At 71.5% G+C, this 46279-nt stretch carries 44 protein-coding genes (1 of these 44 running past the window's edge); 23 read left to right on the forward strand and 21 right to left on the reverse strand.

Features of this window, described 5'->3' with window-relative positions; all coding sequences use genetic code 11:
• Window positions 1–1083, forward strand: the 3' portion of a protein-coding gene (locus tag Q8791_RS23935) for a serine/threonine protein kinase (RefSeq protein ID WP_330094040.1). 720 nt of this gene lie to the left of the window's left edge; the window shows 1083 of its 1803 coding nt (coding positions 721–1803); its start codon lies off the left edge, out of view; the stop codon is at window positions 1081–1083.
• A 24-nt stretch (window positions 1084–1107) separates the two neighbouring features.
• On the opposite strand, the gene Q8791_RS23940 is transcribed toward Q8791_RS23935, so the two are convergent.
• Window positions 1108–2313, reverse strand: coding sequence for an FAD-dependent oxidoreductase (locus tag Q8791_RS23940; protein ID WP_330094041.1), 1206 nt, complete (start codon window positions 2311–2313; stop codon window positions 1108–1110).
• 120 nt (window positions 2314–2433) lie between these two features.
• Between Q8791_RS23940 and Q8791_RS23945 the strand changes: the two genes are divergently transcribed.
• Both Q8791_RS23945 and Q8791_RS23950 read left to right on the forward strand, forming a co-directional pair.
• Window positions 2434–2901 (forward strand): MarR family winged helix-turn-helix transcriptional regulator, encoded by a 468-nt coding sequence (locus tag Q8791_RS23945; RefSeq protein ID WP_330094042.1) that lies wholly within the window; start codon window positions 2434–2436, stop codon window positions 2899–2901.
• Window positions 2902–3599: 698 nt separating this feature from the next.
• Window positions 3600–4265 carry a lytic polysaccharide monooxygenase auxiliary activity family 9 protein gene (locus Q8791_RS23950; RefSeq protein ID WP_330094043.1) on the forward strand — a complete coding sequence of 222 codons (666 nt, stop codon included), beginning with the start codon at window positions 3600–3602 and terminating at the stop codon, window positions 4263–4265.
• 86 nt (window positions 4266–4351) lie between these two features.
• Here Q8791_RS23950 and Q8791_RS23955 read toward each other — a convergent pair whose 3' ends face one another.
• From Q8791_RS23955 to Q8791_RS23965, 3 genes are all read right to left on the reverse strand, one after another.
• The gene (locus Q8791_RS23955) at window positions 4352–5299 is read right to left on the reverse strand and encodes a sucrase ferredoxin (RefSeq protein WP_330094044.1); all 948 of its coding nucleotides are present in this window, start codon (window positions 5297–5299) and stop codon (window positions 4352–4354) included.
• A gap of 86 nt (window positions 5300–5385) precedes the next feature.
• On the reverse strand, window positions 5386–6135 hold the full coding sequence (locus tag Q8791_RS23960) for a GntR family transcriptional regulator (RefSeq protein ID WP_330094045.1): 750 nt from the start codon (window positions 6133–6135) through the stop codon (window positions 5386–5388).
• Window positions 6136–6374: 239 nt separating this feature from the next.
• On the reverse strand, window positions 6375–7538 hold the full coding sequence (locus tag Q8791_RS23965) for a 4-hydroxybenzoate 3-monooxygenase (RefSeq protein WP_330094046.1): 1164 nt from the start codon (window positions 7536–7538) through the stop codon (window positions 6375–6377).
• 303 nt (window positions 7539–7841) lie between these two features.
• Between Q8791_RS23965 and Q8791_RS23970 the strand changes: the two genes are divergently transcribed.
• The 6 genes from Q8791_RS23970 to Q8791_RS23995 all read left to right on the forward strand — a co-directional run bounded on the left by Q8791_RS23970 (window position 7842) and on the right by Q8791_RS23995 (window position 14120).
• Window positions 7842–8789 carry an ABC transporter substrate-binding protein gene (locus tag Q8791_RS23970; RefSeq protein ID WP_330094047.1) on the forward strand — a complete coding sequence of 316 codons (948 nt, stop codon included), beginning with the start codon at window positions 7842–7844 and terminating at the stop codon, window positions 8787–8789.
• Between the two features lie 155 nt (window positions 8790–8944).
• Window positions 8945–9943, forward strand: coding sequence for an ABC transporter substrate-binding protein (locus Q8791_RS23975; protein WP_330094048.1), 999 nt, complete (start codon window positions 8945–8947; stop codon window positions 9941–9943).
• Window positions 9940–10797, forward strand: coding sequence for an ABC transporter permease (locus Q8791_RS23980; RefSeq protein ID WP_330094049.1), 858 nt, complete (start codon window positions 9940–9942; stop codon window positions 10795–10797). Before Q8791_RS23975 ends, Q8791_RS23980 begins: the two co-directional genes overlap by 4 nt.
• Window positions 10794–11681 carry an ABC transporter permease gene (locus Q8791_RS23985; RefSeq protein ID WP_330094050.1) on the forward strand — a complete coding sequence of 296 codons (888 nt, stop codon included), beginning with the start codon at window positions 10794–10796 and terminating at the stop codon, window positions 11679–11681. The genes Q8791_RS23980 and Q8791_RS23985 overlap by 4 nt, the downstream gene beginning before the upstream one ends.
• Window positions 11682–11745: 64 nt before the next feature.
• The gene (locus Q8791_RS23990) at window positions 11746–12585 is read left to right on the forward strand and encodes an ABC transporter ATP-binding protein (protein WP_330094084.1); all 840 of its coding nucleotides are present in this window, start codon (window positions 11746–11748) and stop codon (window positions 12583–12585) included.
• A gap of 74 nt (window positions 12586–12659) precedes the next feature.
• Window positions 12660–14120, forward strand: a complete 1461-nt coding sequence (locus Q8791_RS23995; protein ID WP_330094051.1) for an aldehyde dehydrogenase family protein — start codon at window positions 12660–12662, stop codon at window positions 14118–14120.
• Window positions 14121–14492: 372 nt separating this feature from the next.
• Here Q8791_RS23995 and Q8791_RS24000 read toward each other — a convergent pair whose 3' ends face one another.
• Window positions 14493–15149 (reverse strand): TetR/AcrR family transcriptional regulator, encoded by a 657-nt coding sequence (locus tag Q8791_RS24000; RefSeq protein WP_330094052.1) that lies wholly within the window; start codon window positions 15147–15149, stop codon window positions 14493–14495.
• Between the two features lie 59 nt (window positions 15150–15208).
• On the opposite strand from Q8791_RS24000, the gene Q8791_RS24005 reads away from it, so the two are divergent.
• Window positions 15209–16621 carry an aldehyde dehydrogenase family protein gene (locus tag Q8791_RS24005; protein ID WP_330094053.1) on the forward strand — a complete coding sequence of 471 codons (1413 nt, stop codon included), beginning with the start codon at window positions 15209–15211 and terminating at the stop codon, window positions 16619–16621.
• Between the two features lie 136 nt (window positions 16622–16757).
• Here Q8791_RS24005 and Q8791_RS24010 read toward each other — a convergent pair whose 3' ends face one another.
• Together Q8791_RS24010 and Q8791_RS24015 are read right to left on the reverse strand one after the other, a co-directional pair.
• Window positions 16758–18446 carry a polysaccharide deacetylase family protein gene (locus Q8791_RS24010; protein WP_330094054.1) on the reverse strand — a complete coding sequence of 563 codons (1689 nt, stop codon included), beginning with the start codon at window positions 18444–18446 and terminating at the stop codon, window positions 16758–16760.
• Window positions 18447–18599: 153 nt separating this feature from the next.
• Complete coding sequence (locus Q8791_RS24015; protein ID WP_330094055.1) at window positions 18600–19691, reverse strand: pyroglutamyl peptidase; 1092 nt, start codon at window positions 19689–19691, stop codon at window positions 18600–18602.
• A 202-nt stretch (window positions 19692–19893) separates the two neighbouring features.
• Between Q8791_RS24015 and amaB the strand changes: the two genes are divergently transcribed.
• The 3 genes from amaB to Q8791_RS24030 all read left to right on the forward strand — a co-directional run bounded on the left by amaB (window position 19894) and on the right by Q8791_RS24030 (window position 22569).
• Window positions 19894–21441: an L-piperidine-6-carboxylate dehydrogenase gene (amaB, locus tag Q8791_RS24020; RefSeq protein WP_330094056.1), complete on the forward strand. Its 1548-nt coding sequence runs from the start codon at window positions 19894–19896 to the stop codon at window positions 21439–21441.
• A gap of 145 nt (window positions 21442–21586) precedes the next feature.
• Window positions 21587–22093 (forward strand): MarR family winged helix-turn-helix transcriptional regulator, encoded by a 507-nt coding sequence (locus Q8791_RS24025; protein ID WP_330094057.1) that lies wholly within the window; start codon window positions 21587–21589, stop codon window positions 22091–22093.
• 47 nt (window positions 22094–22140) lie between these two features.
• Window positions 22141–22569 (forward strand): organic hydroperoxide resistance protein, encoded by a 429-nt coding sequence (locus Q8791_RS24030; RefSeq protein WP_330094058.1) that lies wholly within the window; start codon window positions 22141–22143, stop codon window positions 22567–22569.
• 169 nt (window positions 22570–22738) lie between these two features.
• Here Q8791_RS24030 and Q8791_RS24035 read toward each other — a convergent pair whose 3' ends face one another.
• From Q8791_RS24035 to Q8791_RS24050, 4 genes are all read right to left on the reverse strand, one after another.
• Window positions 22739–23749, reverse strand: coding sequence for a hemolysin family protein (locus Q8791_RS24035; protein WP_330094059.1), 1011 nt, complete (start codon window positions 23747–23749; stop codon window positions 22739–22741).
• Entirely contained in the window at window positions 23746–25128 is a 1383-nt protein-coding gene (locus Q8791_RS24040; RefSeq protein WP_330094060.1) for a hemolysin family protein, read from the reverse strand. The genes Q8791_RS24035 and Q8791_RS24040 overlap by 4 nt, the downstream gene beginning before the upstream one ends.
• Window positions 25129–25363: 235 nt before the next feature.
• Entirely contained in the window at window positions 25364–25924 is a 561-nt protein-coding gene (locus Q8791_RS24045) for a TrmH family RNA methyltransferase (RefSeq protein WP_330094061.1), read from the reverse strand.
• 122 nt (window positions 25925–26046) lie between these two features.
• On the reverse strand, window positions 26047–26697 hold the full coding sequence (locus Q8791_RS24050) for a class I SAM-dependent methyltransferase (protein WP_330094062.1): 651 nt from the start codon (window positions 26695–26697) through the stop codon (window positions 26047–26049).
• A gap of 140 nt (window positions 26698–26837) precedes the next feature.
• Here Q8791_RS24050 and Q8791_RS24055 point away from each other — a divergent pair, with 140 nt between their 5' ends.
• Window positions 26838–27344, forward strand: a complete 507-nt coding sequence (locus Q8791_RS24055) for a dsRBD fold-containing protein (RefSeq protein WP_330094063.1) — start codon at window positions 26838–26840, stop codon at window positions 27342–27344.
• Window positions 27345–27687: 343 nt separating this feature from the next.
• Window positions 27688–28953, forward strand: coding sequence for an APC family permease (locus Q8791_RS24060; RefSeq protein ID WP_330094064.1), 1266 nt, complete (start codon window positions 27688–27690; stop codon window positions 28951–28953).
• Window positions 28954–29011: 58 nt separating this feature from the next.
• Here the strand turns inward: Q8791_RS24060 and Q8791_RS24065 are convergent, their stop codons facing one another.
• From Q8791_RS24065 to Q8791_RS24085, 5 genes are all read right to left on the reverse strand, one after another.
• A complete protein-coding gene (locus Q8791_RS24065) occupies window positions 29012–29788 on the reverse strand; it encodes an NUDIX hydrolase (RefSeq protein WP_330094065.1) in 777 nt (258 codons plus the stop codon).
• Window positions 29785–30522: an HAD family hydrolase gene (locus Q8791_RS24070; protein ID WP_330094066.1), complete on the reverse strand. Its 738-nt coding sequence runs from the start codon at window positions 30520–30522 to the stop codon at window positions 29785–29787. The genes Q8791_RS24065 and Q8791_RS24070 overlap by 4 nt, the downstream gene beginning before the upstream one ends.
• A gap of 140 nt (window positions 30523–30662) precedes the next feature.
• On the reverse strand, window positions 30663–31610 hold the full coding sequence (locus Q8791_RS24075) for a VWA domain-containing protein (protein WP_330094067.1): 948 nt from the start codon (window positions 31608–31610) through the stop codon (window positions 30663–30665).
• A 77-nt stretch (window positions 31611–31687) separates the two neighbouring features.
• Window positions 31688–32656 carry a DUF58 domain-containing protein gene (locus Q8791_RS24080; RefSeq protein ID WP_330094068.1) on the reverse strand — a complete coding sequence of 323 codons (969 nt, stop codon included), beginning with the start codon at window positions 32654–32656 and terminating at the stop codon, window positions 31688–31690.
• A gap of 4 nt (window positions 32657–32660) precedes the next feature.
• Entirely contained in the window at window positions 32661–33728 is a 1068-nt protein-coding gene (locus Q8791_RS24085) for an AAA family ATPase (RefSeq protein ID WP_330094069.1), read from the reverse strand.
• A gap of 149 nt (window positions 33729–33877) precedes the next feature.
• On the opposite strand from Q8791_RS24085, the gene Q8791_RS24090 reads away from it, so the two are divergent.
• The 5 genes from Q8791_RS24090 to Q8791_RS24110 all read left to right on the forward strand — a co-directional run bounded on the left by Q8791_RS24090 (window position 33878) and on the right by Q8791_RS24110 (window position 39701).
• The gene (locus Q8791_RS24090; protein ID WP_330094070.1) at window positions 33878–34597 is read left to right on the forward strand and encodes a hypothetical protein; all 720 of its coding nucleotides are present in this window, start codon (window positions 33878–33880) and stop codon (window positions 34595–34597) included.
• 351 nt (window positions 34598–34948) lie between these two features.
• Window positions 34949–35716, forward strand: coding sequence for a HipA family kinase (locus Q8791_RS24095; protein WP_330094085.1), 768 nt, complete (start codon window positions 34949–34951; stop codon window positions 35714–35716).
• Complete coding sequence (locus Q8791_RS24100) at window positions 35713–36150, forward strand: DUF3037 domain-containing protein (RefSeq protein WP_330094071.1); 438 nt, start codon at window positions 35713–35715, stop codon at window positions 36148–36150. The genes Q8791_RS24095 and Q8791_RS24100 overlap by 4 nt, the downstream gene beginning before the upstream one ends.
• Window positions 36151–36438: 288 nt before the next feature.
• Entirely contained in the window at window positions 36439–37605 is a 1167-nt protein-coding gene (locus Q8791_RS24105; RefSeq protein WP_407942042.1) for a multidrug effflux MFS transporter, read from the forward strand.
• Window positions 37606–37748: 143 nt separating this feature from the next.
• Window positions 37749–39701 (forward strand): AMP-binding protein, encoded by a 1953-nt coding sequence (locus Q8791_RS24110; protein WP_330094073.1) that lies wholly within the window; start codon window positions 37749–37751, stop codon window positions 39699–39701.
• A 56-nt stretch (window positions 39702–39757) separates the two neighbouring features.
• Here the strand turns inward: Q8791_RS24110 and Q8791_RS24115 are convergent, their stop codons facing one another.
• From Q8791_RS24115 to Q8791_RS24125, 3 genes are all read right to left on the reverse strand, one after another.
• Window positions 39758–40405, reverse strand: coding sequence for a response regulator transcription factor (locus Q8791_RS24115; protein WP_330094074.1), 648 nt, complete (start codon window positions 40403–40405; stop codon window positions 39758–39760).
• Window positions 40357–41622 carry a sensor histidine kinase gene (locus Q8791_RS24120; protein ID WP_330094075.1) on the reverse strand — a complete coding sequence of 422 codons (1266 nt, stop codon included), beginning with the start codon at window positions 41620–41622 and terminating at the stop codon, window positions 40357–40359. Before Q8791_RS24120 ends, Q8791_RS24115 begins: the two co-directional genes overlap by 49 nt.
• Before the next feature lie 161 nt (window positions 41623–41783).
• Window positions 41784–42755, reverse strand: a complete 972-nt coding sequence (locus Q8791_RS24125) for a hypothetical protein (protein WP_330094076.1) — start codon at window positions 42753–42755, stop codon at window positions 41784–41786.
• 379 nt (window positions 42756–43134) lie between these two features.
• On the opposite strand from Q8791_RS24125, the gene Q8791_RS24130 reads away from it, so the two are divergent.
• Both Q8791_RS24130 and def read left to right on the forward strand, forming a co-directional pair.
• Window positions 43135–43578, forward strand: coding sequence for an SMI1/KNR4 family protein (locus tag Q8791_RS24130; protein WP_330094086.1), 444 nt, complete (start codon window positions 43135–43137; stop codon window positions 43576–43578).
• Window positions 43579–43682: 104 nt separating this feature from the next.
• Entirely contained in the window at window positions 43683–44351 is a 669-nt protein-coding gene (gene def, locus Q8791_RS24135) for a peptide deformylase (protein WP_330094077.1), read from the forward strand.
• Between the two features lie 64 nt (window positions 44352–44415).
• Here the strand turns inward: def and Q8791_RS24140 are convergent, their stop codons facing one another.
• Window positions 44416–44802 carry a VOC family protein gene (locus Q8791_RS24140; protein WP_330094078.1) on the reverse strand — a complete coding sequence of 129 codons (387 nt, stop codon included), beginning with the start codon at window positions 44800–44802 and terminating at the stop codon, window positions 44416–44418.
• A gap of 198 nt (window positions 44803–45000) precedes the next feature.
• On the opposite strand from Q8791_RS24140, the gene rnhA reads away from it, so the two are divergent.
• The gene (gene rnhA / locus Q8791_RS24145) at window positions 45001–45474 is read left to right on the forward strand and encodes a ribonuclease HI (protein WP_330094079.1); all 474 of its coding nucleotides are present in this window, start codon (window positions 45001–45003) and stop codon (window positions 45472–45474) included.
• 170 nt (window positions 45475–45644) lie between these two features.
• Here the strand turns inward: rnhA and soxR are convergent, their stop codons facing one another.
• On the reverse strand, window positions 45645–46118 hold the full coding sequence (gene soxR / locus Q8791_RS24150; protein ID WP_330094080.1) for a redox-sensitive transcriptional activator SoxR: 474 nt from the start codon (window positions 46116–46118) through the stop codon (window positions 45645–45647).
• Window positions 46119–46279 lie beyond the last annotated feature (161 nt).

The raw sequence follows: 46279 nt of genomic DNA on the forward strand, positions 1-46279 counted from the left end.
CACCTGGTCGCGGCCTGCCTGTCCAAGGACCCGCAGGGGCGGCCGGGGCCGGGCGAGATCCTCGACTACCTGGGCGACGTGCACGCCGGGACGTCCTGGCTGCCCCCGGCCGTGATGGCGGGCGTGGGCGAGCAGGTCGCCAAGGTCAACCAGGCGCTCGCCTCCTCGGCGGGGGACCCGCAGGCCACTGGCGGCCACCAGCGCACCGAGGTGCTCGGGGCCGGCGGTGCGGCGGCCCTGGGGGGTGCGGCCGGGGCCCTGGGCGGCGCCGCCGCCGCGGGGGCGTTCGGTGATGACCAGGCCACCCGGGTGGCGGGCGGGACCCAGGGTACGGACCACGGCGCCGCGTCCGGGCCCGGCCACCAGGGATACCAGCCCACGGCTCAGTTCCCGCCCACCCAGCAGCAGCCGGGGCAGCCGACCTCCCAGTACGGGCAGGGGGCCACCTCCCAGTACCAGCAGCAGGGACAGGGGCAGGGGCAGGGGCAGGGCGGGGACGACCCGTACGCCGACCTGTACGAGGGGTCGCGCGGCAGGCGGGCCGACACCGGTTCCTACCAGCGCCAGCAGCAGGAGGAACAGCGCCGGCAGGCGGTGGAGCAGCAGCGCCGGCAGGAGGACCAGCGGCGCCGTATGGAGGAGCAGAGGACCGAGCAGCGCCGCAGGCAGGAGTCCGAGCGCGTGCACCGCGACCGCCTGCGCGCGGAGCAGGACGCGGCCCGCAGAGCGCAGTCCGAGGCGCGTCGGGCCGACCAGCCGGGCCTGTGGGGTTTCGTCAAGCTCCTGCCGCTGCTGATCCTGCCGCTGATCCAGATCCCGCTGGGATACGGTGCGGCGCTGGCGTGGGCGTGGTTCACCACCGAGACCGACGTGTGGACCGGGTCCGCGTACTACTTCGAGCCGCTGACGATGGACGCGTTCTGGCACGCGACGATGCTGGGCTACTTCCTCCTCAACAACCTGGTGTCGTTGGAGTTCCTGGTGCGTTCGCTGCGCACCTCGTTCGTCACGGGCGCGGTGCTCGCCCTGGGCGTCATCGCGGCGACCAACGGTCTGCTGTACAGCTTCGGTTTCTGGGGCTGACCCGGGGCACGTCCCCGCGGGGCCTCAGCGCTCCGCGGGGACCCGCACGGTGTCGGTGAAGTCGACGCGGTGTCCGAACACCCACGCGTGCTGGTCGAACCGGGAGATCACCCGGAAGGCCACGGGGAGGAACAGGTCGCGCAGGAACACCTGGACGCGGCCGGTCGCGAGCTTGCCCGCGCTCCGCCTGCGGCCCTCGGCGACCACGCGCTCGACCCGGTCGCGGCGTATCCGCTCGTAGGCCCGCAGAGCCCCGGCGGGGTCGGGCACGTCGCGCAGGCACATGGCCAGGACGAGTGCGTCCTCCAGGGCCTGGGAGGCGCCCTGCCCGCTGGAGGAGGACATCGCGTGGGCGGCGTCGCCGAGCAGGGCGACGCGGCCCCGGGTCCAGCGCGGGAGCGAGGCGATGTCGTACACGCCCAGCGGGGTGAAGGCGGTCTCCTCGGCCTGTTCGAGCGCGGCGGCGACGTGGGGCTGTTCGTCGGCGAAGAGCCCCCTCACGTGGTTCTTCCACCCTCCCGCGGGCGGGGTGTCGGCCGCCGCCTGGTCGGGGTGGGGCAGGTTGACGAACCAGAGGGCGCCGTCGGAGCCGGTCTGGTAGCCGAGGAAGGCCCGGCGGCCGAACACCATGCGTGTGGTGCCCTCCGGGGTGTCGGGCAGTGCGCCCCGGGGGAGCCGGCCGCCCATGTTGAGGAGCCCGGTGTAGGCGGGCTCGGGTGCTCCGGGGTCCATGGCGCGCCGCACGGGGGAGTGGATGCCGTCGGCGCCGACGAGCACGTCGCCCTCGGCGGTGGTGCCGTCGGCGAAGGCCACGCGTACGCCGCGGCCGGTGTCGGTGTGGGACACGAGCCTCCTGCCGTAGGCGACGGGGACGCCGCGGGCGGCGGCTTCGCCGGCGAGCGCGGTCTGGAGCAGGCCGCGGGTGATGGTGATGGTGCGCAGGCCCTCGCCCTGGCGGGAGGATCCGTCGTCGAGCGTGCCCAGCAGGCGTCCGGTTCCGCTGCGGAACTCGATGCGGTCGCTGGGGAAGGACGCGGCGGCTGTGACGGTGTCGAGCAGGCCCAGGGTGTCGAGGACGGACAGGCCGTTGGGGGCCAGGCCCAGGTGGCTGCCGAGGGCGGTGGCGGGTCCGTCATGGGCCTCGAAGACCTGGGCGTCGACTCCGGCCCGGCGCAGGGCGATCGCCAGGACCGGACCTCCGATTCCCCCGCCACTGATGAGAACGCGCATGATGGACTCCTGGTGGTGACCTGACAGAATTAATTCGTTCGGTCGAACGAAATATATGTGGACTTCCGGGACGCGTCAAGGGCGTCGCCGCGGAGTCCGGACGAGCGAGGCGGAGGCGGCATGGGGCAGGAACGGGAACAGGCGCTGCGGGAGGTGTCGGAGGCCGGGCGCAGGCTCAGTGCCGCGGCGGTCATGTTCCACACGGCCGTGGGGGAGAAGCTGGGCATCGGACCCAGCGACTGGAAGACCCTGGACCTGCTCGACCGCCACGGTCCCTGTACGGCGGGCGAGCTCGTACGCCACTCCGGCCTGGCGCCCGCCTCCGTGACCGGGGTCCTGGACCGGTTGGAGCGCCACGGGTTCGTGCGGCGCACCAGGGACGACCGGGACCGGCGCCGGGTGGTCGTCACCGTGGCCCCCGACCTGCCCGCGCGCATGGCCGAGGGCTTCGCCGGGCTGATGCGCGGCCTCGACGAGGTCAACGCCGGCTATGACACCGAACAGCTCGCCCTCATCGCCGGTTACCTGTCGGCCGCGGCGGAGGCGCAGACGGCGGCCACCGCCGATCTGACCCGGGGCGGATCCTAGCCCGGGGTCCCGCACGGCCTCCGGAGGGCTCCGGGCGCCCCGGGCGCGCGGCCCCTCGCGGCACGCCCCTCCGGGGTCCGTGCGCCCGCGCGCCGCGCCCGTACTTCCGGGGCCTGCGGTCGCTCGGCGCACGCCCTGTGGAGCACCGCGTGCGCCCGCCCGGTCGACCGCTCACTGCTGCGGCGGGAGCGGGGCAGGGACCGGCATGACACCATGGGACGCGGTTCCGAATGCTGTCCTGAAGGTGCGAACACACTGTCCTTTGCGCACCGACCGCCCGCGCCGGCGCACCCGCGTGAAGGCGGATCCGAGGGGCGAATCGGCGATCGTCGCACGTCACGCACGGGCGATCCGCACTCGGAGCTCCGCATCCCGGTCGCTCACCGTGTCCGAGTCGATCCGGACGGCGAAAATTCTTCGCCAGGGCCCGTTGTGGCCCTGTGTCGTTCCTGTTAACTTTCACCGTGCAAGGTCATGGGAGCGTTCCCAAACTGAATGCCCGTTCATCCTGCTCGCAAAAATCCCGATCCGACCCCCGGCGAAACAGCCGATTCCACGGCCTGCGCTGTCGCAGTGCAACGAAAAGGGGTGGACGGGATCGCCCTGTCGGGGCCCCGCCCGCCCACCCGGAACGGGCAGGTCGGGGAGCCACCGGGTGACCGGGCGGACAGGCCCGCAGACGGAAAGGAAGACCCCCCGTGAAGACTGTGACCAAGGTGGGCGCGATCGCCGCGGCCGGCACCCTCGCCGGTGCGCTGGCCGTGTCGCTCGCCCCGCAGCCCGCCGCCGCCCACGGCGCGTTCACCTACCCCGCCAGCCGTACCTACGCCTGCTACGTCGACGGCCTGGAGGGCGGAGCGGGCGGCAACGTCGAACCGACCAACCCGGCCTGCGCCGACGCCCTGGACGAGGGCGGCTCGTACCCGTTCTGGAACTGGTTCGGCAACCTCATCAGCGACGCGGACGGCCGCCACCAGGAGGTCGTGGCCGACGGCGAGCTGTGCGGGCCCACGCCCGCCTTCTCGGCGTTCAACGCCGTGCGCACCGACTGGCCGACCACCGGCCTGCCCTCCGGCGAGACGGTCGAGTTCCACCACAACGCGTGGGCCCCCCACCCCGGCACCTTCTTCACGTACGTCACCGAGGCGGGCTGGGACCCCCAGACCGAGCTCACCTGGGCGGACCTGGAACTCGTCGACGAGGTGACCGACCCGCCGCTGCGCCAGGACGGTGTCCAGGGCGCCGAGTACTACTGGGACGTCGACCTGCCCGAACGGCAGGGGCAGCACATCGTGTACGTGGTGTGGGAGCGCTCGGACAGCCCGGAGGCGTTCTACAACTGCTCCGACGTCGTCTTCGACTGATCCGGCCGCCGGTGGCGCCGCCCTCCCGCAGAGGGGCGGTGCCACCGGGGCGGACCCGGCGCCGTGTCCCGTGTACCCGGGGTCCGTCAGTTGGGGGAGGCCGCGGTGGAACGGCTCTCCCGGATCTCCGTCACCCGGTGGTGGACCGGTCGGCTCGGGGAGAGCGCCGAGCACGTGGTCGGGCACTCCTGGCCCTCGACCGCGGACACCGACACCGTGTACAGCCCGCCGTCGTGTCCCAGGGTGACGCGCACCCCGTCGGCGGTCTCCTCCTCGCACAGGTGGGCGATGGAGTCCAGCCCCACCGTTCCCAGCCGGGCCCGCAGCGCCGCCTCGGCGGCCTGCGCGGCGGAGGAGTCACTGCACCGGCCCCGGTAGTTCTCCGCGAGTACGAGCCCGCGCTCGAACGCCGCCACCGTGCGCACGGCCGACTCGGGCTCCAACCGCCCGAAGTAGACGCCCTGGGGAAGGGTGACGAGGTTGGCGGCGAACCGGTCGCCGCCCACGTGCGTGGTCTCCCACACCTCGGCCCGGCCCCCGGCCAGGGCGGAGGCCACCGGACGGCCCAGGACCGCGCAGCACGGGTCCTTCTTCGCGTGCGTGCACACCAGGTACAGGGTGTGGTCGACGGGGACGCCGAACGACGGCGGTTCGGGCCGCTCCACGGCGGTGACGTCGTGGGCCAGGAGCTCGGACAGGTTCTCGAAGTCCACCCGGCGGACCCACGGGCGGGTCCGGCTGACGTGCACGTAGTAGGCCCGCAGCGGTCCGGTCGGGGAGGCGGCGCGGGAGGTGGTACCGGGACGCTTGATCAGCTGGGGCTTGATGCCGGTGCCCGCGATCCTGGCGGCCAGCTCGGCGACGGCGTCCTTGTCCAGGCCGGGGCTGGCGAAGGCGGGGTGGCGCCACGGCCCGGAGTGCTCGACCAGGAGCCAGCCGGTCGTGCGTCCGGCCGTCCCGGAGATCTGCTCGCCGGTGTAGCGGGCCAGGGCCGAGCAGCCCCGGCTGCCGTCCGGGGCGGTGGGAAGCCGCACGGGTCACGTCCAATCGGGAGGCGGGTACACGAGCACGCGGCCGCCCCGCCAGGAGGGGGAGGACCGCGTGTCAGTGTTAGGTTAGCCTACCCATTGCTTGGTTCGGACCCGCGTCGGGGGTCACGGCCGCGGAGGGGGTCCGCGGGGCCGTCCGCCCTGCGCTCGGCGGGGGGCGGGGCACCGCCCAGCAGGCGCGCGAGGGCCCGACGCGCCGAGTCCACGTGCTCCTCGGCCGCGTCGCCCAGCGCCGGGGTGTCGCCGTGCGCCAGCATCCGCACCAGGTCGCGGTGCTCGTCGACCACCGCCGACCGGTACTGGGCGTGGCCCAGCCGTATGCGGGTCAGCTGGAACAGGTACACCTGTGAGCGCACCCCGTGCCAGGCGTCGGTCAGCCGGCTGTTCCCGGCGGTCTCGTAGACGCGGTCGTGGAAGGCCATGTCCAGGGAGAGCAGGACGGGGCTCTCCGCGCCGTCCGCCAGCGCCCGCTCCATCGCTCCCACCAGGGCCGAGAGCTCCGCGACCCGTTCGGGGGTGGCGAGGGCGGCCGCCGTGCGGGTGGCCAGGCGCTCCAGGGCCGCGCGGACCGTGTACACCTCGTCCACGTCGTCGGGGCCCAGGTCGATCACCCGGGCGCCGCGGTGCCACTCGCTGTGGACCAGGCCCTCGCGTTCCAGGATGGCCAGGCCCTCGCGGACCGACCCCCGGCTCACGTCCAGCGAGGAGGCCAGCTCCACCTCGCGCAGTGCCGCGCCCGGTGGGACGTGGCCCTCGAAGATGGACTCGCGGATGCGGTCGGCCGCCTCGTGGGCCAGACCGCGCCGCTGCGCCCTGCGCATGCCGTTCCTCCCGGATCCGCCCCCGGACTCGTCCCCCGACGCCGCGTCGAGTGTACGGGGTGGGTCCGCCGGGGCGGGAGCGGTCCGGGGCACGGACCGACCCCGACGGCGGGATGTTGACATCCGGACAACCCCTGTCGCAGGATGAATCGCCCGGCCACACCGGGTGGCACGGTCCCCGTGGTCCGGATCCCGTCCTGATCCGGACCACGGGAGCCGGGCTCCGCGACCGCCCGCCGTTACGGGCGGGGGATGCCGGTGTAGTTCTCCGCCAGCTGGGTCGAGGCCGCCCGCGAGGACGCCAGGTACTCCAGGTGCGAGAGCTGGAGGCGGTGCTCGAAGGCATCGCCCGAGGCGTGCAGCAGCGTGGTCATCCAGTAGGAGAAGTGCTCGGCCCGCCACACCCGGCGCAGGGCCGTCGCGGAGTAGTCCTCCAGCGCCCCCGTCTCGCCCCGCGTGTACCAGGCGCGCAAAGCCTCCGCCAGGAGTGCCACGTCGTTCAGTGCCAGGTTCAGGCCCTTGGCCCCGGTGGGCGGCACGATGTGCGCGGAGTCCCCGGCGAAGTAGAGGCGGCCGTGGCTCATCGGTTCGGTGACGAAGCTGCGCATGGGGGTCAGGCTCTTGGAGGTGAGCGGCCCGCGCCGCAGCTCCCAGCCGGGGACGGCCATGCGCTCGGACAGCTCCTCCCACACCCGCTCCTGCGACCAGTCGTCGGGGTCGGTGCCGTTGGGCACCTGGAGGTAGAGGCGGCTCACCTCCTCCGAGCGCATGCTGTGCAGGGCGAAGCCGCGCTCGTGGCGCGCGTAGACCAGCTCCTCGCACGAGGGCGGCACGTCGGCCAGCACGCCCAGCCAGCTGAAGGGGTAGAGCCGGTCGAAGGTGCGGACGACGTCCTCGGGCAGGCTGCGCCGCCCGATCCCGTGGAAGCCGTCGCAGGCCGCCACGTAGTCGCACTCCAGCAGCTGTTCCTCACCGCCGTGGGTGAAGCGCACGCGCGGGCGGTCTGTCTCGATCCCCTCGATCGCTGTGGCCCGGGCGCCGAAGAGGATCCTGCCCCCGTCCGCCAGCCGCCTGGCGGTCAGGTCCTTGACGATCTCGGTCTGCGCCCAGATCTCCACGGTGCGTCCGCACAGGTCGGAGAAGTCCACGCGGTGGGAGCGGCCGTCGAAGCGCAGTTCGATGCCGTGGTGGGTGATGCCCTCGCGGTCCATGCGGTCGCCGACTCCGCTGCGGCGCAGGATCTGGGCGACGCCGTGCTCCACGACCCCCGCGCGCTGGCGTGCCTCGACGTAGTCGCGGTCCCGGGTCTCCAGCACCACCGACTCGATGCCGGACAGGTGCAGCAGGTGGGAGAGCAGGAGGCCGGAGGGCCCCGCTCCGATGATGCCGACGCGTGTGCGCATCAGGTGTCCCCTCGTCCGGTGGGCGTCCCGCCCAGGCGTCTTAAGTGTTCTCTATGCGAACATAAATTCACATATCGAACACAGTGCGAGCCTAGCGAGGCCTCCGGTCGACTGGCAATGCGGGGTCTGGAATGCCCTGACCAGGCACAGTCATCCCATCACCCGGTGTTCATGGTGTTGAAATGTGCTCGCATCACATCTTGACCCAGTGAGCCGGATCACCTATGTTCGCAAAAAGAACAAGTGTTCGCAAAACGTACAACGGTGGGCGTCGGCGCCCACCCCGACGCAGTTGGAGCACCGATGCGCCGTAAGTTGGCCATCCTCACCACAGGAGCCGCACTGCTGGCCGCCACCGCGTGCGCCGACTCCGACTCCGGCTCCGCGGGCCTCACCACCATCACCGCCGGGGTCATCCCCATCGTCGACGTGGCCCCCGTCCACCTGGGCGTCGAACAGGGGTTCTTCGAGGAGCGCGGCATCGACCTGAGACTGGAGTCGGGGTCGGGCGGCGCGGCCATCGTCCCCGGCGTCGTCAGCGGCGAGTTCGACCTCGCCTTCAGCAACGCCGTCTCCCTCATCGTCGCCCGCGAGCAGGGCCTGCCCCTGGTCGTCCTCACCAACGGTGTCACCACCACCGGCGAGCAGGGCGCGGACTTCGGCGGGGTCTTCGTCCTCGACGACAGCCCCGTCGAGGACGTCGCCGACCTGGAAGGGCTCACGGTCGCCGCCAACAACCTCAACAACATCGGCGACACCACCGTCCGCCAGTCCGTGCGCGAGGCCGGGGGAGACCCCGCCGAGGTCGAGTTCGTCGAACTCCCCTTCCCTGACATGCCCGCGGCCCTGGAGACCGGACAGATCGACGCCGTCTGGGCCGTGGAGCCCTTCGCCTCGATCATCCGCGAGGCCGGACACCGCGAGATCGCCTCCAACTTCGTGGACACCCACCCCGAGCTGTCGGTCGCCGCCTACTTCGCCTCCGAACAGCGCGTGGCCGAGGACCCCGAGCTCTTCGAGGACGTCACCTCCGCCCTGGAGGAGTCCTTCGCCTACGCCGAGGACAACCCCGACGAGGTCCGCCGGATCATCTCCACCTACACGGAGATCGACCAGGCCGTCATCGACCGGATGGTCCTGCCCCGCTTCCCCGCCGAGACCGACCGCGAGTCCGTGCAGGCCCTCGCCGACCTCATGGTCACCGACGGACTCCTCGACGCCGAGCCCGACCTCGACGCGCTCTACCCCTGATCCCGGGCCCGAGCCGGGCCCGCCGACCCCGAGGGTCCGCGCCCGGCACGGGAACGGGTCTCCCGACAGCCCCGGCACCCGGGGTGCCGGACACACCCGCCGCCCCCTGACGTGTCCGGCCCCTCCCCTCACCGTCCCCCAGGAGACACCGCACCATGACCGCGACAAGAACCGCCTCCGGCACCCGCTCCCGGCGCTCCACCGCCCAGGGGCTGCTCGCCGCCGGCGCCGCGCTCACCCTCACCGCCACCGCCTGCGGCACCGGTGGCGGCGAGGCCGCCGACGAGGGCGGGCTCACGCCCGTCAGCGTCGGAGTCCTGCCCATCACCGCGGTCGCGCCCCTCTACCTCGGCGTCGAGCAGGGGCTGTTCGAGGAACAGGGGCTGGACGTCACCATCGAGACCGGGGGAGGCGGAGCCACCACCGTCCCCCGCGTCGTCAGCGGCGAACTCGACTTCGCCTTCGGCAACGTCGTCTCCCTCATCATCGCCCGCGAACAGGGCCTGCCGCTGACCGTGGTCGCCAACGGCATGACCACCACCGGGGACGCCGACACCGACTACAGCGCCCTGGTCGTCCCCGCCGGCAGCGCCATCGAGAGCCCCGCCGGCCTGGAGGGCGCCACCGTCGCCATCGACAACCTCCAGAACATCGGCGACACCTCCGTACGCCACTCCGTCCGCCTCGACGGCGGCGACCCCACCGGCGTCGACTTCGTCGAACTCGCCTTCCCCGACATGGTCGGCGCCATGGACACCGGGCAGATCGACGCCGCCTGGGTGGTCGAGCCCTTCCTCACCATCGCCATGGAGCAGGGGGCAACCCCCATCGCCGCGAACTTCGTCGAGCTCGACCCCGAGCTGTCCATCGCCACCTACTTCACCAGCGACGAACTCATCGCCTCCGACCCCGACACGGTCGACGCCTTCACCGAGGCCATGAACGCCTCCCTGGTCCACGCACAGGACAACCCCGACGAGACCGCCCGCATCCTCACCGAGTTCACCGAGATCGACGCCGCCGTCGTCGACGAACTGCGCTGGCCGCGCTTTCGCCCCGAGATCGACCGCGGCGCCCTGGACACCATCGCCGACCTCATGGTCACCGACGGCCTGATCGACTCCGCCCCCGACCTGGACACGTTCATCCGATGACCGACACCACCGCAAGCCCGGCGCACGACGCGCCCGCGGCCCCCGCGGGCGGGAGCACCCGCCCCCGACGGGCCGCCCGCACGGGCCCCAACAGACCAGTCCTCGGCACCCTGGGCATCGTCGCGTTCCTCGCCCTGTGGGAGGCCGTGCCCCGCCTGGGAGTGGTCTCCGACCGCTACCTGCCACCCGCCTCCGACGTCCTCGTCGCCCTGGGCCGACGCGCCACCACGCCCGCCTTCTGGGCGGCCGTCGGCGACACGCTCGCCGGATGGGCCCTGGGCCTGGCCATCGCCTTCGCCGCCGCCGTCGTGCTCGGCTTCACCCTGGGAGCACTGCCCCGGGTGCGCGCCTTCACCAACTCCACGGTGGACTTCCTGCGCCCCATCCCGTCGGTCGCGCTCATCCCCCTCGCCGTCCTCATGTACGGCACCGACATCCGCTCCACCCTGCTCCTGGTCGTCTACGCCTGCTTCTGGCTCATCTACATCCAGGTGCTGTACGGGGTGGCCGACGTCGACCCCGTCGCGGAGCAGACCGCGCGCTCCTACGGGCTCGGCCGCCTGGCCCGCGTCCGCCACGTCGTGTGGCCCACCACGCTCCCCTACCTGATGACGGGCCTGCGCCTCGCCGCCGCCGTCGCACTCATCCTGTCCATCACCGCCCAGCTCATCATCGGCTCCCCGGGCATCGGCCGCGAGATCGCCATCGCCCAGTCCAGCGGTGCCGTCTCCTCGGTCTACGCCCTGATCGTCGCCACCGGCGGCCTCGGAGTCCTGATCAACATCGGCGTGCGCGCACTGGAGCGCCGCGTCCTGCGCTGGCACACGTCCGTCCGCGGGGAGGCCACCGCATGAGCCAGCCCACCCGGACCACACGGTCCGACGACAACGGCGCCGCAGCCGGGGCGCAGGCCCCCGCCCCGACCGCGCCACCGCGCCGCCGCGGCGCGGGCCCCGGCCCCCTGGGACGGCTGAGCGTGCGCACCCTGCACGTCCTCCTGCTCCCCGTCCTGCTCATCGGCGTCTACGCCTACGCCAGCGCCACCTCGGACAGCTACTACACGCCCACCCCCGACCTCATCGCCGCCGCCTTCGTCGAACTGTGGTTCTCCGACCGCTTCTTCGTGGACGTGCTCCCGAGCATCGGCCGCCTGCTCACCGGTTTCACCGTCGCCGCCGTCCTCGGCATCGGCCTGGGCGTCCTGCTGGGCCTGTCCTCCGGGAGCCGCGCCCTCCTCGAACCCGTCCTGGAGTTCCTGCGCGCCATCCCGCCGCCCGTCCTGGTGCCGCTGATGATCCTGCTCGCCGGCATCGACGACTCCATGAAGGTCATGGTGATCATCTCCGGCTGCGTGTGGCCCATCCTGCTCAACACCGTGGAGGGCGTCCGCGCCGTCGACCCGGTCCTGGCCGACACCGCCCGCTGCTACGGCGTCACCGGCGCCACCCGGCTGCGCGTCCTCGTCCTGCGCTCGGCCAGCCCGCAGATCATGGCCGGGCTGCGACTGGCCCTGGCCCTGGCGATCATCCTCATGGTCATCAGCGAGATGTTCGCCAGCTCCAGCGGGCTCGGCTTCGCCATCGTCCAGTTCCAGCGGACCTTCGCCATCCCCGAGATGTGGGCGGGCATGGTCCTGCTCGGCCTGATCGGTTTCGTCCTGTCGGCCCTGTTCGAGCTCGTCGAAGGCCGTGTCCTGGGCTGGTATCGGGGTCTGCGCGCCGCGAACCGGGGAGAGTGAGCCCATGGGCAGCGCGCCGAACCCGACCACGACCACGACGAACCACGAGGGAGAACGTCCCACCATGCTCAAGGTCACCGGCCTCCAGAAGATCTACAACGGGGGAGCCACCGCCGTCGAGGCCGTCCGCGACCTCACCTTCGAACTCGGCGAGGGCGAACTCGTCTGCCTCGTCGGCCCGTCCGGCTGCGGCAAGACCACCCTGCTCAAGTGCATCGCCGGGCTCATGCCGCCCACCAGCGGCACCGTCGAGCTCGACGACCGGCCCGTCACCGCTCCGCCGCCCGACATGGCCGTGGTCTTCCAGGAGTACGGGCGCAGCCTCTTCCCGTGGATGAACGTGCGGTCCAACGTCGAGCTGCCGCTGAAGGAGAAGAAGCTCTCCAGGGAGCGGCGCGCCGAACTCGTCGGCGAGTCCCTGGAGGCGGTGGGGCTGACCGGCTTCGCCGACGCCTACCCCTGGCAGCTCTCCGGCGGTATGCAGCAGCGCGTGGCCATCGCCCGCGCCATCGCCTACGAGCCCAAGGTCCTGCTCATGGACGAGCCGTTCGCCGCCGTCGACGCACAGACCCGCGCGGACCTGGAAGACCTCATCCGCGAGATCTGGAAGCGCCTGGGCGTCACCGTCCTCTTCGTCACCCACGACATCGACGAGGCCGTCTACCTGGGAGAACGGGTCCTGGTGCTCTCCTCCTCGCCGACCGTGGTACAGGACGACATCACCGTCGACCTCCCGGCCGAGCGCGACCAGCTCACCACCCGCCAGGACGAGCGCTTCACCGAGCTGCGCGCCCGCGTCTACGCCCAGATCCAGCAGGCCAAGAGGGGCTCCGGCGCCCGTACGGACGTTCGGGCCGGGGACCGGGGCGGGAGCCCGGTCGCCGACGAGGCAGCGGCCCGCTAGCCGCCCCCGAGCACCGGCCCCCACAGAACCGCTTCCGCACAGCACACGCGGGAAACCGCCGAAGGAGACACACCGTGACCCTGATCGCCTCAGAGGACTACACCTCCGCCGTCTTCACCGGGGTGTGGACGCCCGCCAAGGGCGGTGACGCCCCCGTGGTCTCGCCGTCCACCGGGGACGTGCTGGGACGCACCGGCATCGCCGACGCCGACGACGTCCGCGACGCAGCCGCGCGGGCCGCCCGCGCACAGAGGGGCTGGGCCGCCGCCTCCTTCGAGGAACGGGCCGCCGTCCTGCGCAGGGCCGGCGACCTGCTGGAGGCCAACGCCGAGGAGATCATGGGCTGGCTGCGCCGCGAGGGCGGGGCTGCGGCCGGGATGGCCGGCTTCCAGGTGCACGTGGCGGCGGGGGAGTGCTTCGAGGCCGCCGCCCTGGCCTCCCAACCGCACGGCGAGATCCTGCGCACCGGCAAGCCGCGGCTGAGCTTCTCCCGCCAGGTCCCGGTCGGGGTGGTCGGCGTGATCGCTCCGTTCAACGTGCCCCTGATCCTGGGCATCCGCTCGGTCGCCCCGGCCCTGGCCCTGGGCAACGCGGTCATCCTCAAGCCCGACCCGCGCACCGCGATCTGCGGGGGCGCCGTCATGGCCGAGGTCTTCCGCAGGGCGGGCGTCCCCGAGGGCGTGTTCCAGGTGCTCCCCGGCGGGGTCGCCGCGGGCGAGGCCCTGGTCGCCGACCCGCACGTGCGCGTCATCTCCTTCACCGGGTCCACCGCCGCGGGCCGCAGGGTCGGCGAGGCGGCCGGGCGCCACCTCAAGCGCGCCCACCTGGAACTGGGCGGGAACTCGCCACTGGTGGTCCTGGACGACGTCGACGTGGACGCTGCCGCCTCGATCGGCGCCTGGGGCTCGTTCCTCCACCAGGGGCAGATCTGCATGACCACCGGACGCCACCTGGTGCACGAGTCCGTCGCCGACGCCTACGTGGAGCGGCTGGCGGCCAAGGCCGACGCACTGACCGTCGGCAACTCCGAGGCCGACGGTTCCGCGCTCGGACCGGTCATCGACGCCGGGCAGCGCGACAAGATCCACGCGCTGGTCACGGGCAGTGTGGAATCCGGCGCCGAACTGCGCGCGGGCGGAACCTACGAGGGGTTGTTCTACCGCCCGACCGTCCTCGACCGGGTCGGCGCCGCGACCCCCGCCTACGCGGAGGAGGTGTTCGGGCCGGTCGCCCCGGTCGTGCGCTTCTCCTCCGTCGACGAACTGGTGGAGCTCGCCAACTCGACCGAGTACGGCCTGTCCCTGGGTGTGCTGACCGGCAACCCGATGCGCGGCCTGGAGATCGCCGACCGGGTGCCCAGCGGCATCGTGCACATCAACGACCAGACCGTGGACGACGAGGCCGTCGCCCCGTTCGGCGGAGTGGGCGACTCGGGCACGGGGTCCCGCTTCGGCGGTACCCGCGCCAACCTGGAGGCGTTCACCGAGACGCAGTGGGTGACGATGCAGGCCGACCCGGCCCGCTACCCGTTCTAGGTCGTGTTTTTTGCATCCTTCCGGGCTCGCGTCCGCCAGACTTCCTCTCGCTGCGCCTCTGCGCTCGTGAAGCACAACCAGGCTGAACGTCGCACATCGTCTTGCGAGAGATCGCCTGGACGGCCGCTCGCCCCCCCGGAAGTCTCCTGAAAAACACTCCCTAGCCGCACGCCGACCGCCGGGCCCCCGGTGTTGTCCCCCCCGGGGGGGGCGGTGCGGGGGGCCTCTTCCGTACGGGGATCGCGGTGCCCGCCGACGGATCGGCCGGGCGGGAACGCCGGAGGCCGTGGCGGCCTGACCCGGCTCCTCGGGGCGTGGCGGGGAGGCCGCGCCCCTCGCTCCGGGCGTCCTGAGGGCCGGGGACGGGTCCGCTCACCCCCGCCGGGCGGCGGGCTCGGGCACGGGTGCGGTGTTCGCGCCCAGGGCCCTGAGCAGGTAGGGGAGCAGCCGCTCCGCCATGTCCACGCCGGGGCGTGAGCCGGGTGTGTGGGGGATGAGGAAGGTGTGGCTGACCATCGGCCCGATGACCATCTCGCCCACCACGAGTGCGTCCTCCACCGGGGGGATCTCCCCGCGCTCCGCAGCCCGGTCCAGCACCGCGCCGACACGGTGCTGGAGGGGCATGACGAACTGCTCCACGAGCACGTCGGCCAGGGCCCGGTTGTGGGCGGCCTCGCCCAGGACGGCGCGGAGGAGGCGGCCGGAGGGGCCGTCCAGGGCGGCGGCCTTGTCGTGGAGGAGGGCCTCCAGGTCCGAGCGCAGGTCTCCGGTGTCGCGGTCGGGGCCCAGTTCCTCGGCCCAGGCGCGGGCGGCGCCGACGACGAGGTCCTCCTTGGACCGCCAGCGCCGGTAGAGGGTGGCGGTGGAGACCCCGGCGCGTCGGGCGACGGCGGCCGTGGTGAGTCCGCTGTAGCCGTTGGCCTGGAGTTCAGCGAGGGTGGCGTCCATCAGCGCGCGGTCCCGGGTGGCGTCCCGCGGTCTTCCCCGGTGGGGGGAGCGGGAGGCGTCGGGCAGATGGTCGGTGGTCATACCGGAATCCTATGCGAGGGCCCTGGTAGAAACGAAACGCTTTCGTTTACTATCGGTCCATGACGACGACTGAACCCCCCGGCGAACCGTTCACCCTGACCACCGACATCCCGCCGATCGTGGCCGGGCTGCGCTCGGCCTTCGCGTCGGGGCGCACCAAGCCGATCGCGTGGCGGCGCGCCCAGCTGCGTGCGCTGCGGCGCCTGCTCACCGAGGAGCGCCCCACCCTGGAGAAGGCCCTCCACGCCGACCTCGGCAAGAGCCCCGTGGAGGCGCACACCACCGAGATCGGCTTCGTGGTGAACGAGATCGACCACACGCTCAGGCACCTGGCCTCGTGGCTGCGCCCGCAGCGCGTGTCGGTACCGGTGGCGCTGGCTCCGGCGAGGGCGCGCAAGGTCCGCGAGCCGCTCGGTACCGTGCTCATCGTGTCGCCGTGGAACTACCCGGTCAACCTGTCGCTGACGCCGCTGGTCGGTGCGATCGCGGCGGGCAACGCGGCGCTGGTCAAGCCCAGCGAGCTCTCCCCGGCCACCTCGGCGGCCCTGGCGGACCTGGTGCCCCGGTACCTGGACAGCGAGGCGATCGCGGTGGTGGAGGGCGGCATCCCCGAGAGCACCGCCCTGCTGGAGGAGCGCTTCGAGCACATCTTCTACACGGGCAACGGCGCGGTGGCCCGCATCGTCCTGGCGGCGGCCGTCAAGCACCTGACCCCCGTCACCCTGGAACTGGGCGGCAAGAGCCCGGCCGTGGTCGAGCCCGGTGTCGACCTGGCGGTGACGGCCCGGCGCCTGGCGTGGGGCAAGTTCACCAACGCGGGCCAGACCTGTGTGGCCCCCGACTACGTGCTCGCGATCGGGGACACCGCCGAACCCCTCCAGAGGGAGTTGGCGGCCGCCATCACGGAGATGTTCGGTGACGACCCCGCCCGGAGCGCCGACTACGGGCGCATCGTCAACCAGCGCCACTTCGACCGGTTGTCCGCCCTGTTGGAGAGCGGGACGGTGATCGCGGGAGGCGGTCGCGACCGGGACCAGCTCTACATCGCGCCCACGGTGATGGGCGACGTCGCCCCGGACGCCCCGGTGATGGCGGAGGAGATCTTCGGGCCGATCCTGCCGGTCGTGCGGGTGCCGGACCTGGACGCCGCGATCTCCTTCGTCAACGAGCGGGACAAGCCGTTGGCGCTGTACGGCTTCACGGCGTCGGAGACGACCAAGCGGCGCCTGACGACCGAGACCTCCTCGGGCGCACTGGCCTTCGGCCTGCCCATCGCCCACCTGGCCGTCCCGGACCTGCCCTTCGGCGGCGTGGGGGACAGCGGTATGGGCGCCTACCACTCGACGGCGTCGATCGACACGTTCTCGCACACCAAGCCCGTGCTCGACAAGTCGCTCTTCCTGGACACGATGAAGGTCGCCTACGCGCCCATCACCGACGTCAAGGAGAAGCTGCTCCGCAGACTCCTGTGACCCGGCGGGGGCCGGGCGGCGGCAGTCCCGCTCCGGCCCTCCGCCCGGGGCGGGCCGCCCCCGCGTGGAACGGGGACGGACCGGCCCGCCGACCACGCGAGGGTCGGCGAGCCGGTCCGTCGGACGGCCGCGGGGATCAGTCCCCGTAGCCCCGTCCCTCGTCCTCCTCCTGGCCGCCTTCGCTCTCTTCGCCGCCTTCGCCCTCTCCGTCGTCCCCGTCCTCGTCGCCCTGGCCGACGGGCTGGGCGTCGGTGTACACCTCGCCCCCGGTGAGCGCGCCGGTGCCGAAGATGTCGGTGACCGTCACGAAGTGGTAGCCCTCCCGGTGCAACCCCGCCAGGACGTCGGGGATGGCCTGCACCGACGTCTCGTGGATGTCGTGGAACAGCACGACACTGCCGGGCACGGAGTTGGTCAGGGCGTGTTCGCTGATGGCTCCGGTGTCGCGGCTCTGCCAGTCCATGGTGTCCACGTCCCACAGGATGAGCGGCTGCTCGACCGCCCCGCGCACCGTCTCGTTGAGCGACCCGTAGGGCGGCCGGATGGTCGGAGGGTTGGAACCGATCACGTCGTGCACCGCCTTGTTGGTGCGTTCGATGTCGCTCTTGACGGCCTCGGCGGACAGCCCCGCGAGGTCGTCGTGCTTCCATGTGTGGTTGCCGAGCTCGTGCCCCTCCGCGGCCATGCGCGCCACGGGTTCGGGGGACTCGTTCACCAGGGATCCCAGGACGTAGAAGGTGGCGCGCGCGTCGTACTCGGCGAGCATGTCCAGGAGTTCGTCGGTGTGCTCGCCCGGGCCGTCGTCGAAGGTCAGCGCCACGCACTTGAGCCTTTCGCAGTCCAGGGCGCCGGCGTCGGCGCTCAGTGCGCCGCCCAGCGGGAACTCCTCGTCCGCGGAGTTGCCGCCCAGTGCGGCCTCGCGGGCGTGGAAGCCCAGCTCGGACAGCAGGTTCTCGGACTTCTCCGGCTCGACCGGGAGCATCACCTCGTCGACGCTGCCCGCCCCCGGCACGTCGGCCGCCGCCATGTGCACGGCCAGGCCGCCTGCGGTGCTGAACGCCAGGTCCTCGAGCGGGGAGCCCCCCCAGCGCTCGGCGGCCTCCAGAGCCTGCTCCGGGTCGGCCAGGTCCAGCGGCTCGCCGCCCCCGCCCTGCCCGCCGTGCGGTTCGGCCCGGGCGTCCCCGGCTTCGGAGGACGCGGCGCCGTCGGCCGCGGCGGTGTCGCTCCCGCCCTCCCCCTCCTCCGCGGCCTGCGCCCGTGCGGCGACCTCGCCGACCAGGCCCGGCATCTCCTGGACGGGGAGCTGGTACTCCGCCTCCAGGATCCCGGCGACCTCCAGGTGCGCCTGTTCGATGGCGGCCTCGTCGCGGAAGAGAGAGGTCCAGGGAAGGACGCTCTCCGTCGCCACGTCGTACCACAGGCTTCGGGCGTCGAAGGTGTCGCTGGTCCCCGCGGAGGTGGCCGCGGTGAGTCGTAGCCCGAGGATGTCGGGGGAGGCGGCCAGAACCGCCACGTCCTGGCTCAGTTCCGGGGTCCCCCTCTCGGGAAGGTCCTCCAGGAAGGCGGTCTGGCGCTCGGCCATGGAGGTGCGGAGTTCGGTCATGAGCGCGGGCGCGCCGCCCATCAGCGGATACCGGTAACTCACCACGCTGTGGTCAGTGGTCACCGACAGGGTCTCCGCCTCCAGACCGTGCATCTCGTCGACCGGTGTGCGGACCGCCTCCGCGTACGGGAGTTCCTGGTCCGCGGCATGGCAGCCCGATACCAGGAGCAGGCTCAGGGCGGCGCTGACAGAGAGATTTCGTCGCAGTGAAGTGACAGGCACGAGGGGACCATATCGGAGCACCGAGGCGAGATTGAAACTCAGTGCGACTACTTGGATACTCTGGGTAGTGACTTGGCTCTTTCGATGCACTCCCCGGGCCCGGCGTGGGGGGAATGACCCCCCACGGCCCCGTTGTCCGGCCCCTCGACCCCCTCAGGCCACCGGGGCAGTCCCCGCGACCTCGGCCACGGCGCGCACGATCTCGCGGACCTGGGCCAGGACCGCGGCGTTCTCGCCCGGGTCCTCCACCTTGGGCAGGTGGACGTGCCCGGCCGGAACCTCCCAGCCTGAGCGGTCCCGCAGCAGGGTGTTGCGGTAGGCGATCTCGTTGGACAGGTAGTTCCCGCCGCTGCCGCGCCGCGCCGAGGACCCCTCGCCGGGGCCGTCCGGCCGCTCCCTCTGCTCGTCGGCCCCGGCGGGCACCTCCGTCACCACGGTGTTGACGGCCACCGGGTACGGGCTCCCGGAGGTCGCCTCGATGATCCGTGCGCCGGGGAGCGACGAACGCGTCCACTCCGGCGCGTCGGCCCCGGGGACCGGCGCCCGGCCGGAGCGCACCTCGCGGACGTTGTCCGGGCCGCCTCCGCGCCAGATCCCGTTCCACTCCTCCAGGTCGAACCGGCCCGGGCGCCCCCGGCTGAGGGTGACCACCGCGTCGGCGCGCCCGTGCTGGGGGGCCAGGGCCTCCTCCACCAGGCCGGCGTCGAAGTCCGCCCACCGCACCGGGAACACGGCGGTGCGCACCACCGCGGTCCGCTCGCCCACGGGGAAGGTCCACCCGTTGAGGTCCAGCGCCGCGGCCCCGGAGGGGTTGGAGCACCCGGGGTCCTCGTCCAGCCGGAAGGGGTCGAAGCCGGTCGCCACGATCCGGATCCACCGGTCGCCCGGCGGGAAGTCGAGGTCGGTGATCCCACGCGAGCCGGTCTCCAGCAGGTGCAGCAGGTCCGCGCGCTCGGCGTCGGACAGGGCGAACTCCGGCTTCCAGGTGCGCAGACGGGCGGCGAGGACCAGCCTGGCCCAGTACGGGGGGCGGTCGTCGGAGCCGTCGACGTCGGTGCGGGTCGCCTCGGTCCACAGGCGGGAGGCGTGCGCGGAGACCGCCTCGCGGGCCCGGGTCAGGTCGGTGGCCGCGCGCAGGTCTGCGCTGAACAGGGGTTCGGCGGCGCCGAACCCGGAACGGGCCAGGATGCGGCGGGGAACGGGGAGTCCGGCGCGGTCCTCTTCGGGCGTGGTGTCGTGGTGCACGGAGTCGCAGTCTGTCGATAGGTCGGGCTGTCGGCCACGGGGATCGCGGTGGTGGAGCCAGCCGAGTCTAACGTCGCGCAAACCCCGCCGCGGCAGGGGAGTGCGGCGCGTCCCGGAACGAGACACGGGGGCTGGACCGGGCGGCTCGGACTTGGCAGGGTGTGTAGTGACCGCAGGCCCCTCTCAACGGAGAGAGAAACACATGGACACTTCCGCCCTCCCCGACACCGAGCACCTCGCCGAGCGCGCGAGGACCGCTCTGGGACGGTGCGGCGTCGGCCGACTGCGCGAGCCGATCGGGGCCGCCGGGGTGGCGAGGACGCCGATCACCGGGCAGATCCTCTTCCCCGTCGAGTTCGACACCGCGGCCTCCGCCGAGCGGGCCGTCACCGCCGCCCACGACACCTTCACGTCCGCGTGGCGGGACACCCCCGCGCCCGTGCGGGGGCGGCTCGTCCACCGGTTCGGTGAGCTCCTGCGCGAGCACAAGGAGGACCTGGCCGCGCTGGTGACCATCGAGGCGGGCAAGATCCACTCCGAGGCCCTGGGCGAGGTCCAGGAGATGATCGACATCTGCGACCTGGCCGTGGGCCTGTCCCGGCAGCTGTACGGCCGCACCATGCCCTCCGAGCGGCCCGGCCACCGCCTCATGGAGACCTGGCACCCCCTGGGCGTGGTCGGAGTGATCACGGCGTTCAACTTCCCGGTGGCCGTGTGGTCGTGGAACACGTGCGTGGCGCTGGTGTGCGGCGACACGGTGGTGTGGAAGCCCTCGGAGCTGACCCCCCTCACCGCGCTCGCCTGCCACGGGCTCCTCATGAGGGCGGCGGAGGACGTCGGCGCGCCCGCCGACGTCCACCGGCTGGTCCTGGGCGACCGCGAGGTCGGCGAGGCCCTGGTGGAGGACCCCCGGGTGGCGCTGCTGTCGGCGACCGGTTCGACGGCGATGGGCCGTGCCGTCGCCCCGCGTGTGGCCGCGCGGATGGGCCGCTACCTGCTGGAGCTGGGCGGCAACAACGCGGCCGTGGTCGCCCCGTCCGCGGACCTGGACCTGGTGGTGCGCGGGAGCGTGTTCGCCGCCGCCGGGACGGCGGGACAGCGCTGTACGAGCCTGCGCCGCCTCATCGTGCACGAGGACGTGGCCGACGAGGTCGCCCGGCGGATCGTGGACGCCTACAAGCAGCTGCGCGACCGGATCGGGGACCCGTTCGAGGAGTCGACCCTGGTGGGACCCCTGGTCGGCGAGCGCGCACACACGGCGATGGGGGCCGCGCTGGCGCGGGCGCGGGCCGACGGCGGCGAGGTGCTGGTGGGCGGCGCCCGCTGGTGGGAGGAGTCGGCCGCGGACGCCTACTACGTGGAGCCCGCCGTGGTCCGTATGCCGGGGCAGACCGAGGTGGTGCGGGAGGAGACCTTCGCGCCGATCCTGTACGTGCTGGGATACCGCACGCTGGAGGAGGCGGTGGAGCTGCACAACGGGGTGCCCCAGGGGCTGTCGTCGGCGATCTTCACCCAGGACCAGGCGGAGGCCGAGCGGTTCCTGTCGGCGGCGGGCTCGGACTGCGGGATCGTCAACGTCAACATCGGCACGTCCGGGGCGGAGATCGGCGGGGCCTTCGGCGGCGAGAAGGACACGGGCGGCGGGCGCGAGTCGGGGTCGGACTCCTGGAAGGCGTACATGCGCAGGGCGACGAACACCGTGAACTACGGCGGTGGGCTGCCCCTGGCCCAGGGGGTCCGCTTCCTGTGACGCGGCGGTGCCCGCGCCCGGTCCGGGCGCGGGCACCCTCGCTGAAAAAGTTGTAGGCAACCATGTTGTACACAACTGAATGCTGCTACGGTGGTGACTCCGGAGCCCGCGCAGGCGGGCCCCGCTCGCGGCAGGAGGGAACACCGTGGCAGATCCCGACGAGGGCGACCCCCTCGCGCTGGACAACCAGCTGTGCTTCTCCCTCTACACCGCCTCCCGGGCCCTGACCGGGCTGTACCGGGAGCTGCTGGGGGAGCTGGAGCTCACCTATCCCCAGTACCTGGTGATGCTCGTCCTGTGGGAACGAGGAACGCTCACGGTCAAGGAGCTCAGCCGCGCCCTGCACCTGGACTCGGGCACGCTCTCCCCCCTGCTGCGCCGGCTGGAGACCTCGGGCCTGCTGACCCGGGAGCGCAGCACCAGCGACGAGCGCGTCGTCCGCGTCACCGCCACCGCCGAGGGCCTGGGCCTTCGCGACCGGGCCACGGACATCCCCGGCCGACTGGTCTGCGCCACGGACCTGACCGCCACCGCGGCCCGGGACCTGCGGGACGCGCTCGGCCGGCTCACGCTCTCGGTGGAGACCACCGCCCGCAGGCACGCCTCGTGCGACACCGCCGACACGGCCGGAACCCCCGCACCGAACCAGTAGAACCCCACCACGGGCCCCGCGCGAGCGGGGCCGAGAGAGAGGCATCAATGGCATACAAGGCCATGTACACCGCCAACGCCACCGTCACCGGCGAGGGCCGCAAGGGCAGCGGCAAGACCGACGACGGCCGCCTCGCGGTCGACCTGTCCGTGCCCAAGGGCGTGGGCGGCGACGACGGCCCCGGCACCAACCCCGAGCAGCTCTTCGCCGTCGGCTACGGCGCCTGCTTCCACGGTGCGCTCAAGGGCGTCGCACGCCAGGCCAAGGCCGACGTCGAGGGCTCGTCGGTCGACGCCCAGGTCACGCTCGGCAAGTCCGAGGAGGGCCTGGACATCGCCGTGGACCTCACCGTCACCATTCCGGGCGTGGACCAGGCCAAGGCCGAGGAGCTGGTCGAGGCCGCCCACCAGATGTGCCCCTACTCCCGCGCCACGCGCGGCAACATCGAGGTCAACCTGTCGGTCAAGACCGCCTAGGAACGACCAGCGGAGAGGGGGAGAGCGCACACGGCGCCCTCCCCCTCCTGCGTCGGCGGGGGCCGGCGCGGAGCCCTCCGGCGCGGACCCCCGTCCCGCAGGGCGGCCCGAGACGAAGGGGCCGGGAGGGTCGGACGACCCTCCCGGCCCCGTGCCGGTCACACCGCCGTCAGGCGGCCGTCTCCAGCAGCAGCAGACGGTCCAGGATGTCCTGGAGCGTGACCAGGCCGATCACCTCGCCGTCCACCTCCACCAGGGACAGGTGGCTGCGGCTCTCCCGCATGATGCTCATCGCCGCGTACATCGGCGTGCTGGAGGGCAGTGTGAGCACCGGGCGCATGAGATCCGCGGCGGTCGTCCCGACCGGGCTTGTCAGGGCCTCGCGCACGTGCAGGACGCCCACGGGCTCCTCCCCGTCCATCACCACCAGCCTCAGGTGGGTGGACTCGCGCGACACCTGCTTGATCTCCTCGACCCCGTGGGAGGGGGCGACCGAGGCGATCTCCTCGCGCCGGGTGACGATCTCGCTCAGCGGACGGGAGTTGACCTCCAGGGCGGTGGCCAGCTGGTCGCGCCGCTCGGCGTCCAGGGCGCCCGCCTTGGCGGAGTGCTCCACCAGCTCCCGCACGTCGTCCGGGTTGTGGCCCGAGGACATCTCGTCCACGGCCTCCACGCCCAGGCGGTGCAGGCACCAGTTGGCCATGCCGTTCAGCATCAGCAGCGCCGGACGGGTGAACCACATGAACGCCCGCATCGGCAGGGCGAGCATGATGGCCGACTTCTCCGGGTGCGAGATCGCCCAGGACTTGGGCGCCATCTCACCCACCACCAGGTGCAGGAAGGTCACGACGACCAGCGACACCACGAACGAGACCACGTACGCCACCGTGCTCGGCAGGCCGCCGAACAGCGGCTCCAGCAGGTGGTGGACCGCGGGCTTGGAGATCGCACCCAGCGCCAGGGCGCACAGCGTGATGCCCAGCTGCGATCCGGCCAGCAGCAGCGACAGGTCGCGGGCGCTCTTGAGCGCGGCCCGCGCCGAGGCGCTGGTCTCCGCGGCCTCCTCCAACCGGTACCGGCGGGCCGCCACCAGGGCGAACTCGATGGCCACGAAGAACGCGCTCAGCGCGATGATGACCGCGGTCACGGCCAGGGCCACCCACACGTTCATGTCGCTCATGCGCGCACCTCCTCGGCGCCGTTCTCAGCGGCTTCGCGCAGACGCAGCTCCACGGTGTGCGGAACGTGCCTCTGCACGGTGTTCACGATCAGGGTCAGCGCCATGTCGGGATCGCCGTCATGGGCGCTGGGCGGACGGGGCAGGGCGATGTCCACCCGGTCGCCCGCCTCGGGCAGCCGGTGCAGCTCGTGGATGACCAGACCGCCGATGGTCTCGTAGTCGCCCTCGGGCAGGTCGTGTCCGATCAGCCGCTCGACCTCGTCGATGTGCAGCGCGCCGGGGACCAGGTAGGAGCCCTCGCCGTCCAGGTCGGACGGCGACTCCTCGTCCGGGGTGTGCTCGTCGGCGATCTCGCCGACCAGCTCCTCGGCCAGGTCCTCGGTCGTGATGACGCCCGCCAGACCGCCGTACTCGTCCACGACGCAGGCGAACTCCTCGCCGGCCTCGCGCAGCTGGTCCAGCAGCACGGGCAGCGGCAGGGACGCGGGAACCATCACGGTCTCCCGGGCCACCTCGCTGACCTTCACGTTCGACAGGTCGCGGTCACCCAGTGCGAGCACGTCACGCAGGCAGATGACGCCCACGATGTCGTCCACCCCGTCGCCCAGGACCGGGAAACGGGAGTGGTCGGAGGCCATCAGCTCGACGACCCGGCTGACCGGGTCGCCCTCCTCCACGGTGGTCACCTCGGGACGCGGGATCATCGCGTGCCCGGCGGTGCGGTCGTGGAAGTCCAGGGTCCGGTCCAGCAGGGTGGACAGCTCGGCGGGCAGGTCCCCGCTCTCCCGGGACTCGGCGATGATGCTCTCCAGGTCACGGGCGGTCGCCGCGTGCTGGACGTCCTCCACCGGCTCGATGCGCACGGCCTTCAGCAGCAGGATCGCGGCCTGGTCGAAGAGCCAGATGACCGGTCCGAAGATCCTCAGGTAGATCCCCGTGGACAGTGCCAGCCAGCGGGCCACGGGCTCGGGCCGGGCGATCGCCAGGTTCTTGGGGAAGAGCTCACCGAAGACCATCTGGATCACGGTGGAGAAGAGAAGGGCGAGAACCGTTCCGACGGCGACGCCGGTCCCCGAGGGGACTCCGATGCCGCCGAGGAGTTCACCGATGCCCTGGCCGATCATGGGCTCGGCCACGTAACCCACCAGAAGGGCGGTCACGGTGATGCCCAGCTGGGCGCCGGAGAGCATGAACGACGTGCGGTTGGTGATGCCCAGGGCCCGTTTGGCCCCCGCGTCACCTGCCGCGGCCCTGGCTCGCAGTCGCGAGCGGTCCACGGCCATGTAGCCGAACTCCTGGGCGACGAAGTAGCCCGTCGCCACGGTGATCAGGAAGACCACCAGGAATCCGAAGGCGATACTGAGTACTGTGCTCATCATCGGGCACGCACCGCCTGGTTCCGGCTCGTGGTCGGATCCTGGTTGCTACGAGGGTGCGCACCCTTCGGAGAAGGAGGCTCGTCGAGGTCTGGGTCACAGCATCCGTGAGGGATGCTGCTGGTACTTCGAGACGGGTCCACTGTTCCTCTCTCTGCGTTGACACGCGTTGAGTGTGTGACTGGTGTTGGTACTGCGATGGAAATGACGAAGAGGTCGCCCGGAAAGTTCCCGGTGCTCAGCTCCCGACGGGAGCGTCGGCCCCTTCGCCGAAGGAGGCCCACTCGCGACGGCGGGCCTCGGCGAGGGCGATCGAGGTGGCGACGGCCACGTTCAACGATCCCACCCGCCCGATCTGGGGAATGTAGGTGACGGCGTCCGCGCCCGCCAAAAGGGCGGGGGAGCAGCCGTGGTCCTCGGCTCCGACGGCCAGGCACACGTCCGGCTCCAGCGGGGCGGCGTGCAGCGGCACCGCGCCCCGGGCCAGTTCGAGGGCCACGACCTTGTACCCGTCGGTGCGCGCCGCGGCCAGGGCCTCGGCGGTGGAGGCGAGGCGGGTGTGGCTCACCTTCGCCGCGGTGCCCAGGGCGGTCTTGCCGACCTTGGGGTCATCGGGGTCCGCGCTGTTGCCCGTGAGCCAGAGCTGGTCCACCCCGAAGGTCGCGCAGGTGCGCAGGATCGATCCCAGGTTGAAGGGCTGGGTGACGGATTCGACGATGAGGGCGAGTCGCCCCTCGGTGCGTCGGCGCCATTCGCGGTTCAGGCGTTTGACGTCGGTGGGGCGCAACTGCGTGCTCAACTGCGGTGTGTTCCTCAGCGGGTGTACCCGGGTGGCCCCGGAGTGCGGATGTTCGCAACAGGCTACCGGTCAGCGGGCCGGTGCGCACGCATGACCCGTGACACATCCAGGCAAAACGTCTCTCAGTCGCCCGAACGGCGCACTGCCAGAACCCGGAATCCGGCGCGGGAGGCCACCCTCTCGGCGGGCAGCCCCTCGGCGTCCAGCCACTTCTGGAGCGAGTCGGAACCCAGGTGGCGCTGCACCACGAGATGGGCCACCCCGTCGGGGGTCAACCGGTTGACCCAGGTGCGGAGCATCGCGTGGAGCACGCCCTTGCCCACCCGGATCGGCGGATTGGACCACAGCGCGTCGAAGGGGCCGAGCAGGTCCTCGGCCGAGGGCGCCGGAGCCCCGTCCGGCTCGTCCGCCGGGTCGCCCTCGGGGGAGATGACCGCGAACCGGGCGTTGTCCAGACCGTGCTCGGAGGCGTTGCGCCGGGCCAGGCCCACGGCGCGGGCGTTGACGTCCACGCCCAGCACGGCCGCCCCCGGGGCGCGGGAGGCCATCGTCAGGGCGACGGGCCCGTAGCCGCATCCCAGGTCGAGGAGGCGGCCGTCCGGCGGTGGGGCCGGAACCGTCTCCAACAGCACCCTGGTGCCGAGGTCGACCTTGTCGGGGGAGAACACGCCCCGGTCGGTGTTCAGGCGCAGGTGCAGGTCCGGCAGGACCAGGTCGGCGGTGGAGGGCCGGCTGGCGGCGTCGGGGTCGGAGTCGAAGTAGTGCTTGGCCACGCCGTGACGCTACCAGGGCCGACGCCGCGCCGCTCCCGGGCAAAAACCTCATCCCCTCACGGGAACGAAATCCCCAACCCCGGCGACCTCACCCGGGGGAGTGCGGAAGATGGAGGTATCCGAGGTTTGTGGGGTATCCCATGCGAGCAGAGGTAGGAGACCGACTGGTGGTCGAGAGCCCGCGCGACGACGCCCACCGCAGGACGGGCGTCGTCACCAGGATCCGGGGGGACGGCGGAGCGCCCCCGTACCAGGTGCGCTGGCTGGACGCCGAGATCGAGCACGACGTCCTGGTCTACCCGGGCCCGGACGCCCACATCGAGCACCCGCGCCGCGGTACGGGCGCGGAAACGGAGGGGGCGGATCCCATGCACACGATGAAGCGGTGGAACGTCGACGTCGTCGTCTCGGAGGAGGCCGAGGGAGAGGCGGCGCGCACCTGGGCCGAGGTGGGGCTGGTCGCCGACGACGGCACGGCGCTGCGCGGCCACGGGATGGCGCGCAAGCACCCCACGGACCTGGACATGCCGGAGATCGGTGAGGAGCTCGCGGTCTCGCGTGCCCTGTCCGACCTCTCGCGCCAGCTCCGGCAGGTCGCGGCGGAGGACATCACCGACAACACCGGGACCCCGTGGCGTCCCACCTGACGCCCCCGGCGCACAGCCGCCGTTCGTCCGCCCGGGGCGCCTGAGGGTCCGGAACCGGCCACCTCCGCAACAGGAGGTTTGCACCCGGTGGTCACCGGCATCGGGCACACTCGGAAGTCGGGCACGACTCCCGCCCCCTCGGCGGGGGGACGTCCCAGCCCCCACGGGCTGGGACTTCGCCGTGTCCACCAGGGAACGGAGCACGAGGGGCGGGGGAGCACCCGAGCAGCACAGGCCCCGACGTCGCGTTCCGAGGTACCGCTGTGCTTTTGCCGGAGGAACTCCGGGGAGAAGCGCGTTGCCACCCGGCGCGAGCCGGGAGTACTCACGCAAGGAGACCCCGTTGACCACCTCTTCCGGGCCCCAGGCCAGACCCGCCAGGGTCCTCGGTACCGTCGACGCCGTCGCCATCGGTGCGGCCTCGATGCTCGGAGCGGGCGTGTTCTCCGTCTTCGCCCCCGCGGCCCTGGGCGCCGGGGCCTGGCTGCCCGTGGCCATCCTCATCGCGGGCACCGTCGCCTACTGCAACGCGGTCTCCTCCGCCAGGCTCGCGGCCCGCCACCCCCAGTCCGGCGGCGCCTACGTCTACGGGCGCGAGCGCCTGGGCGAGCTGTGGGGCTACCTGGCGGGCTGGTCCTTCGTCGTCGGCAAGGTCGCCTCGTGCGCCGCGATGGCGCTGACCTTCGCCGCCTACGTGCTGCCCGGATGGGAGAAACCGCTGGCGGTGGCGGCCGTGGTGGCGCTCACGGCGCTCAACTACAGGGGCCTGAGACGTTCGACCCTGGTGATCAAGGTCCTGCTGGGCGTGGTCCTGGCCGTCCTGGCCGCCGTGGTCGTCACGATGCTCCTGAGCGGGCGCCTCGCGGCCGTCGCCGAGGTCGACGGCCTGGGCCCCTGGCCGGGCTCCTTCGGCGTGCTGGGCGCGGCGGGGATGATCTTCTTCGCGTTCGCGGGGTACGCGCGGGTGGCGACGCTGGGGGGCGAGGTCCGCGACCCCGGTACCACCATCCCGCGCGCCATCCTCCTGTCCCTGGGCGGCGTGCTGGCGCTCTACCTGGTCGTGGGCACCGGCCTGCTGATCGTGCTGGGGCGGGAACGCCTCACCACCAGCACCGCGCCGATGATCGACGCCGTCCTGGTCGCCGGGTTCCCGTGGATGGTGCCGGTCGTGGCGGTGGGAGCCGCCGTGGCCAGTCTGGGCGCACTGCTCTCCCTCATCCTGGGGGTCTCGCGGACCACCGCCGCGATGGCCTCCGACGGCCACCTGCCCCGGTCCCTCGCCGCGGTCCACGAGCGCCACGGGGTGCCGCACCGGGCGGAGGCCGCCGTCGCGGCCGTGGTCGTCGTCCTGGTCCTGGCCACCGACCTGCGGGGCGCGATCGCCTTCTCCGCGTTCGGCGTGCTGGTGTACTACGCCATCACCAACGCCTCCGCGCTGAGGCTGGGGCCGGACGAGACCCGGCCGCCGCTGCTGGTGCCCCTGACCGGACTGGTGGGGTGCGTGGTACTCGCGTGCAGCCTGCCGCTGCCGGCCGTCATCACCGGCATGGCGGTCCTGGCGCTCGGCGCGGGCGTGTGGTGGCTGCGCGAGCGGATCGCGCAGCGCTGACCGGCCTCCCGGACGGCCCCGCGGAGTCCGCCGTGACGGCGGAGCGGTCAGGGGCCGCCTACGCGTCGCCGTCCGGCCCGACCATGTAGGCGAGCCCTCTGCGGGCGGTCGTCGACAGGGTCAGCCCGGCCACCTCCTCGGGCCCGAACCAGCCGCAGTCGGAGGTCGAGCCGTTCTCCTCCATGACCCGGGCCGGGCCCGGGTTCGCGACGTACACGCGGAAGAACGCCCACACCGCGTAGATCTCGTAGCCCGACGGCGGCACGCGGTGGTGGCTGGCAGCGGTGATCAGCGCGCCGACCTCCCCGTCCTGGCCGGTCTCCTCGGCCACCTCGCGCCGCAGCGCCGTGCGCGCGTCCTCGCCCGCGTCGACGCCCCCGCCCGGCAGGTGCCAGGTTCCGGCGGCGGGGAACCCCTCGGCGATCCGGCTGAGCAGGACGCGCCCGGCCGGGTCGGTGACGATCCCGTACGAGGCGAACCGGCGCAGCCGGGGGCGGGAGTCCTCGGGGAACTCCTCCTCGGCCAGCAGGTCGGCGGCCGAGGGCGTCAGCCCGCCCTGCGCGGCGGGCGGCCGGGCGGTCGCGGTGCCGGCCTCGGCGAAGACCACGCGGTCCACGTGCAGCGGGGTGCCGTCGGGTGCCTCCAGAAGCTCCGTCAGCACGTCCACCGCCTTCAGGGGCGTGTGGGGGGAGAGTCCGCCCAGGTCGCGGACCACGTCCGCGGGGTCCTGTCCGAACAGCACCCGCGCGCCGAGCACGGTCGGCCCGGAGGGGCCTGTGGTGACCAGGTGCGCGGTGACGCGCCGCGCCGGTCTGTCCGGGGGGACTGCGGTCACAGGGACCCCGCGGCCGGGGCCAGACCGGGGACGCCGAGCCCGACCATGCGCAGCAGTTCGTCGAGGCCGCTGATGGTGGTCAGGCCCTCCAAGCGCTGCCGGCCGTGGCGGTCGATCAGTACCGGGCGCATCCGCGAGGCGACCGCGCCGACACCGTCGGACTGGATCTGGTCGCCGACGTGCCAGCAGGCGGCGGGGTCCACGCCCAGGCGCTGGGCGGTCATGTGGAAGATGCGCGGGTCGGGCTTGCCCGCCCCCGCGGTGTCCGCGCACACGACGGCGTGGAAGTAGGGGGTCAGCTCCAGGGCCTGCAGCTTGGCGTGCTGGAGGGCCTCGGCCCCGTTCGTGAGCAGGGCGAGGCGGTAGCCGGCCGACGTCAGGGCGTTGAGGGCCGGGATGGTGTCGGGGAAGACCCGCCAGGCGGAGCGGTGCGCCTCCAGGTAGAGCCGGTAGAGGTCGTCGCAGTGCTGGTCGGCGATGTCGGCGTGCCCGGCCTGGACGGCCAGGGCGCGGATTCGCTCGCGGCGCTGCTGCTCCAGGGTGAGGTTTCCCCGCAGGAAGGCGGCGAAGGAGATCTCGGTCTGCACGTCCCACAGGGCGCGGGCCGCGCCGAAGTCCGGGTGGCCGAGCCGCTCCATGACCGCGCGCAGCCCCTGGGACGACGCCCCGGCGTCGTCGATGAGGGTGTCGTCCAGATCGAAGCAGATGGCGGTCGGTGCGGGTATGTTCGGCATCGTTCCTCAACAGGGTGGCCTGACAAAACATGCCAACGCTAACCCCTGGACATGACGCAAATGGTGTAAACCCCACCTAAAGGGATGTGGTCAACGTCACTGAACGCGCTGTGTCCGACGTGTTTCCGCACCCGCCCGCGTCACGGAAGCCGCTGGAACCAGAGCAGTGACGTGAGAGCGGTGGCCATGCCCAGGATGATCGCGACCAGCACGAACCGTGTGACGATCTCCTCGTGGACGAGTTCCGTGCCCAGGGACGAACCGATGTCCTCGTAGACCTCGTCGAGCTCCGTCTCGCTCTCCGCCTCGTAGAAGTGCCCCGCCGTCTCCTGCGCCAGGCCCCGGAGTGCGTCCTTGTCGATGTCGGCGGGTACCTGGTAGCCGTCGATCTCGATCATCGCCGCCCCTGTGCCGAACGCGATCGTGGACACCGGGACCTCCTGCTCGGCCGCCGTCGAGGAGGCCTGCACGATGTCGCGACCGCTGGTGTTCTCCCCGTCCGACAGGAGCACGATCGCCGACGGCGGCGGGTCGTCCTCGGAGTCCTCGTCGAAGCTGCTGATCGCCTCCAGGGAGGCGAACACGCCCTCACCGATCGCCGTGCCCGGCCCCAGCTGCAGGTTCTCGATCGACCCGATCACCGCCTGGTGGTCCTGCGTGGGCGAGGACACCACCGTCGCGGTCGAGGAGAAGGCCACCAGCCCCACGTTGAACCTGTCCGGAAGCGTCTCCACGAACCCCTGGGCCGACTCCTTGGCGGCCTGCAACCGGTCCGGCTCGATGTCCGTGGCCGCCATCGACAGCGACACGTCCACGGCGACCATGATGGTGGCCCGCTCCCGCGGCTGCTCCACCGGCATCGCCGGCAGCGCCATCGAGGCGATCAGCACCGCCATGGACGACACGAACAGCACGGCCGGGACGTGCCTGCGGATGTCGGGCCGGTGGGGCGCCACCTGGTCCAGCAGCGCGAGGTTCGTGAAGCGCAGCGTGTACTCGCGCCGCTGGGTCTGCGCGAACACGTACGCCCCGACCACCACGACGATCAGGAGCAGCCACCACAGCCGCTGGGGCTCAAGGAAGGTCATCGCTCAGTCCCCCGTGCGTCGGCACTGTCCGGCGGGTCCGGCCCCGCGCCCTCGTTCGGTCCCGCCGTGTCCCGCCCTCACCGGGGAAACCCCGGTGTGTGGCGGGCCAGGTGGTGCGCGGTACGCCGCTGGTGGATGACGAACCGTGCCGTATCCAGTACCCAGTCGCGGTCCGTTCTCAGCACGAGGTGGTGCACCCCGCACCGGCGCAGTGCGTCGCGCACGGCCACGCGCTGGTCCCCCGCGGCCTGACGATAGCGCTCGCGCACCGCCTTCGTCAGCCGCACGTCGCGCACCCGGCCCGACCGGGGGTCGCGCATGGTCACGTCCCCGATCTCGGGGAGGTCGAGCTCGCGCGGGTCGACCACCTCCACCACCAGCACCTGGTGCCGGGAGGCCAGCTGGCGCAGGGGCCGTTCCCAGTCGACGTCACCGCCGAACGCGGGCGTGTCCAGGAAGTCCGACACCACCACCCGCAACCCGCGGCGACGGCGGGTGCGCACCAGGTCCGTGACCGCGTCGGCCAGCGTCGCCCGTTCCGGGGAGGCGGACCGTTCGTCCCCCGTCGGAGCGGCGGCCACCGTGGCCAGGAGCGACAGCAGCGCCTCCTTGCCCGACCGGGCAGGCCAGCGCCGGATCCTGCCGTGGTGCAGGAAGTGGGCCCCGAACCTGTCGCCGACCTTCTGGCTGAGCAGGTTCGCCGCGACCATCGCGCCGACCGCGACATCGCGCTTGGAGCACAGACCGGTGCCGAAGTCCATGCTCGGGGACAGGTCCAGCAGGGTCCAGCTCTCCAGCTCCCGGTCCGCGACCAGGTCGCGCACGTGCGGGATGTCGGTGCGCGCGGTGACCGCCCAGTCCATGCGCCGCACGTCGTCCTCGCCCGGCTGGTACACGCGGGCCTCGGCGGCCTCCGACCCCGGGCCCAGCCGCAGTCCGAGGTGCTCCCCGTGCAGCAGTCCCTCCAACCGGTGGACGATCTGCAGGTCGAGGCGGCGCAGGGCCGCGCGGAGTCGGGGATCGGTCCCGATCGCCGGTGTCGTCACGGGATCACCTCGGGGAGGCGAAGGAGGCGGTCTCTCCGCTGGGAGGCTCGTCCCAGATCACCCGGGGCGCGAGGACGGTCGACAGGATGCGGTCGACCACCTGCGCCGGCGTGACCCCGTCGGCGAGTGCGTCGAAGGTCAGCACGAGCCGGTGGGCGATGACGTCGTGGGCGAGCACCCGCACGTCGTCGGGGAGCACGTAGTCGCGCCCGCGCAGCAGTGCCAGGGCCCGTGCCGAGGCGACGAGGCCGAGGGTGGCGCGCGGACTGGCGCCCACCTCCAGCACCTTGCGCAGGTCGGGCATCTGGTAGGCCTCCGGTTCCCGGGTGGCCATGACCAGCCGCACGACGTAGTCGGCGATGAGCTGGTGGACGTGCACCCGCTCGGCGTCGGACTGCAACTCGCTCAGGGTGACCGGGTCCAGGACCTGGTGCGCGGTGGGCGGGCTGCTGGACATCCGGCGGAGGATCTCCATCTCCTCGTGGGCACGGGGGTGCCCGACGTCGACCTTCATCAGGAACCGGTCTCGCTGGGCCTCGGGCAGCGGGTAGACGCCCTCGGACTCGATCGGGTTCTGTGTGGCGATGACGATGAACGGGGAGGGCAGTGGGTGGGTCGTCCCTCCGAGGGACACCTGCCGCTCGGCCATGACCTCCAGCAGGGCCGACTGGACCTTGGCCGGAGCACGGTTGATCTCGTCGGCGAGCACGAAGTTGGCGAACACCGGCCCCAGCTCCACGGCGAACTTCTCGGTGGAGGGATGGTAGATGCGCGTTCCGACGATGTCGGAGGGCACCAGGTCCGGAGTGAACTGGATCCTGGTGAACGAGCCGCCGGTGACCTTGGCCAGAGTGGACACGGCCAAAGTCTTGGCAATGCCGGGAACTCCCTCGATCAGGCAGTGGCCCTTGGCGACCAGGGCGATCAGGGAGCGCTCCACCATGCGTTCCTGGCCCACGATGACCGTGGACACCTCGTGCAGCGCCGCGCGCAACAGCCTGGTCGGCTCGCCCGGTGCGCTCTCGGAGCCCGACGGGGCCGCTGAGCCGTTTCCGGGTGAGGTTTCTGCCATGTCCCGCCTTCCTGGCTGGGAGCCCCGCGGAGGGGCACCGGATAGGTTGTGGATCACCCACCTGTGGCGACACTACCTGCTTCGCGGCCACCAGTCCGGTACACGACGCGGCGGAGCGGGCCGGGTGGGGTTGGGAAAGGGGGCGTGACATGGCGGTTCCCACAATGGGACTGAACGAGGGCGATCCGCGCCAACTGGGCGGTTACCGGCTCCTGGGGAGGCTGCGCGACTCCTCCCTGGGCGTGGTGTACCTGGGGCGGGACGGTTCCGGGGACCAGGTCAGCGTGGCGGTGCTCGACTCGGGGGCCGGGGGGGACGGCTCGGCGCGTTCGCGGTTCGTCGAGGCGGTCCAGGAGAGCCCGGACGTGGTGGCGGCCCGCACCGACGGGCGGTCGCCACTGTGGGTGGCCGTGCCCTACGACGGTTCGGGGAGGGGCGCGCAGGACTTCCTGGAGTCGGCGGCCCGGTCGGGACGTGTGAGCGAGCACGGGCCGGTGGTCATGCCGCACTGGGCCGGCTCGCGCGGCGGTGCGGCGGTGCGCTGGGCGCCGTGGGCAGCGCGCGGGGAGAGCGCGGTGGAGTCGGGGAGGGGCAACTGGTGGCTGATCGGCGGTCTGGGCCTGGTCCTGCTGCTGCTCCTGCTGCTGGTGTCGCTCCTGTACTGGTGGATGCTCCAGTTCCCGCCGCCGGAGATGCCGGGGCCGTCACAGCCCACGGAGTCGGAGCAGGAGGAGGGCGGGGAGGGCACCCAGGGGGAGGAGCCCCAGCCGACCGAGGGCGAGGACGGGGGGAGCGGCCCCTCCCAGCCGATGCCGAGCCCGGGGGAGGGCGACGGGGAGTGGGGAGAGCTGCCCGAGGACAACCTCTGACCGGGGGAGCCCGGCGGAATGCCCGGGGGGACACGGTTTCGGCCGTGTCCCCCCGTCGTTCCCCTCATGAAAATCTACGTCGTAAAGGTGGGCGTTCGTTTCTGTAAAAACGAAGCTTCACAACGGATTCGCGCGGCTACGCCGCCCGCTTCCCTGAACTTTCGCGCATCGGTGATCCTTCGGCGTGTCGCGATCGTGGCCATGGGGCTAGAACGTGTTCAGCGTCGTTTAGCGGCCCCGGCAGAGCTGTGCGCAGGTGAGGGGGAGGGACGGCAGACCGCTCCGCCCTGTGGGCGGTTGAGCGCCGCGGCTGCCGAAGGTGCGGCGACACGTCGTGTCGGGCCGGTGCCTATGCTGGTCCGCGTGCTGAAAAAGGTGATCGCGACGCGGTACGTACTCGCGCTGCGTGAAGGTGGTTCGCTCCCGGGGTTGGTCGAGGCCGACGACCTGGGGATGTACGTGGTCAAGTTCATCGGTGCCGGTCAGGGGCGCAAGACGCTGGTCGCCGAGGTCGTCGCCGGTGAGCTCGGCAGGGCCCTGGGACTCCCGGTCCCCGAGTTGGCCCTGGTGGAGTTCGACGCGGTGATCGCCCGTGGTGAGCCCGACCAGGAGGTGCAGGAGCTGCTCAAGGCGAGCGGCGGGCTCAACCTCGGCATGGACTTCCTGCCGGGGTCGCTCGGGTTCGACCCACTGACGTTCGAGGCGGATCCGGGGTTCGCCGGGCGTGTCCTGTGGTTCGACGCGCTCACGGGCAACGTGGACCGCTCGTGGCGCAACCCGAACATGCTCCTGTGGCACGGGAGACCGTACCTGATCGACCACGGGGCGACGCTGATCTTCCACCACAACTGGAGTGGCGCGGACCGTTTCGTCGGCCGTGCCTACGATGCCGCCGACCACGTGCTGTCGGGGTTCTCGCCCGACCTCGCCGCGGCGGACGAGGCGTTCGCCCCCCTGGTGGACGAAGGGCTGCTGCGGAGTGTGGTGGGCCTGGTTCCCGACGAGTGGCTGGTGGACGAGCCGGGGTTCGACGCACCCGAGGACGTGCGCGAGGCGTACGTGAGGCACCTGTCGGCGCGTGTGGCCGACCGTTCGTGGCTGCCGGGGGTGGCGGGATGAGCGACGTGAGGCGTTACAGCGACGCGGTGACGACGGGGCGTGTGGGTGTGGAGCGTGACCGGGTGGTGTTCGAGTACGCGCTGGTGCGGGTGGTGCCGTGCCTGGAGCGCGGTGAGTGCGTCAACGCCGGCGTGATCGTGTACAGCCAGGAGCGGGGGTTCCTGGCGGCGAGGACGTTCTTGGACGAGGAGCGCCTGCGTGCTGTGGCGCCAGGGGTGGACGTGGTCGGCGTGCTGCGCGCCCTGGATGCGGTCGAGGCGATGTGCCGTGGCGGTGCCGGAGCCGGTGCCGCGGGCCGTGAGCGGCCCGGCCGGCGGTTCCGTTGGCTGACCGCGCCGCGGAGCACGATCGTGCAGCCCGGGCCGATCCACGGGGGGCTGGCGGAGGACCCGGAGGCGGAGTTGGAGAGGCTGCTCGACCGTCTCGTCCGGTGATGCTTCGGGGTGGTAACGGACATCACAGGTGATTGGTCGCGTCGAGGGGGAGCTATTCCGCTCTGCGGGGTGTTGGTATGGAGTGGCCGTTGTCGGTGGGCTCGCTCCCATCCGGCCCCTTTTCCTCTTCCTTGAGTTGGAGCGCCTGTGCAGTCCCCGAACTCCCCCGTCTCGCCCCCTGAGCAGGGGGCGGGTGTGATCTCCGAGAACCCGTCGACCTCCGAGAGTCCCGGTGCGGCCGGGAGCGTGCCCTGGACGCGGTCGCGTAAGTCGATCGCCCTGTTGGTGATGGTGCTGGGTGTGCTGGCGGCCACCGGGCCGTTGGCGACCGACATGTACCTGCCGGCGTTTCCGCAGATCACCCAGGATCTGGGGACGAGCGAGGCGCAGATTCAGCTGACGCTGACCGCGATCATGCTCGGTCTGGCGGTCGGGCAGTTGGTCCTGGGGCCGATGAGTGACGCCTGGGGGCGTCGCGGCCCGCTGTTGGTGGGTGTCGCCGTGTTCACGGTGACGTCGGTGCTGTGTGTGTTCGTGCCGGACGTGACGCTGTTCATCGTGTTGCGGTTCGTGCAGGGTGTGGCGGGTGCCGCAGGTGCGGTGATCTCGCGTGCGGTGGTGCGTGACCTGTTCGAGGGCGACGACGCGGTGAGGTTCTTCTCGCGGCTGGCTCTGGTGATGATGCTGGCGCCGCTTCTGGCGCCGCTCGTGGGTGCGCAGTTGCTGCTGGTGGGTCCTTGGCAGGTGAGCTTCTGGGTGCTGGCGGTGATGTCGGCCGTCAGTTTCGTGTTGGTGCTGGTGTGGTTGCCGGAGAGCCTGCCGGTGGAGTCCCGTCGTCGTCAGGGGCCGCGTCAGCTGGTGTCGACCGTGTCGGGGCTGGTGCGTCAGCCGCGGTTCGTGGGTCCGGTGCTGACGCTGGGTCTGAGTTTCGGGATGTTGTTCACGTACGTGTCGGCGTTCTCGTTCGTGTCGCAGCAGGAGTTCGGTGCGTCTCCGCAGACGTATGCGTGGCTGTTCGCCGTCAACTCGTTGGGGATGATGGCGGGTACGCAGGCGAACGGTTTCCTGGTCGGCCGGGTGGACACGTTGCGGCGTCTGGGGCTGGGGCTGGGGCTCGCCCTGGTGTCGGTGGGTGCGCTCGCGGTGCTGGCGGCCACGGGTGTGGCGACGTTGTTGATGGCTGTGGGGTTGTTGGCGCTGATGATGTTCAGTGTCGGTTTCATCATGCCGAACGCGACGGTGACGGCTCTGGACGGGCAGCCGGCCTCGGTGGCGGGTACGGCCTCGGCGTTGATGGGGGCGTTGCAGTTCGCGCTGGGTGGCGGTGTGGCGGCTCTGGCGGGTGCGACGCCGTCGGGTCAGGCGTCCTTGTTGAGCATGTCGCTGGTGATGGTGTCGGCGGTGTCGCTGTCCTTGGCGGCGTATGTGTGGACGGTGCGTTCGAAGATCCGATGACCCCAGGAGTGCTGGGGTTTTGGGTTCTGGTGCCAGGTTGCCGTGTGGTGGGGATTGTGGGCACAGTAGGTCACAATTCCCCGATTGAGGCGGGTCTGGTCTTGTGTGAACCCGTCTTCCGATGTGGCAGAGGATGAATAGGTATGGGCGAAGCGAGCGTCACCCCAGGTGCATGGGCACTGGGCCTTTCCGGGCTGAGCGACCTGGTGTACGAGGTGGCGAACTCCGACGCCCATGCCGAGGTGTTCTCGGTGCCCAGGGACGAGGGTCGCTGGGAGCGGGTGACGGCCGGTGAGTTCGCGACCGAGGTGACGGCGGTGGCCAAGGGTTTGGTCGCCGCCGGGGTGGGTGAGGGCGACCGCGTGCTGTTGGCGGCCTCACCGCACCAGGACTGGGTGCGGGTCGCGTTCGCGGTGTGGTCGGTGCGGGGGGTGCTCGTTCCGTTGCCGCAGTCGGCTTCGGCGGAGCGGGTGGCGCACGTGGTGCGGCAGACGCGTCCGGCGGCGGCGGTGGTCCAGGGGGACCGGTTGCTGCGTGCTGCGACGGCGTTGCAGCGCGAGTTGCCGGACCTGGGGCGTGTGTGGCGGATGGAGGCGGGCCTGGAGGGGATCGCCTCGCTGGGCCAGTACATGGACGCGTCGTCGGTGCGGTTCCGGCGGGACGAGACCCAGCCCGAGGACGCGGCGGCGGTGCTGTATCCGATGAGTACGGTGTCGCGCTCGATGCGGGGTGTGGTGTTGTCGCACGGTGCTCTGCTGTCGTCGGCGGCGGGTGTGGCGGACCGTGTGTGGCCGCGGCTGGCGGAGTTGCCGCCGGGGCGGGCGAGCACGTTGTTGGATCTGCCGTTGTCGCAGGTGCAGGGGTTGACGTCGTTGTTGGCGTGCATGGTGGGTCGTGTGCGCGTGGGGTTGTCGGAGCCGGGCGGGTTCCTGCGTCGGGTGGAGTCGTTCCGGCCGACGGTGCTGGTGTGCGGTTCGGGGTTGTTGGAGTCGGTCTTCGAGGCGGAGCGCGGGAGCGCGCGTTCGACGGGGTGGGACTCGCTGGGGACGTTCAACTCGGCGGTGGATTCGGCGGTGCAGTTCGACCGGTCGCCGAAGAAGGGCGCCTGGCAGCGGTTGTCGAGGTCGATGTACGACTGGCAGTTCGCGAAGTTGCGTGAGGCGTTGGGGAACCGGGTGCACGTGGCGGTGTGCTGGGGTGGCGGGTTGTCGGACCGTCTGGACTCGTTCTACGGCGGTGTGGGGATTCCGGTGTTCCAGGTGTTCGGTACGGCGGAGACGGCGGGGGCGTTCGCGGCGGGCGGTGTGGGTGAGCGGTCGCCGGGGACGGTGGGTCGTGCGGTGGACGGTCGTGAGGTGTGGGTCTCGCGTGAGGGTGAGGCGCACGTGCGCGGTGGCGGGTTGTTCTCGGGGTACTGGGGGGACGAGGAGGCGTCGCGGAGTGCGTTCCGTGAGGGGTGGTTGGCGACGGGGTTCTCGGTGGAGGTGGACGGGGACGGGTTTGTGACGGTGGTGGGCCGGTTGCGTCCGCAGGCGGCGTCGGTGGGGGTGCCGGGGCGGTTCGTGGCCGGTGGTGCGGGGGCCGTGGCGGAGCTGGAGGCTGTGTCGGAGGCGGCTCCGGTAGTGCGGGCTGCTGCGTTGCCCGCTGCTGCGACTGCTCCGTTGCCTGTGGCGGAGGCTCCGGTGGAGCGTGGGGACGGGGAGTTGGTCGCGGAGTTCGAGGCGCGGTTGCGTGCTCATCCGTTGATCAGTCAGGTGTTGGTGATCGTGGAGGGGCGTCCGTTCGCGAGTGCGCTGGTGACGTTGGTGCGTGATCAGTTGGAGTACTGGCGGTTGGTGAACGGTCGGCCGTTGTCGATGGCGCCTGAGGAGATCGCGGGGGATCGTGATCTGCTGCGTGAGGTGCAGGGTTTGGTGTATGAGGCCAATCGGAGCGTGCCGCGGCATTTGGCGGTGCGGTCGTTCCATGTGTTGGCGGAGGAGTTCACGGTGCAGTCGGGGTTGGTGCAGCCTTCGGGTGAGTTGCGTCGTGAGGCGGTGTTGCGGGCGTTCTCGGAGGAGATCGACGGTTTGTATCGGGTTCGTCGGGAGCGGTAGGGGTGGCGTGTGGCCGCGGCCCTCGGTGTTGTGCCGGGGGCCGCGGTTTTTTGTGTCTACTGGCCGTTGAGGTAGGCGAGGACGGCGAGGACGCGGCGGCTGTCGTCGGAGGAGGGCGGTAGGTCGAGTTTGGTGAAGATGTTGTTGATGTGCTTGCTGACGGCTTTTTCGGTGATGTAGAGGCGTCCGGCGATGGCGGAGTTGGAGCGGCCTTCGGCCATTTCGGAGAGGACTTCGCGTTCGCGGGGGGTGAGTTGGGCGAGGGGGCCGCTCTGGTCCTGGCGGGCGAGGAGCTGGGAGATGACGGCGGGGTCCATGGCGGTGCCGCCGTCGGCGACGCGGCGGACGGCTTCGATGAACTGGCCGATGTCGAAGACGCGGTCCTTGAGGAGGTAGCCGACTCCGCCTTCGGCGTCGGAGAGGAGTTCGCGGGCGTAGAGCTGTTCGACGTGTTGGGAGAGGACGAGGATGGGGAGTCCGGGGATCTGGGTGCGGGCTCCGATGGCGGCTTGGAGTCCCTCGTCGGTGAAGGTGGGTGGGAGTCGGACGTCGACGACGGCGACGTCGGGTTTGTGTTCGGTGAGGGCGGTGTGTAGGTCGGGTCCGTTGTCGACGGCGGCGACGACGGTGAAGTCGTGTGCTTCGAGGAGTCGGATCAGTCCCTCGCGGAGGAGGGCGAGGTCTTCGGCGATGACAACGCGCACGGGATCTCCAGGGTCACGATGGTGGGGCCGCCCTGTGGGCTGGTGATGTTCATCGTGCCATCGAAGGCGTCGAGGCGTCGTCCGATGCCGGCGAGGCCGCTGCCGGGGGTGGGGGCGGCTCCGCCGGTGCCGTTGTCGGTGATGGTGATGACGAGGCGGTCGCGGCCGTGGTTGATGTGGATCCAGGCTTCGGTGGCGTGTGCGTGTTTGGCGGTGTTGGTGAGGAGTTCGGCGATGGCGAAGTAGGCGGCGGATTCGACGGGGTCGGCGGGGCGGCCGTCGAGGTCGATGGTGACGGTGATGGGGAGGTGGTGGGTGAGGGCGAGGGCGTGGACGGCTCCGTCGAGTCCGCGTTCGACGAGGACGGGTGGGTGGATGCCGCGGACGAGGTCGCGGAGTTCGGTGAGGGCGTGGCGGGTGGTTTCGCGGGCTTCGGTGAGCATGGAGCGGGCGGTGCGGGGGTCTTGTTCGACGATTTGTTCGGCCATGCCGAGGTGCATGCCGAGGGCGACGAGGCGGGCTTGGGCTCCGTCGTGGAGGTCGCGTTCGATGCGGCGGATTTCGGAGGCTTGGCTGTCGATGGTGTTGGCGCGGCTGGTGGCGAGGTGGGCGACGCGGGCGGTGAGTCGGGCTTTTTCGGAGGGGGAGAGGAGGAGGCGGTTGAAGCGGATGTAGATGTCGAGGGTGGGTGGGAGGAGGAGCAGGCCGAGGGTGAGGAGGAGGGCTGAGGGGGCGAGGAGGATGAGTTGGTCGAGGGGGGTGGTGGGGGTGTAGCTGTCGTAGAGGGCGGTGCCGGCCAGGCCGAGGGCGAAGAGGAGTTGGTAGATGGCGTGGCCGATGAGGGCGGCGGGGATGGCGATGAGGGTGATGTTGGCTGTTCCGGCGATGAGCCAGAGGAGGTCTTTCCAGGTGCCGGGGTCGGTGATGATCGTGGTTCCGCGTCTGGTGAGGCCTCCTGGGGGGATGGGGCGGTAGGCGGAGGGGATGGGGCCTTTGGGGAGGAGGTGGCCGAGGGTTCGGCGTTGGCTGTCGGCGAGGGTGCGCAGGAGGATGCCGGTGAGGATGACGAAGGGGAGGCCGATCCAGAAGAGGGTGAGGATGGCGGAGGCGAGGACGAGGGGGAGGAGGAGGAGGGCGGAGATGTTCTGGGAGAGCAGGAGGAAGAGGTAGGCCAGGGTGGTGAGGCGGCCTGCGCGGTGGTGGGGTGCGGTGGCCATGGGTGGTTCTTCCGTTCCTGCTGGTGTGGTGTGTTGTGTCCATTCTGGCGGGTGGGGGGTGGTGTTGGCGGTGGTGGTGGCTCCCCTTTCGGGTGGTTTCGTCTTGGGTGTGGGCATGGGTGTGACCCGCTCCGGTGTGGGAGCGGGTGGGGGTGGGTGGGTCAGGGCCAGCGGATGTCGGTGGCGGTGTCGAGTCGGGTGATGCGGGTGGCGGTGTTGGCGTTGAGGGCGTCGGTGAGTTGGGTCCAGGCCTGGCGGGGGGTGTTGTCGGTGTTGTTGCAGGTGCGCTGTTGGCAGGCGGTGTGTTGGGACATGGCGCCGGCGAAGCGGAGGGGGTCGTCGGCGTGGGTGTGTCCCCAGAGGCTGATGTTGGCCCATTGGCGGGCTTGGATGCCGTCGGTTCGGTAGATCTGGGGGAGGGCGTGGACGGTGGGTTGTCCGCCTCCGGCGAGGTGGTGGACGTCGGCGAGGGTCCAGTTGTTGTTGCAGTCGGTGGTGCCGGTGGTGGGGCATCCGTCGGCTGAGTTGGCGGTGTGGAGGGGGGTTGTGGTGGTGTCGGTGTAGGCGTTGATCCAGTTGCGGGCCCAGGCGGGTGTGGACCAGCCGGGTTCGGCGTCGAGGGCGCCGGTGATGGTGACGGCGGGGGTGGTGGAGCGTTGGCGGGCGTCGTCGACGAGGGTGGCCCATTGGCGTCCGGCGGTGGTGCCGGTGAGGCCGCCGTCGTCCTTGTTGTTGATGCCGAGGGCGAGGTGTGCGCGGGTTTGGCCGGTGCGGCAGTCGGTGAAGCCCTTGGCCCAGTGGTGGGCGTAGGCGGCGGCTTTGGTGGTGGCTGCTCGGGGTGTGGTGGTGCCGTGGCTGGTGCCGGGTTCGCGGAGTTGGTTGTCGGTTTCCTGGGTGCCGAAGAAGAGGATGCGGACGCCGTTGGTGCCGGTGCGGCCTTCGGTGCATCCGGCGTCGCGTGCGTGGTCGGCTGTGGCGGGGCCGAGGGGGACGTAGCGGCTGGTGGTGTGTCCGGGGTAGGTGGTGGTTTGGGTGGGGGTGGTTGTGGGGGTTGTGGTGGCGTGTGCGGGGGCGGGCAGGGTGAGGGCGGTGGCGATGGCTGTGGCGAGCAGGCGTTGCTTGGTGGTGGCCATGGTCACTATTATCGCCCGTTGTTGTGATGCGTAAACTTAGAGTGACATTTTGGGCGCGTTCGGGGCATTGGTGGCATCTGGTGCACGGGGGTGTGGGAAGGGCGGGACGGTGCGGCGGTCGCCTCACGGCGTGGCGCACAACGCGGTTCCATGACCGCCCCTGAGGGCGCGGTACTCCGCGAAGGCTTCGGGTGGAGCCCGGGGGACACTTGCAACCGCACCGTCCCGCTGTGGGGTCCAACGGGGAGAGGGGTGCGGCTATTCCCGCGGGGGCCGTGTGGGGGTGTGGGTGGGGGTTTGTGTCGGTGCGGACGTCGTTCGCTCGGGTTTTTGGCGCAACTCGCCGCCGACGATTTCCCGTGTCTTGCCACGACCTGTGATGATCGGGAGTGTGTGGCGTGAACTGATCCTGGAGATGTATCCCGAGGCCGATCTGTACGATCCGGCCGATGAGGTGACCCTTGCCGAGGTGGAGAAGCGGCTGATGCTGCCTCTCCCGTTCGAGTTGGCCTCCCTGTTGCGGGAGGCGGACGGGGTGACCAACGAGTACGGGGACGCGGTGGTGTGGAGTGCGCGGCGCCTGGTGGAGGACAACCTCGCGATGCGGGGTGAGCCCGACTATCTGGAGTTGTACGCGCCTTTCGACGAGATGATCTTCTTCGGCGATTCGGACATGGGTCCGCAGTTCGCGTACGTGCACACGGACTACGGTCCGGGGATCGTGGTGTGGGATCATGAGACGGACCGGCGGCGGTTGGTGGTGGTGTCGTTGCGCGACTACCTGGCGCGATGCCTGATCCAGGGCAATTCCTGGTTCCGTTGAGCCGTGGTTCCGTGCGCGGCTGACCTGCCGTTTCGTGCTATTTTTCGGGGTGTTGGTGGCGTTGTGCCACCGTTTTCTCCCCTAGTGCGTTTGAGAGTAGGACCATGTCGGAGCAGTCCACGCCTGCCCATGTCGCCGCTGTCGTCCAGGGCCGGGAGGTGGAGGACTTCCCCGAGCTGGCCCCGGAGGCCTCGCGCGGCCGTGTGCGGCGCGTCACCGTGACGGGTGAGGAGGTCCTGCACCGGCGCAACGCGGACGTGCCCGAGGAGATGTTGGGCGGCGAGGAGCTGCACCGGCTCGTCGACGACATGTTCCGGACGATGTACGCGGCCGAGGGTGTGGGGCTGGCGGGCAACCAGGTGGGTGTGGACATGCGCCTGTTCGTCTACGACTGCCCCGACGACGACGGGGTGCGCCACGTGGGGCACGTGGTCAACCCGGTGTTGGACGAGCGCGACCTGGACGACGCGGTGGAGGTCGAGAGCGAGGGCTGCCTGTCGGTGCCGGGGCCGCACGCGGACCTGGGGCGGGCTGTGAACGCGACGGTGCGGGGTGTGGACCGTGACGGCACACCGGTGGTGGTGAGCGGGAGCGGGTACTTCGCCCGGTGCCTGCAGCACGAGACCGACCACACCCTGGGGCGGTTGTACGTCGACCGGCTCTCGGCGCGTGAGCGCAAGCGGGTGCTGAAGAAGATGGACGAGATGGCCCACGACGTGTTCGCGCGTCGTGAGGAGCGTGCGGCGCAGCTGGCGGAGGAGTTCGCGGGCTGAGCCCGTGTGTGAGGGGGCGTCCCGGCGGTGGCCGGGGCGCCCCTTTTTTGTGTGCCCGCGGGGGTCAGGGTTCGTGGTCGGCGCGCCCGACGCAGAACTCGTTGCCCTCGGGGTCGGCCAGGACGGCCCAGTCGGTGCTCCGGCCCCCGCGCAGGTCGTGGAGGAGGGTGGCGCCCAGGGCGAGCAGGCGTTCGACTTCGGTGTCGCGGGTGGAGCCGGGGGCGGCTTCCAGGTCCAGGTGCAGGCGGTTCTTGAGGGTTTTGGGTTCGGGGACGCCGATGAAGAGCAGGGGCGGCCCCTGGGGGAGGGGAGGAGGGCCTCGGGGTCGCCGGGGCGGCCCTGGGGGTGCAGGGGGTGGCCCAGGGCGTGGGGGTCGGCGTAGTCGACGGTGAAGGCGCGGATGAGGGGCGGGCTCATGCGGTTTCCTCTCCGTGGGGGTGGGGTGGGTCATTGTCGTGGGCAGGCCGAGGGGGTGCGACGGGGTTTCGCGGTGGTCGGTGTGTGGGTGGGGTGGGGGTGCCTTTGGGGGTGTCAGCGGTCCGAAATGGTGTGTTTAGGGGTGCCATTGGGGCAATGTGGCTCTGTAGGTGGCCCGAACCGTGGGGGGTGTGACTCTTCTGTGACCGGCGGGGGCGGTAGATTGCGCGGCATGCACAACGGGGACGAGGCCGACCGGGAGTCGGCGCAGAGGGTGGTCGTGTACACCGACGGGGCGTGCAGCGGCAACCCCGGCCCGGGAGGGTGGGGGGTGTGGTTGAGCTACGGCGCGCACGAGAAGGAGTTGTACGGGAGTGAGGAGCAGACCACCAACAACCGGATGGAGCTGATGGCGGCCATCCAGGCGTTGGAGAGTCTGAAGAAGCCGCTGCCGGTGCTGGTGCACACCGATTCCTCCTACGTGCGCAACGGGATCACGACCTGGTTGCACGGGTGGAAGAAGCGCGGGTGGAAGACGGCCGACAAGAAGCCGGTGAAGAACGTCGACCTGTGGCAGCGCCTGGACGAGGTGGCCTCGCGCTACGAGGTGGAGTGGCGGTGGGTGCGCGGGCACAGCGGCGACGAGGGCAACGAGCGCGCGGACGAGCTGGCCCGGCGCGGGCGGGATGAGGCTGCGGGCCGGTAGGCGGCTCGGGGTGTGCGGTGGCGGTGGTCCCTGTGGGGGTCGCCGCCATCGGTGTGTGCGGGGGCGGGTGTGCGGGGTGCCCGTGGGGGGTCGGGGCCGGCTCGGGGTCTGTGTCCCCCCGGGGGTGGTGGCCCTGCGCGCCGGTGGCGGGGGTGCGGTGGGCGGTGCTGCTAGAGGGTGTCGACGTCGTCGGCGAGGGACTGGACCATGAGGCGGCGTGGTCCGGGTCCTGCTGCGGCGAGTTCGTCGTCGGGGTTGGACAGGGTGCAGGTGTCCAGGGACAGGCAGCCGCAGCCGATGCAGCCGGTGAGGTCGTCGCGCAGGCGGATGAGTTGGGCGATGCGTGCGTCGAGTTCGTCGCGCCACTGTTCGGAGACGCGGGCCCAGTCGGTTCGGGTGGGGGTGCGGTTGTCGGGGAGTTCCTCGAGGGCCTGGCGGATGCGGGCCAGGGGCATGCCGACGCGTTGGGAGATGCGGATGAAGGAGACCCTGCGCAGGGTGTCGCGGCGGTAGCGGCGTTGGTTTCCGCTGGTGCGGCGGCTGTGGATGAGGCCCTGGCGTTCGTAGAAGTGCAGGGCGGAGACGGCGACTCCGGCGCGTTCGGCGACCTGGCCGACGGTGAGTTCCTTGGTGATGGGTGGCACGGTGCCCATCCTAGGTCGTCGGTGGTGGCGGGGTGTGGGGGTCAGGGGGTGCGGGTGCGGTGGGTGCCGCGCAGGGCGTACAGGCGTGCGTAGGCGCCGCCGCGGACGAGGAGTTGGTGGTGGGTGCCGGTTTCGGTGACGCGTCCTTTGTGGAGGAGGAG

This window comes from Nocardiopsis codii (assembly GCF_036327455.1).
Taxonomy (GTDB): domain Bacteria; phylum Actinomycetota; class Actinomycetes; order Streptosporangiales; family Streptosporangiaceae; genus Nocardiopsis; species Nocardiopsis codii.

Coding starts and splice junctions, on each gene's coding strand:
- Q8791_RS23940 (WP_330094041.1), bottom strand. CDS start 2,313: ATGCGCGTTCTCATCAGTGGCGGGGGAATCGGAGGTCCGGTCCTGGCG.
- Q8791_RS23945 (WP_330094042.1), top strand. CDS start 2,434: ATGGGGCAGGAACGGGAACAGGCGCTGCGGGAGGTGTCGGAGGCCGGG.
- Q8791_RS23960 (WP_330094045.1), bottom strand. CDS start 6,135: ATGCGCAGGGCGCAGCGGCGCGGTCTGGCCCACGAGGCGGCCGACCGC.
- Q8791_RS23965 (WP_330094046.1), bottom strand. CDS start 7,538: ATGCGCACACGCGTCGGCATCATCGGAGCGGGGCCCTCCGGCCTCCTG.
- Q8791_RS23970 (WP_330094047.1), top strand. CDS start 7,842: ATGCGCCGTAAGTTGGCCATCCTCACCACAGGAGCCGCACTGCTGGCC.
- Q8791_RS23975 (WP_330094048.1), top strand. CDS start 8,945: ATGACCGCGACAAGAACCGCCTCCGGCACCCGCTCCCGGCGCTCCACC.
- Q8791_RS23980 (WP_330094049.1), top strand. CDS start 9,940: ATGACCGACACCACCGCAAGCCCGGCGCACGACGCGCCCGCGGCCCCC.
- Q8791_RS23985 (WP_330094050.1), top strand. CDS start 10,794: ATGAGCCAGCCCACCCGGACCACACGGTCCGACGACAACGGCGCCGCA.
- Q8791_RS23990 (WP_330094084.1), top strand. CDS start 11,746: ATGCTCAAGGTCACCGGCCTCCAGAAGATCTACAACGGGGGAGCCACC.
- Q8791_RS24000 (WP_330094052.1), bottom strand. CDS start 15,149: ATGACCACCGACCATCTGCCCGACGCCTCCCGCTCCCCCCACCGGGGA.
- Q8791_RS24005 (WP_330094053.1), top strand. CDS start 15,209: ATGACGACGACTGAACCCCCCGGCGAACCGTTCACCCTGACCACCGAC.
- amaB (WP_330094056.1), top strand. CDS start 19,894: ATGGACACTTCCGCCCTCCCCGACACCGAGCACCTCGCCGAGCGCGCG.
- Q8791_RS24030 (WP_330094058.1), top strand. CDS start 22,141: ATGGCATACAAGGCCATGTACACCGCCAACGCCACCGTCACCGGCGAG.
- Q8791_RS24035 (WP_330094059.1), bottom strand. CDS start 23,749: ATGAGCGACATGAACGTGTGGGTGGCCCTGGCCGTGACCGCGGTCATC.
- Q8791_RS24040 (WP_330094060.1), bottom strand. CDS start 25,128: ATGATGAGCACAGTACTCAGTATCGCCTTCGGATTCCTGGTGGTCTTC.
- Q8791_RS24055 (WP_330094063.1), top strand. CDS start 26,838: ATGCGAGCAGAGGTAGGAGACCGACTGGTGGTCGAGAGCCCGCGCGAC.
- Q8791_RS24070 (WP_330094066.1), bottom strand. CDS start 30,522: ATGCCGAACATACCCGCACCGACCGCCATCTGCTTCGATCTGGACGAC.
- Q8791_RS24075 (WP_330094067.1), bottom strand. CDS start 31,610: ATGACCTTCCTTGAGCCCCAGCGGCTGTGGTGGCTGCTCCTGATCGTC.
- Q8791_RS24085 (WP_330094069.1), bottom strand. CDS start 33,728: ATGGCAGAAACCTCACCCGGAAACGGCTCAGCGGCCCCGTCGGGCTCC.
- Q8791_RS24090 (WP_330094070.1), top strand. CDS start 33,878: ATGGCGGTTCCCACAATGGGACTGAACGAGGGCGATCCGCGCCAACTG.
- Q8791_RS24095 (WP_330094085.1), top strand. CDS start 34,949: ATGCTGGTCCGCGTGCTGAAAAAGGTGATCGCGACGCGGTACGTACTC.
- Q8791_RS24100 (WP_330094071.1), top strand. CDS start 35,713: ATGAGCGACGTGAGGCGTTACAGCGACGCGGTGACGACGGGGCGTGTG.
- Q8791_RS24105 (WP_407942042.1), top strand. CDS start 36,439: ATGGTGCTGGGTGTGCTGGCGGCCACCGGGCCGTTGGCGACCGACATG.
- Q8791_RS24110 (WP_330094073.1), top strand. CDS start 37,749: ATGGGCGAAGCGAGCGTCACCCCAGGTGCATGGGCACTGGGCCTTTCC.
- Q8791_RS24120 (WP_330094075.1), bottom strand. CDS start 41,622: ATGGCCACCGCACCCCACCACCGCGCAGGCCGCCTCACCACCCTGGCC.
- Q8791_RS24125 (WP_330094076.1), bottom strand. CDS start 42,755: ATGGCCACCACCAAGCAACGCCTGCTCGCCACAGCCATCGCCACCGCC.
- Q8791_RS24130 (WP_330094086.1), top strand. CDS start 43,135: ATGATCGGGAGTGTGTGGCGTGAACTGATCCTGGAGATGTATCCCGAG.
- def (WP_330094077.1), top strand. CDS start 43,683: ATGTCGGAGCAGTCCACGCCTGCCCATGTCGCCGCTGTCGTCCAGGGC.
- Q8791_RS24140 (WP_330094078.1), bottom strand. CDS start 44,802: ATGACCCACCCCACCCCCACGGAGAGGAAACCGCATGAGCCCGCCCCT.
- rnhA (WP_330094079.1), top strand. CDS start 45,001: ATGCACAACGGGGACGAGGCCGACCGGGAGTCGGCGCAGAGGGTGGTC.